Consider the following 55,001-nt stretch of genomic DNA (forward strand, 5'->3'; position numbering starts at 1 on the left):
CGCGCTGGTGCGGGCTGCCGTCGCCGGTGACACGGCCGCCTATGAGCGCATCTACCATCGGCATGCGCCACGGCTGTATGCCGTGCTGTGGCGCTTGTGCGGCGGCCAGGCCGCACGCGCCGAAGACGCGCTGCAGGAAGCCTTCCTGCAGGCGTGGCGCGCGCTGCCGGGGTACCGCTTCGACAGCAGCCTGGGGACCTGGCTGCATCGACTCGGGGTCAATGCAGCGTTGATGGAGCTGCGCGCCAATGCCGCCCGTGACGCCGCCGCCAGCGGCGATGAGGGCGGGGACCTGCTCGCATCGGTGCCCGCGCTGGACCGCTGCGCCGGCACCGCCCTGGACCTTGAGCGCGCGCTGGAAACCCTGCCGCCCCGCGCCCGCGCCGTCCTGGTCCTGCACGACATCGAAGGCTGGAAACACCACGAAATCGCCGACCAGCTGCAGATGGCCGTCGGCAGTTCCAAGGCACAGCTGCACCGCGCGCGTGGCCTGCTGCGCGCGCGCCTGGGAGAACCCGCATGAACGAGCACGACACCCCCGCATTCCATGCCGACCTGCAGGCACGCCTGCGCGCGCTGCCAGCCGAGCGGCTGCCGCCTGCGCAGGCCTGGCAGCGGATCGCCACGCAGTTGCCGCCGCGCGCAGCGGCCCCCGCCCCGGTCGCGCCTGCGCCGCGGCGCACCGCGCGCCGCTGGCCGCTGCGGGTCGGACTGGGCCTGGCGGCCGCAGTGGCGGTGCTGATGGTGGTACCGACCGCCACGCCGCCGACGCCACGTCCGTCGCCGCTGCAGCGCCAGGCCGATGTCATCGCCGCCGAGTACCAGCAGGCGATGGCCTCCCTGCCTGCCACGCGGATCGGAAGCGAATGGCAACCAGCGCTGCACGAGCTGGATGCCAGTGCACGCTCGATCCGCGCCGCGATCGCCGAGAGCCCACGCTCCGGTTTCCTGCTTTCCCAGCTGCAGCGCACCTATGCGCTGCGGCTTGAATTGACCCAGCAGGCCGTAAGCGCCGCTGGCCTCGCGTCCTGACGGAGACTTCCATGACCATGCCCAAGCGTTTCGTTCTTGCCCTTGCCCTGCTGCTGCCGTTGGCGGCGCAGGCCGCCACCCGCGTCGACGAACGCCATCCGCTCGCGGCGGGGGGACGGGTGGAACTCAGCAACATCGCCGGCAAGGTCAGCGTGCGTGGCTGGGACCGCAATGAAGTGGCGTTGAGCGGCAGCATGGCCGACGGCCTGCGCCTGCAGCAGGTCAAGAGCGCCAACCGCGTGCGCTGGGAGGTGATCTACCCGCGCAACGGCAACAACGGCGGCGCCACCCTTGAGCTGCGGGTACCGCGTTCGGTCGACGTGCAGCTGGGCACGGTCAGTGCGGATATCGACGTGGCCGAGGTGGACCTGCGCCGCCTGCAGGCCAACGCGGTCAGCGGCGACATCGCGGCCACCGGGCGCAGCACCGACGCGTCGCTGGCCACGGTCAGCGGCAGCATCCGTTCGCAGGTGCAGACCCCGCGCCTGTCGTTGCGGGCCGTAAGTGGCTCGATCCAGGCCGGCGGGGGCGCGGCGGGCGAGGTGTCGGCGGAGACGGTGTCAGGCAGCATCCGCCTGGAGGCGGCGCAGGTACGCCGACTGGACGCCGAGGCGGTGTCGGGCAGCCTGACGGTGGCCGCAGCCGGCCTGGCGCCCGGCGGCAAGGTCAGTCTGCAGACGGTCAGTGGCTCCATCGCGCTGCGCCTGCCTGCGAAGGTGTCGGCGCAGCTGGCGGTAAAGACCTTCAGTGGCGACATCCAGTCCGATGCCGGCCAGGTGGAACGGCCGCGTTACGGCCCGGGCCGCAGCCTGGATACCCGGCTGGGCGGGGGCGACGGCGATATTTCGATCAATGCCCACTCGGGCAATGTGCGGGTCACGCTGGACGGCCGCTGAGTGCGGCCCCCGCACCGGCCCGGGGCCGGTGCGGACGGCTGCGGCATCAGCCGGCCTTTTTCAGCGCCAGCGTATTGCCCAGTACTTCGATCTTGCCACCGCTTTTGCGGAACGCAGCCAGGTCGGCAGCGATGCTGGCGCTGCTCAGCGCAGTGGTGGAACCCTGCTTGCGGTCAACGCGAACGGTGTTGCCTGCCTTGGGGGAGGTCTTTGGCGAACGGGCCATGGATGCTCCTGTCATGGGTGTTACGTGGAAAAAATCGTCGACGCGTCATGCTGCTGCCGACGGTAGTCCTGCCGCACCGAGCGGCAGTCATCGCCGCCCATCGAAAACTGGCGGCAGATTGTGGGACGCTGCGAATAGATCGTGCAGCGCAGGTGATAGGGGTCGATCGCGGCACACCAGCCCTCGTCGTTACGCGCCATGACGGTGCGGCCGGCTTCATCGGTATCCAGCAGGTAGCCGGGCACCGCATCGTCGGGCATGACGGTCACCGACAACCGGCAGCACACAGCGTCGCAGCGGCGGCAGTCGATGGGGTCAGGCGTGGCGGATGCGCCCAATCGAAATCTCTCGTGGCGGCTCAGGAGTACAGCGTGCTGGGAGCGAGCCGGATCTCAGCGGTGAGCGATGCCAACGCCGCGGACAGGTCCGGACGGCGGCGGTATCGGTAAGGGACGGTGGCCTCTTCGAGGCTGGGTACGACATGCGCATTGCGCATCGAAGCCGAAAGATGATAGCGCTTCCGGCGTAACGTTTTGTTAATGCGCCGGTTCCACGCCCCGAAACCCTTGCGGTGCAAGGGCTCTGCGCCGCGGCGCGATCAGCGGGCGGCCGCCCAGGCCAGGCCGTGCACCACCCCGAACGAGGGATTGCCGCGCACCAGCGTCGAGCCGGGGAAGGCGGCGCCGACCGCCGCCTGCAGGTAGCCGGCGCGCGACATGCCGCCGGTCAGGAAGACCGCGGCAGGGTCGTGGCCGATGTCGGCGCGAACCTGTTCAAGCAGGGCGGTGAGCTCGACCAGGTAGTTGCCAGCGGCGGTCTCCAGCCGCGAACGGTCCACGTCCACGCCCAGGCCAGGTTCGATGAAATCCAGCGCGCTGGCGTGCGCCTGCGCCGTGCTCAGCGCGATCTTGCAACGTTCCACCTCGCGGTACAGGCGCGCGGTATTGCCGGTGTCCTGCAGGGCCTGCAGCCGCGTGCCCCATGGGGCGTCCACCTCGCGGTAGGCATGCTGGCGGAAGTCGCGCTGGCGGGTCATGTCCTGCACCATCGCCGCTTCCACGTAGTGATGGGCCGGCACCCGGCTGCTGCCGCGGCCGAACAGCGGCATGTACGCGCCCAGGCTCAGCGCCAGGTCGATGTCGGTGCCGCCGCGCGCGATACCCCAGGCGCGGTGGATCAGCGGCGCCTGGGCGCCGCCGACCCGCGCATGCGCCACATCGGTGGTACCACCGCCGATATCCACCACCACCGCGTCGTGTTCCTGCGTGCTTCCGGCGTGGTAGTGCATGGCCGCCGCCGCGGGCTCTTCAAGGAAATCCACACTGTCAAAACCTGCCGCGATCGCTGCGGTGTGCAGGATGTCGAGCGCCTGGTCGTTGCCGGCTGCGCCGATCGAGCTGCGGAACTGCACCGGGCGGCCGAGCGTGGCGTTACGCACCGGCGTGTCCAGCTGCCGCGAGGCGGTCAAGCGGATGTGTTCGAGGATGTGCGTGGCGATGCCGGTAATGGTCTGGCGCGCGCGCGGGTGCAGGTTGTAGCCCAGCATCGACTTCGGGCTCTGCACCAGGTTGCCTTCGTTTTCCTCGAAGTAGGCTTCCAGCGCGTCGTCGCCGTACAGCGCGTTCTGCAGCAGCCGGGTCGAACTCAGCGGTGCGCGCATCTGCTCCTCCATCCACTGTCGGCGCACCACCCGGAGCGCTTCGCGGCGCAGCGCGTCGGGCGCGCGTTCCTGGCCGGCCGCGCGCGCGTCGCGTGCCGCGGCGTCCATCAGCCGCGCCAGCTCGTGCTCCAGCGCCGGGGTCAGTTCGAAGTCGTTGGGGTCGCGCATCACCTCGGGGAAGTACACCGTGGTGCGGAACTGTTCGGCCTGGCCGAAGCGGATCGGCACCACCTGGCCCTCCACCACGGCGGCGGCGGCGGAATTGCTGGTACCAAAGTCGATGCCGATTTTCATGCGGGCCGGGCCGAACGGGTCAGGGGGCGCGCACTGTGCGCCAAGCGGACCGCCGGTGCAAGGCCCGTCCGGGCCGGGCGGTTACAATGGCCGCTGTTCGATTCCTGAAGGCTTCACCATGTCCGCCGTACCCGCCTGCCCGCAGTGCACCCTTGAAAACACCTACGCCGATGGCGCGCTGTTCATCTGCGCCGACTGCGGCCACGAGTGGGCGGCGGGGGACGCAGGCAGCCAGGCGCCGGTGGTGCGCGACAGCAACGGCAACGTGCTGGTGGCCGGCGACACGGTCACCGTGATCAAGGACCTCAAGGTCAAGGGCTCCTCGATTCCGCTGAAGCAGGGCACCGTGATCCGCAACATCCGCCTGGTCGAAGACGACGCCGAGCACATCGAAGGCAATTCGGAAAAGATCAAGGGGCTGGTCCTCAAGACCTGTTTCCTAAAGAAGGCGTAAACGCCTGCGCGTGCAGCTGCCGGCCAGCGGCCGGTGCCGTCCCGCACGCCGCCCTTCAATTGGCGGCCGTCCGCTGCCGCAGGCGTTGCAGGCTGTCCAGCTTGGCCTGGTAGGTGGAGCGCAGGACATCGGCATCATCGCCGGACAGATCGCGCGCGCGCGCCATCTCCAACGACGCGCGGCGCGTATCGCCGGCCAGGAAATACGCGCGGGCCAGCCCGAAATGGAACTGGTGCGCGGTGCCATACAGACGGATCGCCCGCGTGTAGTAATCGATGGCCTGGGCGTAGTCGTGACGCTGTTCGGCCTCGTTGCCCATGCGGAACTGCGCGAACGGGTCTGCCTTCTGCACCTGCTCCAGGCGCCGTGCCAGCCGCTCGGCGCGACGCCCGTCACCCAGGCGCTGATACAGGGCACTGGCATTGGTCAACGCCGCCACATGCCGCGGTTGCAGCTGCAGCGCCGTTTCATAATCCTGCCGTGCCTGGCCCAGGTCGCCCATGCGGGTGTCGAGCACGCCAAGGTTGTTCCACCCGGCGGCGAAGGCCGGGGCAATGGCCAGCGCCGCGTCCAGGTAGGCCCGTGCCTGCGCCGTGTTGCCGTCGGCCATCTGCGCCGCGCCGCGGTTGTTGTAGAAATGCGCCAGGGCGCGCGCTTCGCTGATCGGCCGCGGGCCATAGCGGTCGTACAGCACGTTGCGGTCCAGGTCGACCACGGCGGTCCGCCCGTTCAGCGTGAGCCCCACGTTGACGTGGCCGACGTTGTAGATCACCCCTTCGTCCTGGTGCCAGGTCACCACCTGCGCCACTTCCTGGACGCGCGCGTCGATACCGGCCGCGCGCGCGAGGGTGACGAACATCAGCGTGAAGGACAGGCAGTTGGCGCGCTGGGTCTGCCAGGTCTCGGCCAGGGTGTTGGTGGCGTAAGGATCGTATTCCAGGTGCATGCCATCGGCGTCGAAGATCAGGTGCACCAGCCGTTCCAGCCGCTGTTCGCGCGAATTGACCGGCGCGATCACCCGCTGCTGCAGCAACGCGGCCAGGTCGGGTGGAATCCGCAGGATGTCTTCCGGCGAGGGCACCGGCTGGAGGGCGTTGACCGGCGCCAGCAGGGGGGGCGGCGGCCCGGCAGATGCAGGCACTGCCGGGCACGCCAGCAGGACCAGCAGGACCAGCGATTGCCAGCGTTTCATCGCCCTCACCTCGCAGCCGACGGGATGTTCGTGCGCCCAGTCTAGGCCCGCTGGCCGCCGCCGGTACGCCGCTTGTCGGGCCCGTGTGCCCACGGTCGCCCAGGCCCGGGCAGTGCCTGCCGACCCGCCGCAACGATGATCGCGCTTGCCACGGGCCCCGGCGGCGGCCAATGATGCGGCCATGACCTTCGCACCGCTCTCCCTGCCGGCGGCCATGCAGGCCGATCTGGAAGCCGCCTACGCGGTCCCGCCGCGGGCGTATCACGGGTATGCACACGCGCGGGCGGTGCTGGCGCATTGCCAGGACGTCGCCGACGGGCCCGGCTGGCGGCACCCCGGCGAGGTGCAGCTGGCCGCGCTCTACCACGATGCGATCTATGACGCCGGGCGCAAGGACAACGAGGCGCGCTCGGCCGCACTGGCGCTGGCGCAGATCGAACGCTGGCTGCCCGGGGCCGGGGTCGACGCGCAGCGGGTGGAGCAGCTGATCCTGCTGACCGCGCGCCACGGGACGCTGGGCGTGGGCGATGTCGACCCCGAAGCGGCCCTGTTCCTGGACTGCGACATGGCCATTCTGGGGGCGCCGGCGACGGTATTCGATGCCTACGACCGCGGCATCGCCGAGGAATACGCCGGGCATGTGCCAAGCCTGCTGTTCCGGCTCAACCGGCGGCGTTTTCTCGGTCACCTGCTGCGCAGCCCGCGCATCTTCCTCAGCGACTTCTTCCACCAGCGACTCGACGCGGCCGCGCGCGACAACCTGCGCCGTCGCCTGGGGCGCTGAGCCGGGTCGATTACACTGGTCGGGCTATTACTGCCGCCACGCCCATGCCCGTGCCCCTGCCCACCCTCGTCACCGACCCCGATCCACGCCCGCAGCCGCCGGACGCGCCGGGTCCCAACGAATGCTGTGGCAGCGGCTGTCCGTTGTGCGTGCTGGACCTGTACAGCGACGAGCTGCAGCGATACCGGACCGCGTTGGCCGCCTGGCGACTGCGCCACCCCGATGCGGAGCCGTGAATGCCGCTGGCCCCGTTGGCAACCGCTGAACCGCGCACCGGCGCGACCGTCCATGCCCATGTAGCGCAGCTGGCGCTGCTGGCGTTGACCGGCTTCGTGCTGACCGCGCTATGGACGCAATGGGTGCGCAGCGACCTGGATTGGGTGCAGGCCACCTTGAGCCTGTACCTGCACGGCCCGTGGGGCCTGGCGTTGCGCACGGCGTACTGCGTGCTGGCGCTGGCGATCATGCTGCTGGCCTGGTCGCTGCACGCCGGCAGTGGGTCGCCGCGGCGCAGCGTGGTGGCGCCGCTGCTGTTCTGCATGGCCGCGGTGGGCCTGATGGGCGTGGCGATCGGCGACAGCTGGCTACCGGAGCGCGCGCCCCTGCTGGCGCCGCTGGTCCACGCGGTGGCGGCCAACACCGCCTTCCTGTGCGTGAGCGTGGCCATGCTGCTGCAGAGCTGGTACCTGCGCGCCGACCCGCACTGGGCGCGCTGGGCCGGCATTGCCTGGGGGTGGGCGTGGCTGTGTTTCGCGCTGCTCTGGTTGCACGTGCTGTGGCGGGGCCCGCCTCGCGGTGCCGGGCAGAAGCTGGTGATTGCCGCCGTGGTGCTGTGGCTGGCGGGTGCGGCGCTGCAGTCATGGCGCCAGGCGCGACGCGCTGCGGCGGCTGGCACCGACCCCTGAGCGCTGCGGCCAGCCTGTGTACATGCCCTTGGCGGTGGACGGGCGTATCGTTGAGTGACTTTTCCCGGGTGCGTGACAATGCGGCGAACCAGTGTGTGCAGGGGCCTTGGCGTGGTATTGGGGGTGGCATCGATGCTCGGCGCGGCGTGCGCGTCGGCGGCCACGCAACAGGTAAGCCACGGACGCTTCCAGGACATCCCCATCCACGCCCCCGACGGCCGCCCGCAACGCGTGGTGATCTGGTTCGACGGCGGCCAGGACCCGACCGCGACCCGGCAGCGCCTGGACGCCCTGCGCGGGCAGGGTGCCCTGGTGGCGCAGGTCGACGTGCACCGGCTGCGCAAAGGCCTGGCGGGCGAGGGGAGCGGCAGCTGTGCGTTCGGCGCCGGCGACGTCGAGAACTTCTCGCGTTGGGTGCAGGCCTACCTGCACGTGCCGGGCTATCACCTGCCGCTGATCGGCGGCGACGGCGCCGGTGCCGAGTTGGCCTATGCGGTGGCGGCACAGGCCGACAGCGGGATCTTCGCGGGCCTGGTCACCAGTGGATTCTGCCCGGACCAGGCCCACGAACGTGCGGTATGCGGTGCCGGTGTCAGCCATGGCCGTCTACAGCCCACCGAACTGGACGTCCCCTGGTTGAACGCGGCGGGCGACCGTCGGTGTGCGGCGGGCAACGCGGCGGCGTTCGTGCGCCGGGTCGCGATGGGGCGTGAATTCCAGCGCACCGCCAGCGGCTCGGACCTGCCCGGGTTGCAGGCTGCCGTGGCGGTGATGGGCGCGCGCAGGGGCGTGAGCCTGGCGCCGCCGCCGGACGATCTCAAGGGGCTGCCGGTGGTGGAAATTCCCTCGAAGGTGCCCGGCGACACGCTGGCCATCTTCGTTTCCGGCGACGGCGGCTGGGCGGGGTTGGACAAGGACGTGGCCGCCGCGCTCAGCGACGCGGGCGTGTCGGTGGTGGGCGTGGATTCGTTGCGCTACTTCTGGACGGCGCGCACCCCCGAGGGTTTCGCCCGTGACCTGGAACGCATCGCACGCCATTACAGCGCGCAATGGCAGCGCAGGCGCCTGCTGCTGGTGGGGTTCTCGCAGGGCGCGGACGTGCTGCCGGCGGCCATCAACCAACTCGCGCCCACGGTGCGCGACTCGGTCGTGCTGATCGGGCTGATGTCGGTCGGGCGCAAGGCCGATTACGAATTCCATGTCAGTAACTGGTTGGGCAGTGGTGACGGTGGCCTGCCGATCGCCCCCGAGATCGCCCGCCTGCCGGCAGGACGCACGCTGTGCCTGTATGGCGAGCAGGACGGGGACGCACTGTGTCCGGAACTGCCCAAGGGGCAGGCGACGGTGATCGCGCTGCCGGGCGACCACCACTTCAAGGGCGACTACGACCGGTTGGCGGCCACCCTGCTGGCGCATCTGCCCCCTCGCTGATGGAATCCTGCAAGCGCCTCGCGCCGGTTCGGCCGATCCTGCGTACTGATCATCGTTGGTGGGGTGTCGCATGCGTTCTGTTTCCGCAGCCGGGCCGGCGTCGCAGGTTTCCCGGGCGTCGACTGCCGCGGTGCCGTCGGCAGCGCCCGCACCTGCGCTGGCCATCGCCATGATCCGCAACGACGCAACGGTAGCGAAGCTGTATTCGCTGTTGGCCAGTGATGCCCGCGCAGCGCCGGCGCCGGCCGCGACCGCAGCGCAGAAAATGGCCGATGCAATGTCGCTCTGGCGTGCCGGCAACCAGGCGGCATCCACGTCCGAGCTGTTCTGCGACGGGTTGAAGGCGATTCTCCAGCAGCGGGTCAAGGACAATGACGTCGACCTGCACAGGGCGATCATGGAACACGACTCCACCGCAGTGAAAGCGTACCGGCAGCTGGTCGCCAACCCAGCGTGCGGTGTCGCCCTGCGTGAGGCGAAGCGGCTCGGCGATGCCGCGCATCCGGAAGTGATCAAGCGCGAGACCGACCCTGCACGGAAGGCGCAGCTGCAGGCACTGTCCGCCGCCGTGGACGCTGCCCGGGCTGGCCACGGAGACTGGAACAGTGTCCAGTCCGCCGCCCGCGCAGTGAAACCCGCGCTCGCCGATCGCTTCGAACCGCACCGGGCTCTGCTGATCGAGAAGCAACGTCTGGAGACGGACAAGGACGTGATTGCGATGCTGGCGCTGCCCAACGCGCAGGGGGCGTCGTCCGGCGGCGCCGCGCGCGGGCGTGCGGTCGAGGATCGGGTAGGCGCCGCGCTGACCGTGCTGTGCAATGCAATGAACCTGGCCGCGGGCGACGCCGACGGCTTCCGCATCGTCCGCAGCGCCAATGTGCCGCCCGCCCTGCGCCCGGCGGACGGCAGCCACGTCAAGGCTGAGCTCGACTTCCTGCTGATGCATGGCGACGACGCGGTACTGGTGGGCGAAACCAAGGCCGGTGGTGCAACGGCCATCGGCGCGGACTGCGTGAAGCTGCGCAATGCGGTGGCCCACATGGCAACGCGTGCGCAGCCCACGATGACCTACCGGTTCCCGCTGGGTTCGGACAAGCGTTCCCAGCCAGCCGGCGGCAAGGCAGCGCCGCAGGCGCTGCAGGTCAGTGGGGCCTCGCTGCAGCAACTGATGGACCCGCCAACGGCGTCGCCTGCAGCGCCGCCGCACTGGCCTGCCAGCGCCCGCTATTTCCTGCCCGAGGCGGTCGGCGCCATCCCGCTGTCACAGCGTGCGGTGGCCTACCTCACCTGGCGCCCTGCAAGCCTGGAGTATGCAAAGGCGCTGTTCGCGGGAGAGACACCCTCCGCCGAGGCATTGGCCCCGGTGTGGCGCGAACTGGGCGAAGCACCCAAGCTCGCCTGGATATGGGAAGAGCGTGCGCTCGCCGATCAGGCCCTGCACGCCGTGCACGGCAGCGACAGCATCGCGCGCTTCGCAGAGGCCTTCATGCCGAAAAACGTAACCGGCTGAAGCGGACCGTGGGTCCACTGATTACGCTTGGTTCGGCATGTCCAGCAGCGCTGCGTGAAATGCTGCAGGCCACGGGCGCATGGCGATGCGTTCATCCCGATAGCGCGTCGTTGCCAACCTTGCGCGGGGCCACCGATATCAACCGCGTTGCATCCAGCAACGCCGCCGGCAGGTGCATGCCACCCGGGGCGGCCAGGTAACGCGCCCGCCAGTGCGGCGCGAACTTGGACTTGAAGCGCCGCAGCCCGCTGAATCCATAGAAGCGCTCGCCGTGCCGCGCCACCACGTTGGCGAACCGGTTCCAGCGCCCGGCCAGCCGGTGCTGGGCCAGCCCGGACAGCGGCGCCATGCCCAGCGAGAAGCGCTGGAAGCCGTGGTCGCGGCCCCACAGGAACAGCTCGATGAACAGGAAATCCATGGTCCCTTTCGGCGCATCGTCCACGTGTCGCATCAGGTCCACGGACAGCTCTTTCCCGGCCGGGGCCTGCCACAGGTTGGCGAAGGCCACGATGCGGCCCTCGGCTTCCACCACCGCCAGCGGGAACCGCGCCAGATAGTCCGGGTCGAAACTGCCGAGCGAGAAGCCCTTTTCGTCGCCGGCCTTGTCGTCCAGCCATTGCCGCGACACCACCGCGAGCGCCGGGATCATTGCCGGTACCTCCGCAGGCGGCACGACGCGGAAGCTCAGTCCGCCGCGCTTGCCGCGGTTCCAGGCCTGGCGCAGGTCGGCGCGATCGCGACCCTCCAGGCTGAAATCCTGCAGCGGCACCATCGCTTCCTCGCCCAGTTTCACCAGGGTCAGGCCCAGGTCCAGATAGGTCTGCCAATAGGCTTCCCCCACCTGGTAGAACACCGGCCGCAGGCCCAGCCGGTCGGCTTCCTCGCGGAACCGCCAGATCAGGGCGCGCGCCACGTCCGGTGGACCGACCGGGTCGCCCATCGCGATCAGTGAACCGCCATAGCGCTGCATCATCACAAAGCCGTGCCCGGCGGCGTCGCGCAGCACCGCTTTGTCGGCGGTGAGCACCAGGCAGGCCTGGGTGTCCTGCGCCTGCTGCAGGATCGGCGCCAGCGCGTCCAGGGTGTCCGGGTCGGCCGCGGGCAGGGGCGTACGCGTACTGTGCAGCAACCGCGCCAGGCCGAAGATGGCCAACGCGATGGCCACCACCAGCAGGGCACGCAACGCGCGTGGCGCATTGCCCTGCGCGGCGAACTGCCACCACAGTTCATTCTGGTACTCGACATGGCTGTAGACGAAGAACAGCAGCCAGATCACCGCCACCAGCACCAGTCCCAGGTTGCGGATCCACGGCCACGACCAGGCTTCGTCCAGCAGCGCGCCCTGCCGGTAGAACTCGCGGCGCGAGGCCCACAGCGCCATCGCCACCAGCACCGACGCGCCCGCGATCAGCACCTGGCCACCCCGCAGCCAGATCGGCAGCGGGGCGATCACGCAGATCGCCAGCGCCAGCACCCACGCGGCGTGGCTGCGCCGCTGCAGGCCCTGGCCGATCAGCAGCAGCACCACCCCGGCCAGGCTGCCCAGCAGGTGCGAGGTTTCCAGGATGGGCAGGGAGGCATGCAGCAGGTGCCGGCGCGGGGTCGGCAACGTGCCGTCGATGACCAGCGCGGCGCCCACGCTGAACACCGCCAGCGCGATGATCTGCGGCAGCCACGGGCGCAACGCGCTCCAGCCGGCACGGGTGGCACCGGCCCCCACCCGCAGCGGGCGACGCAGCGCCGGGGCCACCGCCAGCAGCGTGGCCAGCAACAGCGGCAGCACGTAGTAGGTGACCCGGTACACCAGCGCGGCGGCCAGCACCGCGGCCGGCGCCACCTGCGGCAGCAGTTTGAGCAGGCTCCATTCGAATACGCCCAACCCGGCCGGCACGCTGGACACCAACCCGGCCAGCACCGCGACCAGGTACAGCCCGACGAAACCGGGCAGGCCGGTCGGCGTGTCCATCGGCAACAACACGTAGAACGCTGCGCTGGCCAGGACCAGCTCCACCACGCTGAGCGCGGTCACCCCCAGCATGGTGCGGCGGTCAGGCAGCCACAGCGCGTGGCCGCGTACCCGGAAGGTGCGTCCCTCGCGTCCGACCAGCAGCACCGTGCCGGCATAGGCCAGCAACCCCAGTGCGCCGAGCACACGCACCGCCTGCACCGACACCGGCAGCGCCAGCGCCGCCGCGCCGGGTTCCAGCAGGAACGCCAGCGACAGCAGCAGCCACGCGCCGAACACGAAGCCCAGGGTGCTCATCAGCACCACCTGGCCGATGTCGGCCAGGCCCAGGCCGGCGCTGCCGTAGCCGCGCAGGCGCACCGCGCCGCCGGTCAGTGCGGCAAATCCCAGGGTCTGGCCCAGGGTGTGCGCCAGGAACGCGGTGATGCCCACCCGTGCCGGGTGCAGGTGCTTGCCGCTGCGGCGCAGGCCGATGGCATCGAAACCGATCAGGCAGGCGTAGCTGGCCAGCCCGAGGACCACCGTGAGTGCGATCTGGCCTGCGCCCAGATGGCGGAAGGCGTCGCGGATGGCGCCATACCCGTGATCGTCGAATTCGTTGGCCAGGCCATGCAGGGCCAGCGCCAGGATCCCCAGGCTGAAGATCACGGTCGCCGCGCGGCGCCAGCCGATGCGGGACGAGGGGGGAGTGACGGGTTCGGTCATCGGGACAGCGGGCTCCGGGCACGCCACCGTGCCTGCTGCCGAATCGTGCGCTTCCGGGCTGCTGTTGCCAAGACGCGGATGGCGTTGATACAGGTGCGTGTCACGACGACCGTGGGTCGAGCGGTTTCGGATCGAGCGGTTTCGGGTGGCATCGGTGACAATGGGCCACCACCACAGAGGAGCCCTCACCATGTTCGAACGTTACGACGTGGGTCCGCGCATGTCCGAGATGACCGTGCACAACAAGGTCGCCTATCTGTCCGGACAGATTCCCGAAGACACCAGCGAGGACATCACCGGGCAGACCCGGCAGGTGCTGGCGGAGATCGACAAGCTGCTGGCGCTGGTCGCCAGCGACAAGCAGCACGTGCTGCGCGCCGAGGTCTACCTGGCCGACATCAACGATTTCGCCGGCATGAATGCTGCGTGGGACGAGTGGGTGGTGCCGGGCATGACCCCGGCCCGCGCGACGGTGGAAGCCAAGCTGGCCGACCCGGCCTGGAAGGTAGAGATCGTCATCACCGCAGCGTTGCCCTGAACACCCGCCGCCATCGCGTACCGCCACGCCTGCGTGGCGGTACCGGTCAGGGCGCCCGTACCAGGTCGATGCAGTCCACCGGACACGGTGGAATGCACAGCGCGCAGCCGGTGCACAGATCGGCAATGACGGTGTGCATGTACTTGGCGCCGCCGACGATGGCATCCACCGGACAGGCCTGGATGCACTTGGTGCAGCCGATGCAGTCGGCTTCGATCACCCGCGCCACCTGGGGCGGCGTGCAGTCGCCGCGGCTGCGGTCGAACGGTAGCGCAGGAACGTCCAGCACGCGGGCCAACGCACGCGCCCCGGCATCGCCGCCGGGCGGGCAATGGTCCACGCCCGCCTCGCCGCGCGCCATGGCCTCGGCGTACGGGCGGCAGCCGTCGTAGCCGCATTGCCCGCACTGGGTCTGCGGCAACAGGCGGTCGAGGCGTTCGACCAGGGGCAGGGAAGGCGATGTCATGCGTGGCGTCGGCTGCGCGGGAGGTTCATTTCAGGGGTTTGCCGCGGTACCAGCGTTCCTGCGCCAATGCGAGCATCGGTCGGTCTTCGCGGCTGTCGCCGTACGCATGGATGCGTACGTAACGTGACAGATCGTAGCGCGCACGGATCCGGTCCGCCTTGTGCGGCGCGCAGTCGCCGTCGGCATACCGCCCGGTCAAGCGCCCGTCCTGGCTTTCCAGACGGTTGCAGATCAGGTCCAGGCCCAGCGCCTCGCACCACGGGCGCAGGTACAGGTCCAGCGAGCCGGACACGATCACCACCGTATGCCGCTGTTGCAGGTGCCAGCGGATCTGCTCCAGCATCTGCGGGCGCACCACCTCGGGCAGCACCTCGCGGGAGAACCCGGCCGCCAGGGTGGCGATATCGTCGGCGTGGCGGTCGCGCAGGGTCAACCGGGTCACGCGCGCACGGATGCGCTCGGCGGAAATCAACTTCAACCGATAGGCCAACAGCCACGGACCCACCTTCCACCACGCCTGGGCCAGCTGCTCGGGCGTGGCCACCCGGCGCAGGAAACGCCCATACGTATCGCAGTCGGTGACGGTGTGGTCGAAGTCAACCAGGGCCAGTTCCATCTACACCCTCCCGGCAGGCCACGACCGGAGGTCGTGGCACGTTGGCCTCAGCGAACCGGCATGCCGGGCAGGGCGCCGCTGTCGGCGTCCAGCAGCGCCAGCGCGCCGCCGTCGAAGCCGGCCGACAGGATCATGCCTTCGCTCAGGCCGAAGCGCATCTTGCGCGGGGCCAGGTTGGCGATGAACACCACGCTGCGGCCGACCAGCGCTTCGGGTTCGCCATAGCTGGCACGGATACCGGAGAAGATCTGGCGCTTGCCCAGTTCGCCGGCATCCAGCTCGAAGCGCAGCAGCTTGTCCGAACCTTCGACGAACTCGCAGGCCAGCACCTTGCCGATGCGCAGGTCCAGCTTGGCGAAATCGTCGATACCGATATACGCCGGGCCTTCCGCCGTCGCAGCGGGAGCGGCGGCAGGCGCGGCAGCAGGCGCCGCCGGCTTGGCGGGCTTGGCCGGGGCCGCAGGTGCGGGGGCGGCGAGGGTGTCTCTGGAAGCGTCGGTCATGGCGTCAATCATTTTCGGGTCGATACGGGTGAACAGCGGGCTGTACACGGCGATGGTGTGGGCCAGCAGCGGCGAGGCGATGTCGGTCCAGCGCTGCACCGGGGCGGCCAGGAATGTTTCGGCCTGCGCGGCAGTAGCCGGCAGCACTGGCTTGAGCGCGGTGACCAGCACGCGGAACAGGTTCAGGCCCTGGGTGCACACCGACTGCAGCTGCGCGTCGGCGCCCTCCTGCTTGGCGATCACCCACGGCTTCTGTTCGTCGATGTAACGGTTGGCCTCGTCGGCCAGGGCCATGGTCAGGCGCAGCGCGGCCGCCGGATCATTGCGCTCGTATGCTTCGCGCACCGGCGCCAGCGCGGCCACGAAGCGGTCGTACTGTGCGGCATCGGGCAGCGCGTCGGCGAGGCGGCCATCGAAACGCTTGCTGATGAAGCCGGCGCAGCGGCTGGCCAGGTTGACGAACTTGCCGACCAGGTCGGCGTTGACCCGCGCGATGAAGTCGCCCAGGTTCAGGTCGAGATCGTCCACGCCGCCGGAGGACTTGGCCGCGAAGTAGTAGCGCAGCGCTTCCGGCTCCAGCCCGGCATCCAGGAAGGTGCGGGCCATGACGAATGTACCGCGCGACTTGGACATCTTCGCGCCGTCCACGGTGAGATAGCCGTTGACGTGCAGGCGGGTCGGCGCGCGGTGGCCGGTGCCGTGCAGCACCGCCGGCCAGAACAGGCCATGGAAGTTGACGATGTCCTTGCCGATGAAGTGGTGCAGTTCGGTGCTGGTGCCGGCACGCAGGTGCGCGTCGAAATCCTCGCCGTTCTTCGCGCACAGCGCCTGGAAGCTGGACAGGTAGCCGATCGGCGCATCCAGCCAGACATAGAAGTACTTGCCCGGGTGGCCTGGGATCTGGAAGCCGAAATAGGGCGCATCCCGGGAAATGTCCCACGCGCGCAGGCCGCCCTCGGCATTGAGCCACTCACCCAGCTTGGCCTTCACCCCGGGCAGGGCGACATCGCCGGCCAGCCATTCGCGCAGGAAGCGTTCAAAACGGCCCACCTCGAAGAAGAAGTGCTCCGAATCGCGGATTTCCGGCGTGGCGCCGGAAATGACCGAGCGCGGGTCCTTCAGGTCGGTGGGGGCGTAGGTGGCGCCACACACTTCGCAGTTGTCGCCGTACTGATCGGGCGTGCCGCAGTTGGGGCAGATCCCCTTGATGTAGCGGTCGGGCAGGAACATGCCCTTGGCCGGGTCGTAGAACTGGGCCACGGAACGGCGCGAGATGTGGCCTTCCGCCTCGAGCTTGAGGTAGAACGCCTCGGTCAGGGCCTTGTTGCCGGCCGAGTTGGTCGAGTCGTAATGATCGAACGCAACGCCGAAGGCGGCGAAGTCGCGCTCGTGGCTGGCCTGGATGTTGGCGATGAACGTTTCCGGGGTCACGCCGGCTTTTTCCGCCGCCAGCATGATCGGGGTGCCGTGGGTGTCATCAGCGCACACGAACCAGGTCCTGCCGCCGCTCATTCGACGCGCACGCACCCAGATGTCAGCCTGGATGTAGCCGACCAGATGGCCCAGGTGCAGCGGGCCGTTGGCGTAGGGCAGGGCGGTGGTGACGAGAGCGGTGCGGGTCATGGGCTGCACGGGTGCGGGGGAACACGGGATTATCGCATGCTCCCGGAAAAGACGAAGGGCCGGGGCGGTCACCCCGCACCGGCCCCGGGCCGTTGATCCTGCAGCGCGTTGCCGCGCAGGTGGTTACTCGCGGATCCAGGTCTGGGCGCGGCAGATGAACGCCACGCAGCCGGACATGTCCAGCTTCTTTCCGCCCGGCTGCAGCTCCAGCTTGGACTTGTAGGTCTTGCCGTTGGCCGGGTCCAGCACGGTGCCGCCGGACCACTGGGTGGTGCTGCCCTTGTCCTGCTTCAGGTTCCACAGGATGGTCATGCCCTTCACCGGCTTGCCCTTGTTGGCGCCGCTGCAGTCGTCGCAGACCGGGTTCGGGCCCTTGTCCGAATGCAGTACTTCCACCACCTTGCCGCTCAGCGTGCCGTTGGCGGCCTGGGTAATCTCCACGATCGACTTCACCTTGCCGGTCTTGTCGTCGATGGTCTTCCAGCGGCCGACCGCGCCGTCGGCGGCCGAAGCGGACATCGCGGCCATCACCAGCGGCAGTGCCAGCAGCAGGGTCTTGAAGGTCTTGCGCATGTTTCCCCTCCCAGGGATGTACGTGGATGCCGGCGCAGGGCCGGGACAGCTGGACTGTATACCCATTCGCCCTGGTACGGAACGCTGCGGCGCGGGGCGCGGCAACCCGTTCAGCCCCCTTCGTACAGCTCCAGCGGCAGCCCGTCGGGGTCGGCGAAGAAGGTGAAGCGCCGGCCGGTGTACTCATCGGTGCGGACCGGCTCGCAGGCCACCCCCGCGGCGGCCAGCCGTTCGATCATCGGTTCCAGCCGCGCCACCCGGAACGCCAGGTGGCGCAGCCCCTGGGCTTCGGGTCGGCTCGGTCGCGGCGGTGGCGAGGGAAACGAAAACAGCTCCAGCTGTCCGCCATCGGGCAGGGCCAGGTCCAGTTTCCAGGAGTCGCGGGCGGCGCGGTGGTGCTCTGCCTTGATCGCCAGGCCGAGCACGCGGACGTAAAAATCGCGCGACCTGTCGTAATCGGCGCAGATCACGGCGACGTGGTGGATGCCAAGCAACAGTGACATGGGGATCGATTCCTGGTGGCGCGGATGCGCGACTGTCTGAGCGGGATCGATACAAATACATCAAGTTGCGTCGGCTTTCTAATTTGTTGTAGAGCGTTGCCCCGGCCCCGTCTTCACCATGCAGCCCTTGTCGAAGGCGGCGCAGCACTGCGCTGCGTCGAAGTACGCATGAACGGGAGTGGTCGGATGCACGTGATCGTCAATGCTGGGCAGGCCGCCACCGAGCTCACGGCCGGGGGGCGGCCGGTCCGCCTTCTGCCCGGCGATCGCCTGCTCCTGGCCGGGCTGCCGCTGCCACGCGGCAGCGGGCTGGACACGGTCGCGGTGGCCGGCAGCGGCATGCCCCGCGCCCTGGCCCATTACGACCATGCCAGCGGCATGCAACGCGCGGCGGGAGAGCCTGAGCCCCTGTGCTGGGTGGTGCCGGCGGCCCTGGAAGTGCCCGACGTGGCGGCGGCCTGGCTGATCGGCCAGTTGGCGCGTGGCGCCGGCCAGGTCGAGGACAGCCCGCCGGCGCAGCTGCTGCGGCACCTGGCGCGCAGCGAAAGCTACGGCCTGATGCGCTTCCTGCTGGAGGAAGGCGGCGACAACACCGTCGCCGCGCTGGCCCAGCGTTACGGCCTGTCGTCGGCACAGTTCCACCGGCGCTGCCGGCAGGTCCTGGGTCGCCCGTTGAAACGCGAGCTGCGCATCCAGCGCGCCGCGCGGGCGTTGCTTGCCTATCCCGGGCGGGCGCGCTCGTTCACCTATCTCGCCGCCGATCACGGCTACGCGTCGCTGTCGCATTTCTGCACCGACGTGAAATCCCTGATCGGTCGTTCACCCCTCTCCGTCTACCGGGCGGTTTCAACCCCCCACGAGTAAGCCATGCGTTCCCTGCCGCTGTACCTGCTGTTGCTGTCGTTCACCGTGCCGGCTGTCGCCCAGACGCCGCTGGAAGGCACCGCCATCACCGACCGCGCCGACCTGCCGCATGCCTCGGGCTTTGTCTCGCGCGCGGACAGCGCCGACCATCTGCTCAACGCCATCGGCGTCCGCGCGCGCCAGGCGCTGGTGATCAGCCCCAAGGCCCAGAAGAAGAAGATCACCGGCAACTTCGACCTGGCCCGGCCGTTCGACGTGCTGGCCAAGGTCACCGCCGAACTGGGACTGGTCTGGTACAGCGACAGCACCTCCATCTATGTCTACGACGCCAGCGAACAGAAGAATGCCGTGGGTCGCCTGCGCTCCACCTCGGTGGCCACGCTGTCGGACTTCCTGCGCAAGGCGCGGCTGGCCGATGCGCGCTATCCGGTGCGCGGGGGCGGCGCCGACGGCACCTTCTACGTGGCCGGGCCGCCGGTGTACGTGGACATCGTGCTCAACGCCGCGCGCTACCTGGATGACCTGTACGAAGGCGCCGACGCCAGCCCGCACCACGTGGAAGTGATCAAGCTGGAGCACAGTTTCGTCAATGGTCGCAGCTACGGGCTGCGCGGTCGCGAGGGATCGCTGCCGGGCGTGGCCGATGTGCTGGCCGGTGTGCTCAAGCTGGGCGACTTCGGTGCCGTGGTCAAGCAGCCGGTGATGCCGGACGCTGCGGCCACCGTCACCGAGCAGCTGCTGCCGGCCGCGCCGACCGCGCAACCGGTGGCGCAGGCCGCCACCTCGGTTCCCACCGGCCCGACCCCGGCGGTCGTCATGGCCTATGCGGAAACCAACAGCCTGATCGTGCGCGGCACGCTGGCGCAGATCGAACAGGTCAAGCGCCTGGTCGGCGAGCTGGACATCCCGCGCAAGCAGATCGAACTGTCGCTGTGGATCATCGACATCAAGAAGACCGAGCTCGACCGCCTGGGCGTGAACTGGAGTGGCGGCATCAACATCGGCAATCGTCTGTCGATCGGCATCAACCAGTCGCCCTCGGTCAGCACGCTCGATGGCAGCCGCTTCCTCGCGTCGGTGCAGGCCATGGCCAGCAAGGGCAACGCGCACATCATCTCGCGCCCGGTGCTGTTGACCCAGGAAAACATCCCGGCGTACTTCGACAGCAACCAGACCTTCTATACGCAGTTGATCGGTGAGCGCGCGACGTCGCTGGAGCAGGTCACCTACGGCACGCTGGTCAGTGTGCATCCGCGCATTTCCAGTGGCAACGACGTGGAAATGCAGCTGAAGATCGAGGATGGCGCGGCCGACGGCACGCGTTCGGTCGACGCGCTGCCGCTGGTCAACCGCACCGTGATCGACACGGTCGCGCGCGTGCCGCAGCAGCTCAGCCTGCTGGTGGGCGGCTACACCCGCAGCCAGTCCGACCAGGGCTACAGCGGCATTCCGGGGCTGCGCCGCATTCCCGGCGTAGGCAAGCTGTTCGGCCAGGACAGCACCTCGTCCGAAAACCTGGTGCGGGTGTTCCTGATCCAGCCGCGGCTGCTCACCGGCAGCGATCCGGTCGATGCCTACCGCATGCCGGACGTCTACGGTCCGACCGTGGGTGAATCCGTGCGTGACGCGATCCGTGGCCTGCATCCGCAGCTCAACGACGGGGAGGGCGCGCATGGCACTGCCGGCCATTAATCGCCCGGTCACTTCCCTATTGCCCAACACACCGCGTCAGACCGGTGGCAGCGGCAGAGGAGAAGACACGGAGAAGGGCTCTCTGTCGTCATCGGGGCGGTCCTCGCAGAAAAGTGAGCTGCATACGGCGTTTTCCATGCAGGACGACGTGGGCGCCCTGATCGCGTCGCTGCAGCGACGCCGTGACAGGCAGAGCAGCAGCGGCACCGGCGAGACGCAGGCGTGGATCGACCACGTGCTCGACGAGCAGGTTGACAGCAAGATGAGCGACCTGCGCGCGCTGCTCGATGGCCTGCGCAGCCCGGTGCAGCTGCTCGGCCTGCTCAAGCAGTTTTTCCCCGATCCCAGCGACATGCTGGCGGTGCTGCGCGCGCTGCTGACCGACGAGGAACTGCAGGAACTGCGCGAGCTGCTACAGGCTGCGCTTGAGCAGCTGCTTGCCGAACAGGCGGCCCAGGGCAATGCCGCCGCCATGCGCGGCGGCATGAACGTGGCCGTCAAAGCCCGGCTGGCCGCAAGCGGCAATCGCTTCTCGGCGCGGGCACTGCGCCAGAGCTACCGCGACTTCATCGGCAATCCGCGCGACTGCGTGGGCGAATACGCCGGCTGGATCGCCACGTTCGGTTTCGACCGGCGCGCGCAGGTGGTGGATTTCATGGAACAGGCCCTGGGTGCGGACATGTACTCGCTGGATCCCAGCGCCTCGCACCTGGAGTTCGGCCAGTTGCTGCACCAGGTGCGCAACCTGGCCGTGCTGCGCTCGGCCGACCAACTGCTGGTCCAGGAAGCGACCCGCGACGGACTGCTGGCGCGTCTTTCGACCAGCGCCGAAGCGATGGTGGGCGGGCTGCTGGACGTCGTGCGCGGCCTGCAGGACTGGGCGGGGCTGTTCGCCGGGCCGCTGGCGGACATGCGCGTGGCGCTGTCGGCGCCGGAGCGCGCGCGCGTCGTGCAGGCGCTGCGGCGCGCGGTGGGTGGCCTGCCCGACGCGGTTTGGAGCGATGAACTGGCGCGCGAACGCACCGCCGACGCGCTGGAGGAACTGGTGGTGGAAAGCATGAAACGCGAACGCTGGCGTGCCGGCCACGCCGGAGGAATCAGCGTATGAGCAGCACCGCCCCCACGACGACCACCGGCTTCGGCGCGCGCGCACGCGGCGTGCTGCGCCCGGAACTGGCCCTGGTCGTGCTGATGGCCGTGATCGTGGCCATGCTGATCATTCCGCTGCCGACCTTCCTGGTCGACCTGCTGATCGGCCTGAACATGGCCGTGGCCATCGTCATCTTCCTCAGCTCCTTCTACGTGGAGCGCATCCTCAACTTCTCCACGTTCCCGTCGGTGCTGCTGTTCACCACCCTGATGCGGCTGGCGCTGTCGGTCAGCACCAGCCGGCTGATCCTGCTCGACGCCGACGCGGGGCACATCATCAGTGCGTTCGGCGACTTCGTGGTGGGCGACAACCTGGTGGTGGGCGCGGTGATCTTCGCCATCATCACCCTGGTCCAGTTCATCGTCATCACCAAGGGGTCCGAACGCATCGGTGAGGTGGTGGCACGCTTCTCCCTGGACGGCATGCCCGGCAAGCAGATGAGCATCGACGCCGACCTGCGTGCCGAAGCGATCACTTCGGAGGAAGCGCAGCGTCGCCGGCGTGACGTGGAGCGCGAAAGCCAGCTGTACGGCTCGTACGACGGTGCCATGAAGTTCGTCAAGGGCGATGCCATCGCCGGCATCGTGATCGTGTTCGTCAACCTGTTCGGCGGTATCGCCGTGGGCATGCTGCAGCATGGGATGGCGTTCTCGCAGGCGCTCAACACCTTCACCCTGCTGACCATCGGCGATGGCCTGGTGGCGCAGATTCCGGCGCTGCTCATCTGCATCAGTGCCGGCTTCATCGTCACCCGGGTCAGCGGCGAGAGCAACAACCTGGGCGCCAACATCCTCGGCGAGCTGTTCAAGAGCAACCTGGTGCTGGGCACCGGCGCGGTGCTGGTGCTGCTGCTGGGCTTCCTGCCGGGCTTCCCGCTGCCGGTGTTCGCCGGCCTGGCGGTGGGCCTGGGGGCCATGTTGGTCTGGCGCCTGCGCCGCGCCCGCACCGACGAGGCGGCCGGCAGCGCCGGTGCCGGGCAGGGCGGTGCGGCCACCGCGACCGCCGGCAAGGGCGACGCCACTGCGGCGCGCCTGACCAGTGAAACCCTTCCGCTGATCCTGCTGATGCCGGCACCGCTGCACGAGGCGGGCGTGGCCGGCAACTGGGAAGAGCAGCTGCGCCATGACGCCTTCATCAACACCGGCATGCAGCTTGCGCCGCTGGTGCTGCGTGGCCATGTGCCGACGCGCGAGCATGAAGTGAAGGTCCTGATCAACGAGATCCCGGCGGCCAGCGCACCTGTGGTGAACGGGCACGTACGGGTCTGGGGACGCCAGGACGAACTGGACGTGCTGGACATGGGCCTGGTGGTGCCGCATGACGGCGGCAGCGCACGCTGGGTCCTGGCCGGGGCGCAGGAGGACGTGCGTGCGCTCGGTTGCGAGGTGTCCAGCGATTACGAGGAACTGCGCCGGCTGGTGCACGGCGCGGTGCTGCGCAACGTGGGCGAACTGTTCGGTATCCAGGAAGCCAAGCACGTGCTGGACGCGCTGGAGAAGCGCTTCCCGGAACTGGTCAAGGAAACCTACCGGCACATGCCGATCCAGCGCGTGGCCGAAGTGCTGCAGCGCCTGCTGCGCGAGGACGTCTCCATCCGCAACATGAAGGTCGTGCTGGAAACCCTGGCGCAGTGGGGCCAGCGCGAAAAGGACGTGATCCTGCTGGTGGAGCACGTGCGTGGTGCCTTGGCCCGCTACATCTCGGCGCGCTTCGCGCGCGACGGCCGCATTCCCGCGATCCTGGTGTCCAGCTCGGTGGAAGACCAGATCCGCGCCGGCATCCGCCAGAGCCAGGGCGCGGCCTACCTCAACCTCGAACCGGCCGAATCCGGTGCGCTGATGGACCGCTTCGCCCTGCACGTCGGCGAAGTCAGCGCCCACCGTCCCGACGTGGTGCTGATGGTGGCGCCGGACATCCGCCGCTTCGTCAAGCGCTTCATTGAAAACCGCCTCCCCGCGACCCCGGTGCTCTCGTTTGCCGAGATTTCCGACACGGTCACCCTTGATGTGATGAGAAGCATATGACCTCCCTGCTAGATACCCTCAATGCCGCCCTCCAGGAGCTGGGCTGCGACCCGTCGCGGTTCCAGTTCGACACCCATTCGTCCGTGGTGATGGGCTTTGCCGACGTGGGCGAGCTGCTGCTCGACCCGGTGGACGACATGGTCTATCTGTGGGGGCGCCTGGACACCTCGCCCAACGATCGCTTCAGCAATCGCGCCGATGAGCTGCTCAGCGCGCTGTCCGCGCCGGCCGCGCACTTCGCCAACGGCTGCCTGGCCCTGCGCCAGCTGGACGAAGGCTGCCTGGTGGGCGGCGTGCTGCAACCCGACTGCCGGCACGACGCTTCGCTGCTGGCTGCTGCGATCGAAGGGTTCCACGCGCGCGTGCTGGACCTGCAGGGCATGCTGCGGTGACAGCCGCCGTGCCCTGCTGGCGCCCTTGCGCCACCCCGTTGGCGATGCGCGCAGGCGAACTGCGGGTACCGCTGGCGGACGTGGCGGTGGGCGAGCACTGCCACGTGCGCCGCTCGGCCTGCGATGACCGCGTGCTGACCCACGGCGTGGTGACCCGGGTCGACCACGGCGTGGCCACGCTCGCGTTGATCGGCGCGCCGGTGCGGTTGGCCGCCGACGTGGTGGTGGCGGCTACCGGCCGTCCGCTCGAGGTGGCGCTGGGCAACCACCTGCTGGGCAGCGTGCTGGACGGGTTTGGCGAGGTGGTGGAGCGGCTGCACGAGGGACAGCCGCTCGACGCCGATGCCGGCACGACCGCCGCCGCCGTGCAGGCAGTGCCGCTGGACTACCGGCAGCGGCGCCCCATCCAGACTCCGTTCGCCACCGGCATCCGCGCCCTGGACGCGCTGCTGACCGTGGGCGAGGGTCAGCGCATGGGCGTGTTCGCCGCGGCCGGCTGCGGCAAGACCACCCTGGTTGAAATGCTGCTGGCCAACGCCGACTGCGACGTCCGCGTGGTGGCGCTGGTCGGCGAGCGCGGCCGTGAAGTGGCCTCGTTCGTGGCGGCGATCCGGCAGGGCCCTGCGGCGGCACGCACCATCGTCGTGCAGGCCACCTCCGATTCCTCGCCGGCGACCCGGGTCAACGCGGCGATGGTCGCCACCCGTGTCGCCGAGTTCTTCCGCGACCAGGGCAGCCGGGTACTGCTGGTGATGGATTCGGCCACGCGCTATGCGCGGGCCCTGCGCGATGTAGCGCTGGCCGCCGGTGAGCCGCCGGCACGGCGTGGTTTCCCGGCCTCGGTGTTCGAGGCGCTGCCGCGGCTGGTGGAACGGCCGGGCAATGCGGGCTGCGGCAGCATTACCGCCTTCTACACGGTGCTGCTGGAGGACGACGCCGACCCCGACCCGGTCGGCGAGGAAGTCAAATCGCTGCTGGACGGCCATGTCTACCTGAGCCCCCGCCTGGCGCAGCGCGGTCATTTCCCGGCCATCGACGTGCTGCGCAGTGCCAGCCGTCTTTATCCGCAGCTGGCCAGCCCGGGCCAGGCCGCTGCCGCCACCCGCGTGCGTGCGGTCATGGGGCGGCTGGACGACCTGCAGCTGCTGCGCGACATCGGCGAGTACCGGCCCGGCGCGCAGCCCGAGCAGGACGACGCCGTGGCGCGCGAACCGCGACTGCTGGCGTTCCTGCGCCAGGGCCTGCATGAACCGGTTGCGTTCGACGACGCGGTGGAGGCACTCGATGCGCTCGCCCGCTGATCCGGCGCAGCTGGCCACGTTGCTGACCCACCGTGCGCAGCGCCTGCGCGGCGAAGCGCGTGGGCAGGCGGAGCAGGCCGCGCAGCACGAAACCGAGGCGCGCTCGCTGCGCGGCGAGGCCGACGAGAAACTGCAGCAGGCGCAGCTTGGCGAAGAACACGGGCTGGACCGGCAAACCCTGTTCGAACGGCTGCGTGGCGTTGCCATCGCGCGCGCGCACGTTCTGGAGTGCGGCCTGCGTGCCGAGCACCTGCTGGAACAGGCCGCCGCCGCGCAGGCGCAGGAACAGCAGCTGCGCCAGGCCGCCGCGGCCCATCACTCACGAGCGCGCCGCCTGGAGGCGGTGGGCTCGCACATCCATCAACGGCTCCGGCAGGCGCGTCAGCGCCGCCAGGAGCGTCAGGTTCAAGAGGAACACGCATGTCGGTAAAGATCCAACCCCAGCCGGCCGCCATCGCGGCCACCGGACCGGTTGACGCGGTGTCGTTGAGCGAACGGGTGCAGGCCCACCCGAATCCGCCGCTCGAGGTCCCGTACGCCGAGGACGCGTGGTCGGCACCTCCGGAAGCGGTCGAGGTGCCGGATCAGGGCGATACGCCGGATCAGGACGACCTCCCCGATCAGGTCGATGCCGCAGTGCCGCGCGAGGCGGCTCCCGACCGCAGCGACGCGCCCGGCGACGCACCACGGCCGCTCATGGAGGGCCCGCGCGCGCTGCAGCCGCAGCCAGGTCACGCAGCGGCGGCGTCCACGTCGCGCATCCGCATGGGAATGCCGTCCCCGCAGACAGCGACGCCGTCCCTCGCCACGGCGCTGCCGGTTGCCGGGAAGGCCGGTGATGCAGGCGCCCCGGTCGCGGATGCGTCCGCAGCAGTGCCGGGTCGTGCTCCGGCCGTGGCGGGCAGTACGGTCGTGCACACGCCGGGCGAACCTCCGGCAACATCTGCGGCATCCACCGCCGACGCGCCGCACGCCGCCATTGCGTCCGGCGCGCCCCAGCGCAACGCGCGCGCGCTGGCTGCGCGACCGGTCGTACCACCGGCCGCTGCTGCGTCGCCGGCGTCGCCTGCGGCGGCGCCGGGGGCCGTTATCAGCGACAGTCGCACCGCCTCGGCGCCCGTGGCCATGGAGAGCGCGTTCGCCGTCGATGCCACCGCAGCCAACCCCGCGACCTCCGCCACGGCCACTGCCACACCGCAGCCGGGTGGCGAACCCCATGACAGCCAGTCGCTGGCCGACGCGCGCCGTGCCGAAGCCAATCTGGGTACCCGCCAGTTGGTGCGCGCCGCCCGCCAGGCCGAGGCACTGCAGACCGCCATGAGCGCCCGCACCGTTGCCGGCAGCCAGATCAATGTCGCGTTCAGCAGTTGGGGCGCGGGTCATTCGGTCATCGCGCGTCTCGAGGCAGATCGTCTGCACATGCTGCCGTCCAGCGCACGGGTCGGCAACGCGCTGGCGGCCTCGCTGGCCCCGGCCGGCAGCGACCTGGTGATCGCCGTGGACAGCAGCGACAGCGCCACCGACGAACGCCGTCGCCGCCGCGACCACCAGGGCCACGCATGAACGCGCAGCGCTGGCCTTTTCCCGTGCTGGGCGCCGCCGACGTGGCCAACGCCGCCACGCTCGCCGGTTGCGCGCGGGCGGGCATCGTGCCCGACGCGCAGCCGCTGCCGGCACGCGGCGCGATGCTGCGCTTCGATGTCGAGGCGCCGGCCGGCGTGCTGCGCCTGGCGGTGGCCGCCGAGCCGTGGTGCGCGGCCATGCTGCCTGAGCTGGCCGGACTGGCGTGGTCCGAACTGGTCGACCGCCAGACCCTGGCGTGCTGGCTGCCCGAACAGGACCTGCTGGACATCGCCGCGCCCCCTTTCACGCAGGCGCGGACAACGCTGCGTGAGGTGGTGCCGGTCAGCGTGCTCGCACGGGGCGAGGGTCCGCAGCCCTGCCTGCCCACCACGCAGGGGCCGGCCTGGATCGAACGCATCGACGCCAGGCCCGGCCACGCCCTGACCCCCATGACCCGCCGCCTGCGGCTGCCGGTGGAGCTGGGCATCTCGCGCCTGCAGCTGCCGCTGCAGCGACTGCGCCGCCTGGCGCCGGGCGCGGTGGTGCTGCTGGACCAGCTTGAACCCATCGCACGCCTCGCGCGCCGTCGCCTGTACGCCTTCGATTTCACCCTTGAGACCATTTCCGTGAATACACCCTTCGATTTCCTCGACGACGAAGACGGCGCCGCCGACCTCGCCCTGCCTGCGGCACCGGCCGCCCATGCCGACCCCGCAGCGGCCGCCGGCGGGATCGACCTGCGCCAGCTGCCGGTTACCGTGGACGTGGTGCTGTGCCAGCTGCAGCAGGCCATCGGTGAACTGGACGGATTGCAGCCGGGCACCGTGTTCAACCTGCCGGTCGACGCCTGGAAGCAGCTGCAGCTGCGCGTCAACGGCCAGACCGTTGCCCGTGGCGAGCTGGTCCAGGTCGGCGACCAGCTCGGCGTACAACTGGCGCAGGCGCCCTTGCTGCCATGAATTTCGTCAACAACGACATCTCGCTGATCGCGGTCATGTCGATGGCGGCGCTGCTTCCGTTCCTGATCGCCGCGGGCACCTGCTACCTGAAGTTCTCCGTGGTGTTCGTGCTGCTGCGCAACGGGCTGGGCCTGCAGCAGGTACCGTCCAACATGGTGCTCAACGCGCTGGCGCTGATGCTGGCGTTCTACGTCATGCAGCCCATCGTGCAGAACATGTACGACGCCTATCTTGCGCTGGAGGCCCCGCTCAACTCGGTGGCCGCGGTGGTGACCTTCCTCGACAGCAGCCTGGACGGCTACAAGGTCTACCTGGCCACCTACTCGGACCCGGAGCTGCTGAAGTTCTTCGAACGTGCGCGCCACGCCGGGACCGGCGTGCCGGTGCCCGACCTGGAGCCGCATGAGCGCTCGCTGTTCGCGCTGATGCCGACCTACGCACTGAGCGAACTCAAGGACGCCTTCCGCATCGGCTTCTACCTGTACCTGCCGTTCGTGGTGATCGACCTGGTGGTGTCCAGCGTGCTGCTGTCGCTGGGCATGATGATGATGAGCCCGGTGACCATTTCCGCGCCGATCAAGCTGATCCTGTTCGTGGCGATGGACGGCTGGAGCCTGCTGTCGCAGGGTCTGGTGCGCCAGTACCTCGACGTGCCGATGTAGCCATGGACGCGATCATGTTCATGGGCAACAAAAGCCTGCTGCTCATCCTGCTGCTCTCGGCTGCGCCGGTCGCGGTGGCCACCCTCGTGGGCCTGGCCATCGGCCTGTTCCAGACCGTGACCCAGCTCCAGGAGCAGACCCTTCCCTATGGTGCCAAGCTGCTGGCGGTGATTGCCTGCCTGCTGGTGCTGATGACCTGGATGTCCGCGCGCATGCTGGATTTCGCGCGGCTGGCGCTGCATACCGCGCTGAACGGGTAGGGCAGTGCAGCTTTCCGCGCTCGACGCCGAACTGGTTGCGCTGGCCCGCGACCATGGGCTGACCGCCCTGCTGGGCATGGCCCGCATTGGCGCCTGCCTGGTCTGGATTCCGTACCTGTCGCCGGGCGTCATGCCGGCCAAGATGACCCGGACCGTGGTGGCGATGATGATCCTGATCGGCCTGTGGCCCGCCACGGCGGGCGCCACGGTGCCGCCGGACATCCTCTCGATGGCCGGCGTGGTCCTGCGCGAGGTGCTGATCGGCACCGCCATCGGACTGGTGGTGGCGTTGCCGTTCCATATCTTCCACGGCATGGGCGCCATCGTCGACAACCAGCGCGGCGCCGGCATTGGCGCCATGCTCGACCCGGTCAGCGGCATGGAAGCCACGGAGACCTCCAACCTGCTGCAGATGATGAGCGTGGTGGTGTTCCTGGCGACCGACGGCATGATCGTGCTGCTGGAGGTGATCCAGGACAGCTACGCGCTCATTCCCATGGGCGCGGGGATGACCCTCGACCTGGCGCGGCTGCAGGCGTTTGCCGGCACGCTGCTGGCCGGCGCGCTGCGCATGGCCCTGCCGGTGCTGCTGCTGCTGTTCCTGGTGGAAGTGCTGCTGGGCGTGCTGTCGCGCTTCGCCCAGCAGATGAACCCGTTCTCGATCTCGCTGGCGGTCAAGTCGTACATCGCCTTCATCGCGCTGCTGTTCTACCTGATGCCTACGGTGGTCCAGCAGGTGCCGCTCATCCGCGACACCACCGATGCGCTGCAGCTGCTGCTGGCGGTGCCGCAATGAAGACCGAAAAGCCCACACCGCACCGCCTGCTCAAGGAATCGAAGAAGGGCAAGAGCTACGTCAGCCGTGACCTTGCTGCCGCGGCGATGCTGGTGGCCGGGCTGATCGCCGTGGCCACCCTGACCTCCACCCGGGCGCTGCAGGGCTTCTACCGCGGCATGGCCGAGCGCGGCTTCAGCCTGACGCCGTCCGAAGCCGCCTGGCAGGCCACGCAGGCGTTCCTGTGGATTGCGGTGCCGGTGGGCGCGTCCGCCATCGTGGCCGCCGTGCTGATCTCGCTGGTGCAGAGCCGCGGCGTGATCGCCGCCGAAGCGGTGCGCCTGGACCTCGCCCGGGTCAATCCGATTTCAGGCTTCAAGAACCTGTTTTCGCTGAAGACCGTCAAAAGCGTGATCACCGCTGCGCTGTACCTGCTGGCCGGTCTGGTGTTCGTCGTGCTGGCCTGGACGCTGTTCTCACCGATCATCTTCGCGCAGGTGCAGATGCCCGACAACGCTGCCGGCGCCATCTGGCACCGCGTGGGCTGGCAGAGCACCGCGCTGCTGCTGGCGGTGCTGGCGCCGATCGTGCTGGCCGCGGCCTTCATCGAATACCGGCTGTACATCCGCGAAATGCGCATGGAAAAGCACGAGGTCAAGCAGGAGCACAAGGACCACAACGGCAACCCCGAAATCAAGCAGCGCCGCCGCCAGATCGGCGAAGAGCTGTCTGGCCAGGTGCAGGCCGACGTGGCGGGGTCGTCGATGATCCTGGCCAACCCGACCCACATCGCGGTCGGCATCTTCACCCACCCCGACTACCCCGGCCTGCAGTTCGTGTCCGTGCGCGAGCGCGGCAACCGCGCACGCAAGGTGATCGCGCTGGCCGAGAAGTGGGGCATTCCGGTCGTCCGCGACATTCCGGTCGCGCGCGCCGTCTACTTCAAGACGCGGCGCTACCAGTTCGTGCCGGCCGACCTCACCGCGCCGATCACCCGGATCCTGGCCTGGCTGAAAGACATCGAGCGCAATCACGCCGACCCGCCATCAGATTCCGATCCTGCCGGCCATTCCGGTCCGGATCCGACGCCCCCGCTTGACCAGGCCCCCCCGCGTCCTCCTGCGGGATGAGGGAATCCCGAAAGCCCCCCCTTTGCAACCCCGCCAGACTGTGCTTGTCCTGCAGCGCCGTTGGCCACAACCCGGAACCCACCATGACCCCTGCCTCCGACGCCCACGACACCCCCACCGGACCTGATGAAGAACAGGCCCAGCTCGACCAGATGGCCCAGCTGTTGTTCGAAGGCGCCCAGACCGGCGCCGCGATCAAGGACCTGAAAGGGGTCAGTGACGACCTGCTGGAGAGCGTCTACGCCTACGCGCACCGTTTCTACACCGACGGTCGCCTGGACGAAGCCGAAACGTTCTTCCGCTTCCTGTACCTGTACGACTTCTACAACGGCGACTACGCCCTCGGCCTGGCCGCGGTGCTGCAGATGAAGAAGGAATACGCCAAGGCCATCGACATGTACGCGCTGGCCTATGCGCTGCTGAAAGGCGACGAGCGACCGATGCTGCATGTCGGTCAGTGCCACCTGGCCATGGGCAAGCTCGCCATGGCCAAGGGCTGCTTCGAAACCGTGCAGCTGCGTTCCACCGATCCGGCCCTGCTTGCGCGGGCCAGGGTTTACCTGCAGGCGCTGGCCAGCACCGCTGCCGTCCCGCCTGACAACAACGAGGACACGATTTCCGAATGAACACCATTGCTTCCGCCGGCCTGACGCCGCTGGCCTTCACCTCTACCGCCGCAGCGCGCAACGACGCCGCCGCTGTCGCCGCCGGCTTCGGCGCGGTGTCGCTGCAGCGCATCCAGGCCATCGACAGCCAGGTCCAGCAGCTGCTGGCCGACGCCGCCGGCGAGCGCCAGGCATCGTCCGAGACGGAAGCACCCAACTCCAACACCCCCGCCCTGCGCAGGGCCGACCTGCCGCGCCTGCTGCGAGCCGCCCAGCAGCAGGCTGCCGCCCGCAGCGCATCGCAGGTGCCGATGACGCCGGAAGCGGCGATGAACTACCTGGCCATGCAGCTCAGCGAGCTGATCACCACGGAAAACAGTCGCAGCCTGTCCGCGCAGCTGGAGCTGGTCAAGCTGCGCCTGGCCGAGCGCGCCGCCAGCGCCGCCGAGCTGTCCGAAGCCATCCGCCTGGCCCAGGCCCTGGTGGACGCCGCCATGGGCGATGTCGGCACTGCCGAAGGCGAGCTCGCGGCCGCAGTGGAAGCACTGAAGAAGGCCGAGGCAGACGTGGCTCGACTGGAACAGGCGCTGGCCGACGCCCCGCCGGAAGAGCAGGACGCCCTCCGCGCCCAGCTCGAAGCCGCCAAAGGCAAGGTGACCGAGCAGCAGGCCCGCGTGGGCGAGGCCACCAAGGCCCTGGCCGACGCGGTGGCCGTGCTCGACAAGGCGCTGGGCGACCTCGACGCCTTCAAGAGTGAGGCCGACAAGCTGGACCCCAACGGCAGCGTGAGTGCCCGTGGCGACGAAAAGGCCCGCACCAATGCGGCGATGCTGGGCGAGCTGCTGGCCGTGCTGCAGGAAATCATCGGCAAGGCCAACGACGCCAAGCTCGAGGCCGACACCCGGCTGGTGCAGGAAGTGCTGCGCCTGCGTGAGGCGGAAAACCTGCGCCGCTCCCAGGAATACCAGGACGAACTGGCCAAGGCCGAAGCCGCGCAGAAGAAGATGGGCTGCATCGGCAAGATCATCGGCTGGGTGGTGACCGCCGTGGCCGTGGTCGCCGCACCGTTCACCGGCGGCGCCAGCATGGTGCTGGCCGGCGTGGGCCTGGCCCTGGCGATCGGCGAAGAGCTGGGCCTGAACGTGATGGGCAAGATCATGGAGCCGATCATGAAGCTGGTGATGGAGCTGGTGAAGCAGGTGGGCAACATCATCGGCGACGTGCTGACATCGCTGGGCGTTTCCTCCGCGTTCGTGGACAAGATCAAGGACGTGCTCGGCGTGATCGCCGTGGCCGCCATGATCATCGCCGCCGTGGTGCTCACCAAGCGCGTGGCCGGCACCGTCGCCGTGCAGCAGCTGGCCAAGGCAGTCACCCGGGCCGTGTCCGAGGCCATCAGCAAGGCGCTGCCGCAGATGATCAAGGCCGCCGCGCGTTCGGTCAGCCAGACCGTGGACGATGTGGCCAGGTCGCTCAGCCAGACCGTCGCCAAGCTCACCCACAGCAACGCCGACACGTTGGCGGTACGCACCGGCCAGGCCATCAAGGCCTCGCACACCCTGCAGTTCGCCAATCAGACCAGCCAGGGCGTTGGGGCCATCGTGATCGCGGAGATGTATGTCGATGCTGCGAAGCTGCTGAAGGAACTGGAAATCGGCATGGCCGACAGCAAGATCTTCCGCGACCTGATCCAGAAGATCCTGCAGTACTTCATGCAGACCAACAACCTGGTCAACGACCTGTTCCAGAAAATGGCCAACGTGCAGGAATCGCAGCACGACGCCGCCCGCTTCGTCACCGCCCGCATCGGCAACGGCAACGCCTGAGCGCGTCGTCCCGCCATTACGTCACACAAGGATCAACATGGAACTCACTACCCTCCAGCAGGCCGGTCACGCCACCAACTTCCTGCCGCGCCACCACGCGCTGACCCAGCCGCCCAGCACCGCCGGGCTCCCCCAGGAAATGAACCTCGACACGCTGGCTACGCTGGTCGAGGCGGTCACGTCCGGTACCACCGAAGAGCAGCGCACCCGCGGCAAGAGCGCCGGCGCCAGCGCCGTCCAGTTGCGCGAGCCGGCGATGGACGAGGCAGCCGCCAAGCTGGTGCTCGCAGGCGTGATCATCACGCTGCCCAACCTGCTGGCCGCGCTGGCAACCGCCCGCGACCCGGTCCAGACGGAAGCCGGCACGGAAGCGCGTATCAGTGAAGGGGTCGCCGTCCAGTCGCCGCCGCGCGCGGCCGTGGAAGGGCCCGCAGCCACGATCAGCCAGGTGCCGGTGACCGGCGCGGACACCGACATCGCAGACCGCTCGGCGAACGTCGGCGCATGGCTCAAGAGCAGCCCGTTCAGCAACCTGCTGGCGCTGCTGCGCCAGATCCTGCTCAAGTTCGAAAAGCTGGATCGCGACAACAGCGCGCAGATGGTCCAGATCCAGCGGGACATCACCGTCATCGCAGGCGAGAAGGGCGTTGAAAAAGCGCGTGAGGGGCTGGCGGGTGCCCTGGGTGCGGCATTCGTAACCGCAGGGGTTGGTGCGGCGTCGTTGCACCAGAGTTCCAAAGCGACGTCGATGGAGGTGGGAAGCATCAAGAACAACCTCAACGTCGCCAACAAGACCAAGATCGCCAGTGAGACGGCGCCGGGTGGCATCCGCTCCAGTGGTACCCCCAGCGACGAACTGCGCGCCGCGCGCAACGTCGACGGCGCCAGGCCCGCAGCACAGAAGGGTAACGAGCGGGTGCGGGCAGACCTGCAGGCGGACGTCGACGCCGATCGGTCGGCCATGGATGCCGCAGCCAAGCACAGCAGCCAGCGTGCCAGCGAGGAAAGCGCCCAGGCAGGTCACGCCGAGTACATGGCCAAGGCCCGGATTCCCGCCAGCCACGCCATGATGCTGAACATGATGGCGCCTGCCGTCGGCGGATCAGTGTCCGCCGGCGTGCAGATCGAAGCCGAAATGACCGAAGCCGAGCGCCAGCTGTTCCTGCAGGTGGCGGACGTGTTCCGGCGTATCGCCGATGGGCAGCAGGACCAGTCGGTCCGGTCACGCGAAATGCGCGACGCCGCCGCGCAACTGTATGAAGCCCTGCTCAACCTGATCTCGGCCACCAGCGCCCATATCATTTCGAAGTCCTGAGTCCGAACATGACCAATGCCATTGACACCACTGCGTTCCGTACCGGGACGCAGTTCATGCAGAATCTCCAGTCCGACCTGCAGCTGGAATCGCTGAAGGCGCCTGCCATGGATCCGGAGATCCGCTCCCGCCTGCTGCAGTTGGGGAACGTCATCCGCAGCGCCTCCCGCGCTGCCACCACACAGCTGATGCTTACGGGGCAGTTGATGGAGGAGGGCGTGGGTACCGCGGGCCCACCCCATACCGACGTGCTCAGCGATCCCGGTGCGTTGGAAGAGCTGAACAGGAAGAAGCAGAAGGAGCGCGTGCTGGTGTCGAGCCTGCGCAAGGCGCTGGATGACTCGGCCCGCACCCAGGCCGACCTGCTGGCCGCTTTCTCCTTCCTGCTGCCACAGATCACCCCGGGCATGCTGCCGGAGGATGAGCCGGACATCGGACTGCCGGGCTTCCAGTCGCCGATGAAGAACCCGGCCGACATGGACATGAGCGGCCTGATCTGGAACTCCCATGCCGATTTCTTTGCCCAGATCAGCGCGCTGCTGGAAGTCCTCAAGACCGAATGGCTGAGCAAGTACCAGGATTCGCTGGCGAAGTTCCTTGAGTTCTACCAGGAGTTCTCCGACATCATGGAGCAGATCAAGCCAGAAGCGTCGGGTGACAAGGGCGATGTCGTCATCGACTTCAACAAGATTGCCCACGCGCTGAAAGATCTGATGCAGAAGTACGGGCAGGACGCCAATGCGCTGGCCTCCTTCCCTACGCGCGCCGCTGCAGAAGCATTCGTCAAGTCGATGGGAATCCCACTGACGATCACGGAATCGGCAGACGGAACGTTCCACGTCAAGATGGATATGAAGGCGGTTTCGGACCTGGTGGGGCAGATGCCGCATCTGCCCAACAACCCTTCGTTCTCGTATCCGGTGAAATGGGACAGTGCAAAGTACAACGCCTGGGTGAACGCCAAAGACAGCAACATGGAGCAGATCAAGCACGTGAGCAAGGTGCTGGGTGAGAAGCTCAACGAGATGACCCAGAAATTCGACAACATCGTGAAGATCCTCAGCTCGTCCATCGAGAAGATGTCCGAAGCCAACAATGCCTACGTGCACAACACCTGATCACCCGCCGCGCGGCGATCTCACCGCGGCCCGAGCAGCAACCGTGCGCAGCAGATGATCACTCGGCCGGTGCCATTCCCTGGCACCGGCGTCCCATCAGCGGAATATGGAGAGGAGCAACGCCGTGCCTTACATCACCCAGGCGCCATCGCCGGTCGCCGTCCTTCGTCCGTTTGGTCTGCCGCCGTCCGAGTCCTTCACGGTGCCGGTGGAAGCGGCGGACATGAATCCCGAGCTGCGGTCCCGACTGAAGCAGGCGCTTCGTGTGCTGCAGACCTCGAGCCGCGACGCGGAGCGATTCTTGCAGGCGGCGACGTCGGCCCTGGGCGCGGAGGCGGCGAAGACAGCCGTGCTGCACCTTGAGCACGCCGAAGAGGCAAGCCGCCGCTCGCGAGCGGATGCGCAGCGCGCCATGGCCTTCCTGCTGCCACGCATGGACCCGGATGAGCAATCGGAGGCCGAGGCAGCGGTCATCGACGCGCTGAGCGAAAGTGCCGAGAAGCTGGATGCCGGTGCGCTGGTGTGGCAGTCGCATGCCGACTTCTTTGAACAGATCGGGGTGCTGCTGGCCGTACTGCAGACGGAGTGGTTGAGCAGGTACCAGGACGCAGTGAGCAGGTTCATTGAGTTCTACCAGAAGTTCTCCGACATCATGGAACGGCTGAAGGTGGCCGCGTCCGGTGACAAAGGGGCGGTGGCGGTTGATTTCACCGCGATCCATCTGAAGCTGACCCTGCTTGCCCGTGACTATGCGCTCGATGGGAACGCATTGGCGAGTTTCAGCAGCAAGGGGGCCGCAGAGGCCTTCAAGCAGTCGCTGGGTCTACCCGGATTGGAAGCGACCGGACCTGACGCCAATGGCGTCTACCACGTGAAGATGGATCTCTCCCCTGTCACCGACCTGATCACCAGCATGGAAAGTGGAAAGCCATCGGAGGCGGGTAATCCCTTGCCCGCCGGCCACGTGATGGACAGCGCACGCTACAACGCCTGGGTGAGCGCGAAGGACAGCAACATGGAGCAGATCAAACACGTGAGCAAAGTGCTGGGCGAGAAGTTGAATGAAATGACCCAGAAGTACGACAACATCGTGAAGATTCTCAGCTCGTCCATCGAGAAGATGTCGGAAGCGAATAACGCTTACGCGCGCAATACGTGATCCATCCGGCACCAGACCGCCAGGATCGGACCGTCCCCGGTCGAACTTCATACTCAATACATTGTAGAGATTAATGGCGTGCCCATTGCCAAGATGGGCAACGTCAATCCGTACCGAATGCACGTCGCGTTGCGGATGCAATCCCCTGGAGAATTGTCATGCCTGATCTGATTGCGGCACCCGCCGCGCCCGTTGCCCCGCCCCGCAGAGACCGTGTGCCGGTCCTGGGTGATGTTGTTGGAAAGCTGCAGTTGAACGAGCTTCGGAATGACGCCGCCGCCTTGAGGAGTCCCTCGGATGCAGCCCGTTGCCGGCTGGCTTACTCGGCGGGGGACTACGAGTCCATGGCTGGCGCGGACGCGATGAAGTCGGCCCGCAATGTGATGTGCGGTGCGCTCGATGCGCAGTCTGGCGCAGACGCAGTGGCGCTCAAGCGAACCGTCCATCTGTTTGGTGCCACCAGCGCTGAGCAGGTCGGGCCGACGCTGGTCGAGAACCTGACCACCTTGGGCGCAGCACGGGCCGGTGTGCAGGAACTTATCCGCGAAGGTAAACGGACTGATCTGGGACCCCTGCTGCGCAGGCTCGATGCCTGCATCGTTGATATCGGCGTCAAAGCCGGAAAGTGCAAGGGCATTCCAGAAGCGGTGCTCACGGACAAGGCGTCCGGCCAGCTCTGTGCAGCGGTTCGGCACGGCAAGGCGGCCATGGTGGAGTGCGCCGGGAGCGTGGGTGGACAGGAGCTGCTGCGCGGCATCGCGCAATCCATTCTGCCCAGGTCGATCACGCACGCCATCCAGGACAGGCTCTCTCTGGTGGCTGACAAGTACATCGGTCCCACGGCACAGGGAAGGCTGCTGGATGCGCTGCAGGCGCAGGCAGCCGGCAAGCTGGAGCAACGCATCGTCGGCAATTTGAATGCCGGCGGTCCGGAGGCGCTGAACGCCGCCATCCTGCACGTGCTGAAGACGGCGGAGTACATCATTCAGGGTGAGCCGGGTGGCGCGAATGGTCCGATCACGCCGTCCAACGCGTCGAAGCTGCCTGACGACGCGCCGACATGGCTGCGCGACCTCGCCAAAGCGAACACGCCGTTCATCTACAACGTCGCCAAGAATGAAGTGAGCGACCTGGCCAAACAGTCCCACAGCCCGCCGCTGCAGATGGACTACGTACGCAATCTGACGCGCGACGCATTCCGGAATGGCGTTGCCTTCGGCCGCCAGCTGGAGCGCAACCGTCAACTTGAGCACCGCGTTGATCAGCTGGAGCGCGCGCTGAAGGCGGCACGGGAGAGCAATGGCGCCGGGCTGATCCGGAGTGAACCTCTTGCGCAGAAGGTTGCTCAGGCATCGGAGGGTGTGCTCCCGCCCGGCGGCGAGCTGGATCCCCTTTGGCTCGATGACGTCGGTCAGGCGCACGTCCGCTTGCAGCCCAGCGATCCACCCGCCGATGAATCCCGTCGTGTCCTGCAACGGCAGCATTCCCTGCACCAGGCGTCTGACAACGCCATCCCCGCGGATGAAGATACTGACTCGATCGCCAGTGGGCACAACGCGTGGGACTTCACGTGGCTGCAGCTTGACCAGGCAGATCGGAACAGCCAGCAGGATGCAGACGCGCTGAACGGGCAGGGGGCCCAGCACCTGGGCCGCAACCAGCGCAGCCAGGAGGATGAAAGCACCCGCCGCACGCAGGGCAACCGCAACCACCAGCTCGACCGGACGGACGAGAACCAGCATGGCGACCGCCAGTTGCACAACGCGTCGAACGAGCAGCTACCGCCCAGTGGGCAACTGGACGACACGGCGCGCCCGGACGGCGGACAACGGAACGCCCGCGTTCTGGAGCAGACCCATCTGTCGAACCGCAACCAGCAGCACCAGCGTCTGGGCGACGGGCAGCAACGTGTGCAGGCGCGCACTGACCTGCATGACGCACGCAGCAGCGGCGGTGCAGCCGCGGGCACGTCGGTGGTCGGCGAATTCGTCAGCTACCTGCAGGCGCTTGGCATAGAAGAGCGTCCGATGCCCCTCGATCCGTTCCGGCCGCTTGGCGAGTGGACGATGACCGAGCATGACCTGGAGCCGGATATGCAGCGTCCCAGCGCGAATCGAACGCTGCAGCCCGGTAACGCCCAGGAATTCTTCAAGGCACGGGCCAGCAGGATGGGCCAGCCCTACCGTCCCTTCAGCACCGGTCCGATTCGTGCGCCCGAGACGGCCAAGCTGCCTGAGCTGTTGGACCTCATCCAGCGGCATGGCCAGGAGAACCTCGCGCCCGGTCATGTGCTGGCGCGCCGGGGGCTGGCTGCCGTCCCGCCGACCCCGATGACCATCCGCGAGGCCGACTCCCCGCTCGCAGAGAAGTTCGCGGCGCTGCAGGACCGGAAGATCAAGGCCGCTGCGCGCGGTGCTTGGCCGAGCGTGGCCGCCGACCACGGGCGCGCGCCGAAGCTGTTCATGTCGCCGCGCGAGGAAGCGCTGCTTGGACCCGCCGTGATCCGCAGCGTCGCTGCCGAGTTCAGCCGCGACAGCCAGCCGAACCCGCCGCAGACGGCCTCCGCGTCTGCTGACCCTGCTACCAGCGTCAGCACCCCGGTGAGCGGGGCATCGCGTCCGGCGCGGGCCTCTGCCATTCCCGAGCTTGCGCGCTCCGTGGTTCTGCCCTCGCGCGCCGACCGGCTCAGTGCCATGCGCGTTCGATCAGCATCGATGGTCAATGCGGGCAGCATGCTCAACCCACTGGCGCGTGAGATCATCAGCAATTCAAGGATTCCACGTGCGGAACTGGTGCGTCAGGCGTCTGTCGACGAGACCCCGAAAGCGGTGAGGCGCAATGATGCGATGGACTTGCTGGTGGGGGAAAACTGGGAAGACACGTCCATTTCCGCCGATGCGGATGGCGATGCCCCCTGGGTGATTACGGACGCAGACGCTACGGAATGGGCGATTCCGGGCAGCGTTGATTCCGGGACGGAATCTCCAACCGACGCCGGTCCGCTGGAGGCCGCCGATTGGGATCCCACCACGCTTGACAGGATCGACCGCGTCGCCGACCGGGCGCCGGTGGACGCCAAGCGCGCGCTCCTGGACGAACTGCAGGCGGTGCAGCGTGATCCGAGCCGGCTGACCCTGCGCAAGACCGAGCGGCTCGCGTCGTGACACCTGCGCTGACCCTGCAGGACCTGCGCAGACTGACGGCCGCCCATCTGGGGCGGCCGTTGGAGGAGATCGGGTCGCAACAGCGGCTGGTGGAGGACCTGGACATTGACTCGCTGGAGATGCACGCGCTGTTGATCCAGATCGAAGAAGCCGGTGCCGCCCTGCCGGACGCTGACGCCCTGCGCAGCGTGATCACGCTGGCCGACCTGCACCTTGCGATCGCCGGTCCGGAAGCGGTGACGTGACCCGCTGGACGGCGGCGCTGGCGGTGGCGCTGGCTGCCGCAGCGCCGTCGGCCTCGGCCAGCGCGGTGTTCGCCAGCCTGGACCGCAACGGCAAGCTGCAGGTCACCGATGCCCCCCTTGCGGGGGCAAAGGCGTTTGACCCGCATCGGCCCTACGTGCCGACCGCGCGCAACGCCACGGCCAAGGCCAAGGCAGCGGCGGCCACGCGCAGCGTGCCGACGCCCAGCGCCATGCCCACGGCGGCGTCGCGCTGGAACCCGCTGATCCAGCAGGTCGCGCAGGAGCATGGCGTGGACGCGCACCTGCTGCACGCCATCGTCCGGGTCGAATCCGCCTACAACCACCAGGCCCGCTCACACGCGGGCGCACTCGGCCTGATGCAGGTCATCCCCGCAACCGGCAAGCGCTTTGGTGCCGAGGACCTGTTCGATCCGTTGCAGAACCTGCGCGCGGGCACCGCCTATGTGGTCTGGCTGCAACGGCGCTACAAGGGCGACCTGGACCTGATGCTGGCCGCCTACAACGCCGGCGAAGGCGCGGTGCAGCGGCATGGCAACCGCATTCCTCCCTTCAGGGAAACACGCCAGTACGTTGCCCGGGTCACTGCGTTGTACCGCGCACGGGCGCATTGAGCAGCACCGCACGGCTTGCGCGCACCTGCATCATCCCGTCTGCAGTACTGCAACAAAATGTAGTGCAGGGACATTGAAACTTCTTTCATGGTTGGGTTTCCGGGTAGCTGTCAGTCTGCGCGTCGTCGCCGCAATGCCCCTTGCATTGCGTACTTCCGCTTCTGCTTCCCCGGACACCCATGCTCCCCGCCCACAAGTTGAAACTGCTTTCCGGCCCGCTCGATGGCGTGGAATTCACCCTCTCGCCCGGCGACACCATTTTCCATGTCGGCCCGGCACGCACCCTGCATCAGAATCAGCTGGGCGCCACCCTGGCCAACGCCGACAACGTCTTCTACATTCCGGGTGACCTGGCGCCTGCCTCGTTCCGCGTGCACGTGGCAGAAGATGGCGTCCGCCTGGAAGTGCGCGCTGAAGGACACGACAGCTGGTCGCTGCAGGCGCTGCCGCTCAACAGCGTGGTCCACGTTGCCGGCCTCGCGCTGGCGGTGCGGGCCGAGGGCGAGCCGTGGTCGGCTGCGGTGCTGGACCACCGGCTTCCGGTCGTGCTTGACGACGGCCTGGCACTGCCCTCGGCGCCGCGCGTGGCGCGTGCCGGCGGCGTGCGTCGCTGGGCCGCGGCTGCGGCCGTGGTGGCAGTGGTGGCCACCGGCGGCTGGTGGGCGTACGACCGCCAGCGTCCCGCTACCCAGGTACGCACGCTGGAAGCGGCACTGGCGAAGTCGCCCTACACCTACAGCGTGGTGCACGACGCGGACGGGCGCCTGTATGCCTTCGGCGACAGCGCCGAAGCGGTGGCCTGGGGCCAGCGCGCCAGCCAGCGTGCCGGCCGTCTGCACGACCAGTACCGCGAACGGCATGCCGAAGCCGCACGGATTGGCGCCGTGCTGGACAGCGCCGGCGTGCCGTATGCGGTGATCCGCCTGCGCACGCCGCAGCAGCCGGAAGTGGTGATCACCGCGCTGGGCCTGAACGACGCCGAGCGGCGCCGCCAGGTACAGACGCTGCTGGGCCCGGAAATGCCCTACGCCAGCAGCATCGACGTGCGTTCGGTCGGCGATGCGCAGCTGGTGGAGATTGCCCGCGCCGAACTGCGTGCACGTGGCATCAGCACACGCGCCGGGGCGCAGGCCGGTCGCGCCAGTGTCGCCAACGATGTATTCCTGGACGACGCGTCGCTGCACGCGATGGCGCGTTATCGCGACGATTTCGTCCAGGAGTGGGGCGAGCGCCGCGTGCGCATCACCATCCGTTTGTGGGACGACCTGTTCAAGGGGCGTTCCTACCAGTATTCCCAGGACCAGCTGCTTTCCGTGGGCGAAGGTCGCTGGGAGTTTTCCACGGCGGGTAGCCGTTGACCATTTCAATTTTCTTGGAGCAAATGCAATGACTGAAGTTATCAAGCCGGGTGCCCCGGTCACCGTGGGCGACGATTTCGATGGCGATGTCCAGGGCCCGCAGTGGGGCTGGCTGGGCGACCACAGCGATCGGTTCGATCATGGTGTGGCGAGGCTGAAGGATGCGTTGGACAAGGCGTTCAAGGCTATCGCGGGCGACGAGAACGGCGAAGGGGGGGATCCGACCAACCCGGCAAAGTTGGCCGAATACCAGACCGCCCTGTCCGGCTACACCACCTACCGCACCCTGCAGTCCAACTCGGCCAAGAGCCTGTCGGACATGCAGAAGCAGAACGCCCGCAACCTGGGTTGACGTAACGCCGGTGCCGGTGGCCACGCTGCCGGTGCCGGCCCCCCACGCGGGCGCAACCCGCAGGAGATCCACATGCTAGTCACCCAGATCGCAACAGAGATCGATGCCGGCCAGGGCGAAGGCGCGGCCGCGGTGCCACTGTCCGAACGCATGGGCCAGGCCTTTGCCCGTACCTATGTCGGCGCAGGCGAGGACCTGGCGATGATCCAGGCCGCCAGCAACAACCCGGCCACCGCCTCCAGCCCGGCGGCATTGTATGAGCTGCAGTTGAACCTGGCCGATTACACCAAGCGCATGATCGTCGCCGCCGGCCTGGCCAACCACGCCAACAAGACCGTGGAGACGCTGCTCAAGTCATGAACATGCCGCCCTTTGCAGCGGCCGTGCGCGGCCTGAGCGGGCGCCGCCTGCTGCTGCCCGTGCTGATGCTGCTGTTGCTGGTGGGGTGCGCGCGCAAGCCGCTGCTGGAAGGCCTGGACGAGCGCCAGGCCAACGAAGTCATCGCCGTGCTGCTCCGCCACAACATCGACGCCGAAAAACTCAACGTGGGCAAGGGCGGCTACCAGGTGCAGGTGACGCCGCGCGACCTGCCCGAAGCCATTGAACTCATGCAGCGCAACGACCTGCCGTCGGCACCGCGCAGCCAGGTGGCCGCGGCGTTCCCGGCCGACAGCCTGGTCAGCACGCCATTGGGCGAACGTGCCCGGCTGATTTCGGCAGTGGAACAACGGCTGGAAGAGTCGCTGCAGCTGCTCGACGGCGTGCATTCCACGCGCGTCCACCTGAACTATGACGCCAACCTGGGCACGGAAGGTCGCCGCGCAGAGCGCCGCCGCATGCACGTGGCGGCCGTGGTGGCGCACGACCCCGGCATCGACGAGGAAGTGCTGCTGCAGTCGGTGAAGCGTTTCCTGCGCAATACCTTCGACGGCATCGAGTACGACAACGTCTCGGTCATCCTGACGGAAGTGGAAGGCCCGCGGACGCTGGCGGTCACGGCCGGCAGCGAGCGCGGCGTGCCGTTGGCCTGGATCCTGGCCTGTGCCGGCATCGCGCTGGTGCTGCTGCTGGGCGGCTGGGTGCTGGTGCGACTGGTGCCGGCCATGGGCGGCAAGCTGCGCGCGGCATGGCAGCGCGTGGCCGCACGTCGCGGCACCGCCCCCGCCTGGAGCCGCTGGCGTGGCGCGTGACGCCCTGTGCATCGCCTACGCGCCCGCGGCGTACTACCGACCGTGGCAGGCGTTGTACGCCGGCGCCACGGTCGAGCAGCAGCGGTGGTTGAACACCACGCTGCTGCGGCAGCGGCGGCTGCCGTTGCCCACGTCGCTGGAGCCGTCGTCGGACCCCTTGGCGCGGCGGCTGGTCGGGCTGTGGCCGCAGTTGCCGCAGGTGGCCACGCTGATGGCCGCCGCCCGCCTGCGCGACTGGCTGCCGGCGCAGCGTGGCTGCGCCGCCTTGCCGGCCACGGTGCAGGCCTTCATGCGCGCCGGGTACGGCCGCAACCGGCCCAGCGCGCTGCCGGCGCCCGGCACCGCCAGCCTGCACGACACCCTGCTGGCCTGGGGCGGTGCCGAACTGCAGCCGCTGAGCCTGCTGCTGCCGGCGTGGCTGTCGACCCGGCTGTGCCTTCCGTTCGTGCCGACCCGCGCCGAACAGGTGCGCCCGCCGTCGGCCGAGCACCCGGACCTGGACCTTTTCTGGAATGCGGTGACTTATGTTGAAAAGCTTTCCTGAGCACGTGCTGGCGCATGCGCAGGGCGGGGTGATCGCGCCCAGCGCCCTGGGCCAGGCCGCGCGCGCCGACCAGCTGGAAGCGGCGGCACGCCGCCGCGCGTCGCAGGTCCTGGGCGCGGTACCGGCCCAGGTGGAGACGGCGCTGGCACAGGCGCGGGAGGACGGTTTCTCCCAGGGCTACGCCGACGCGATCGGCGAAGCAGTGCCGCTGCTGGCCGCTGCCCTGGGCGACGTGCAGGCGTTGCGCGCGTCCGTGCTGGGCCAGCTGCGCGAGGTGGTGTCGACCAGTCTGGCGGCCGAAGGCGTGGATGCCGCGCTGGTGGTGCGTCGCTGCGAGCAGGTATTTGGCCAGGCGCCCACCACGTTGGCGCTGCATGTGCCCGAGCACACCCCGGGGCTCGGCGACGCGGTGCTGGCCTTGCTGGCGCAGCGTGAAAATTCCCCCCCGCTGCAGATCCTGCCCGCACGCTCGGCGTTGCCGATGCTCAAGGCCGGACCGTTGTTGTTTGAACTGGACCCGGTCAACGCCATCGCGGCCGCCGTGGAAGCCAGCGTGGATGCTGGAACCCTGGAAACGGCCGCGCGTGCGCGCGCCCGTGCGTATGCCGCCGCGATCAACAGCCGGCTTGAACGCCTGCCGTTGCCCCTGACCCCGAATGGAGTGGAACGATGATCGAGAAACTGGGCGTTGTCTCGCCCTTCAATGCAGGTAGCCTGGATACCGGCCAGCAGTCGCTGATGCAGCGGTTGCAGGCCGCCGTGGACGACCCGGGCATCAACCCGCCTGAGCCGGGCCACGATGTGAAGCCGATTCCACCGGACATCGCGGAGGTGACCCGGGAGATGGCGCGCAAATGGTGGTGCCACGAGTTCATGCAGGCCATGATCTTCGGTGACGAGGAAAAGCTGGGTCCCAAGCCAGAGGAACACTGACCTGGGCAACGGGCCGCACGGCGGCCCGTTGCACCCCTCAGCGAGCCGCCGCTGCCTCGACCGCGGCGGGCGCTGCAATCCAGCGGTCGATCTTTGCTTCCAGGATATCCAGCGGCATCGAGCCGTCGCGGAGCACTTCGGCGTGGAAGCGCTTCGGGTCGAAGGCAGCGCCCTGCGCCGCCTTGGCCTTGTCGCGCAGCGCGATCATCTTCAGTTCGCCCAGGCCATTGGCCAGGGTCTGGCCGGGCAGGGCCATGAAACGTTCCACCTCGGCGCTGGCATCGTCGACCGGCATGTCCGCGGTCTTGACCAGGTAATCCACCGCCTGCTTCTTGCTCCAGCCCTGCGCATGCACGCCGGTGTCGGCCACCATGCGGGCACTGCGGGTCAGCGCCCCGTGCAGGTAACCGATGCGCTCGTACGGGTCCTGGTACACGCCCAGTTCGTCGCCCAGCGACTCGGCATACAGCCCCCATCCCTCGACGAAGGCGACATCGCCGCCCAGGCGGCGGAAGCGCGGCAGTTTGTCCAGTTCCTGCTGCAGCCCCAACTGCACATGGTGGCCGGGAATGCCTTCGTGCAGGTACTGCGCCGGGGCCGACCAGCGCCGGCGGCTGGGCAGCGCGCTGGTGTTGACGAACAGCACGCCCGGGCGCATGCCGTCGGGCAGCGGCGGCTGGTAGCTCACGGCGGCCGCACCGGCGGCCCGGTCGGCTTCCACCGGGCGCACTTCCAGCGGCGCCTTGGGCAGCGTGCCGAGCAGCGTGGGCAGGCGCGCGCCGACCTGCTGCTGCAGCTGCCGGTAGCGGGTCAGCAACGCATCCGGCGTGGCGTACTGGAAGTCCTTGTCGGTGCGCATGGTACGCAGCAGCTTCTGCTGCGAGCCGCGGATGCGGTTCTGCTTCATCACCGCCGCGATCTGCTCCTGCAGCTGCGCGACGCGCTGTTCGCCCTGTGCGTGGATCTGCTGCGGGGTGAGCGTACTGGCCGTGCTCTGCACGATGTTCTGGCTGTACCAGGCCAGCCCGTTGGGCAACGCCGACAGCCCGTCGCTGCTGCGCGTGGCGGGCAGGTATTCGGTGGCGATGAAGCCCCGCAGGGCGCGGTAGGCCGGCATCAGCCGGTATTCGATCATGCGCTTGTATTCGCTGGCGATGCGCGCCTTGTCGGCGTCGGAGAAGTCATCGGGCAGATTGCGCACCGGCGCCCAGAAGATGCTTTCCTCGGCGGTCGGCTTGATCACCGCATCCAGCTGCGGCAGCACCTTTTCCATCAGGTCGCGCGGTTGCACCACGCCGGCACGCATGCCTTCGCGCATGTTGGCGATGGCCTGGTCGAACAGCGGCGGAATGCCCAGCGAGCGCCTGGACCAGGTGTCGTAGTCCTGCACCGTGTTGAACGGCTGCGCGCCGGAGCCCGAGCCCAGGATCGCCATGATGCTGCCGAGGTTGTAGTACTGGCTCACCGGCAGCATCCAGCCGGGGTACTTCTCGTTGGCCAGCGACATCCGCGCGTCGCGCACGAAGATCTGGTAGGTCAACAGGTCCTGGCCGGTCAGGCCGTCGGGTCCGATCTTTTCGACCTTGCCCAGCCACTGCTCGGTGAAGTCGTGGGTCTGCTGGCGATAGGCGGCCGAGAGGATGTTGGGCAGCTGGTCGTTGTGGCGGCTGTCGCCCTGGAAGGTGGCCTGCAGGGGGTTGAGCCGCATCGAGGCGTCCCAGTACTCGTCGTAGATGCGTTCAAGCTGGGCGGCTTTGCTCTGCTGGCGGACCAGCGGCTGGCGCGCGGGCGCGGCGGCCGGGCGGGCGCGCGGTTTGGCCTTGGGCTTGGCCTGGCGGGTCTGCACGGCGGCCGGGCGGCTGGCCTTCTTCTTGGCGGCCTCGGCAGGCGCGGCGGCCCCGAAGATCAGCAGCGAGGCGATGGCGAGCGCCAGGGCACGGGCGGGATAAGGCATGAAACGCTTCCGTAAATCCTATACAGACCCGGGAGCTTGCCTGAATCAGTCGGCCACAACCACCTCAGCACCCAGTCCATACAGCGTAGAGACACGCCACGCGTGTCCCGCGAACCCTGGGCCGACGCCAGGAATCCCTGTTCAGCGCTCCCCAGCGCGCGTAAACGGCACGGTCTCAGGCGCCACCGCGCCCCCGGAGATGATGAAGCTCATCGCCTGGTCGACGGTCCAGTCGGTGGGCGTCAGCAGCTCCACCGGCACGATTTCCAGATACCCGGACGTCGGATTCGGTGTGGTCGGCACATACACCGCCGCCAGTTCGCGCCCGGTACCCTGTTCACGGATCACCCGGGTCACCAGGCCCACCGCCTTCATGTCGCGGTGCGGGAAGTCGATCAGCACCACGCGCTGGGTGGTACCCGGCTCGGTCTGCAGCATGTCCAGCAGCTTCTTGGCGCTTTCATAGATGGTGCTCGCCAGCGGAATGCGCTTGATCACCGCGCCGAACCAGCGCAGCAGGCGCTGGCCGATCACCCGGCGGCTGAGCACGCCGACGCTGAGGATCACCAGCAGCGTGGCGAGCAGGCCGATCACGTTCTGCATCCACTCCACCTTGACCCAGCCCAGGTAGTGCGGGAACGAGGCGGCGATCTGCGCCGACAGCGGCACCACCACCGGGCTGCTGATGCCCGACAGCAGCACGAACACGAACTTGATCACCACCCAGGTCAGCCAGATCGGCAGCAGGGTGAGCAGGCCGGTCAGGAACAGGCGCTGCAGGGAAGGGCGCGGAACAAGGTGGGGGGCTTCGGGCGACATCGTCGTAGTGTACCGGGGCGGCGGGCCGCCGGAACGTCCCAGCCCGGCGTAGCGACACGCCATGCGTGTCCCACGGGGTGCCGGACATCGCGCCGGACACGCATGGCGTGTCCCTACGCGCGGGCCTTGGGCTTCAGGCGCAGGTACACCTGCTTGCGTACGCGTGCCACCACCTCACCGTGTGCATCCACGATGTCGTTGCTGAACCAGTGCAGGTACTTCTCCCCGCCGGCGGTGGCCGCCCGCAGCTGGTCCAGCAGCGCATCGTCCAGCCGGAACTCGGCGCTGACCGTTCCACGGCCGGGCTTCAGGAATTCGATCTCCCCGGCCCGGTCCCACACGTAGTAATCCCGGCCCAGGTTCTGCATCACCGTCAGCATCCAGAACGGATCGGTCATCGCAAACAGGCTGCCGCCGAAATGCGTGCCCACATAGTTCCGGTTCCACGGCCGCATGCGCAGTTCGACCCGGACGAACCGATAGTCGGCATCGACCTCGGTGACATGGATCCCGGTAAACAGGAACGGCGGCCACAGGTTGAGTCCGAGGCGGAACAGGCTGGCTTTCATCGGCGTCGGTCGGGCAGGGGGAGGTGGCGCGAGTCTAACATTCGCAGGCGTATGGACGTAGCGACACGCCATGCGTGTCCCGCAGGCTGTCAGGGCACCTCGTTACCGCCCTCGTCCACGGCATAGCCGTCACGGCCGGCGGCCTGGGCCCGGCACAGCGCTGCCTCCGCGCCCTCAAAATAGTGGCGCGGTTCGGTGGTGGGTGTAGGGACATGCGTGTACAGGCCCACGCTGAGGGTGATCTGGTCCGGGTCTGCGGCGCCGTCAGCCAGCGGCCTCTGCCGGACGGATGCGATCAGGTCCTGGATCACCTGCACCGCGCCTTCGGCGGTGGTGTCGGGCAACAGCAGGCCGAATTCGTCCCCGCCGAAGCGGGCCGCCATGTCGCGTGGGCGACGCGCGTGGGCGCGCATCTCGGCGGCGATCCGGCGCAGCACGGCATCGCCGGCGGGATGGCCGTGGCGGTCGTTGTGCTGTTTGAAGTGGTCCACGTCGATCAACGCCAGGGTCAATGGCCGACCGCTGCGTCGGGCGGCGTCGTGTTCCTGCTGCAGCACCTGTTCGAACCGGAGCCGGTTTCCCAGCCCGGTCAGCGCATCGCTGCTGGCCTGGCGGCGCCACGCGATGATCCGCCACAGCACCCACGCGCAGATCAGCGCCAGCATGCAGGCCAGGGCGGCGGCAGGCGCAAACCACAGCTGGCCCACCCGCAGCAAGGCGAAGCTGCTCAACAGGGTCAGCGGCACGGCCAGCACCGCGCTTGCCAGCGCGCGTGGCGCGGTCAGGCCCAGCGCGCACAGCGCCACCAGCAGGGCGCTCAGCAGGGCCTGCCACGGTGGCGCCAGCACGTTGATGGCCTTGCCGCTGAGCAGCATCGAGGCCACGTTGGCCTGGTATTCGGTCCCGCTCATCCCGCGCCCGCGCGCCGTCGGGATGTGCAGGCGCGGGGCGAGGGCGCTGGCGGTCATGCCCACCAGGACCAACCGGTCGCGCAGCAGGGCAGGATCGATGTCGCCGTTGAGCACCGCTGCGTAGGACACCTGCGGAATGCGCCCGGGCGGGCCGGCGAAGCGCACGCGGACGTAATGGTTGCGGTGCCACTGGTAGGGCGAGGCCGGAGGCGGATCGGGGGCGCGCAGGCCGGGCAGCGGGCCGCGCAGGTTGGCCAGGGCCAGGCCCAGTGCGGGCCAGTGCGGTGAGCCGATCCCGGCGCTCAGGTACAGGCCGCGTGCAACGCCGTCGGCGTCCACGTCGACATCGCTGTGGCCCAGCGTGGAGGCATTGGCGGCGATCAGCGGAATGGGCAGCCGTTCTTCGGCCATGTGCGACCCGGTCGAGGACGCTGCAAGGACAGGCAGCACCACCTGTCCGTTGCGGCGGATCGCCGCCGCCAGCTCGGCATCCTGCGCGCTGTCCTGGCGATCCGGCTCGGACAGCACCAGGTCCAGCGCCACGCGGCGGCTGCCGGCGGCGGTCAGCCGGTCGAGCAGGCGGGCATGGGTGGAGCGTGGCCACGGCCAGGGCCCCAGCTGCTGCAGGCTGGCGTCGTCGATCGCCACCACCAGCAGCTGCGGGTCGGGGGGGTAATCCCACTGGGCGACGAACGTGTCGTAGACCGCCTCGTCCTGCTTCCAGAGCCACTGCCCGGCGCTGGCCGCGGCCGCCAGCACGCCTGCCAGCACCGCAAGCACGAGGCGCCGGGGCCAGGAAAGCGCAGCCGGCTTCACAGCGGCAGCCTGCAACCGCCGCCGGGCGGCAGGTCGGGCACGGTAAGCGGGGCGTCGGCGGTGTCCCTGGCGAACAACTCAATCTCCGGCTGGTCGGCGCGCACCACTTCTACCCGGTTGCGGGTGGCCCGCGCTACTGGTTTCCGTGCACGGGGGGCCAGCAGGGGACCCGGACGCCGTGTTTCCGGGGCCCGCAGCCGGGTCGCCCGTGCTCCCCGGGGCGGACCGTGGCGGGCATCCAGGGCCCGGTTGCGCGTGCCCTCACCGCACCGGCGGCGATCAGAACAGCAGGGCGGACATCGAACGCCGGTACCGGCCGACCAGCGCGGCGTCGTCGATCACCTTGAAGGCATCGATCAGCAGCTTGCGCGGCAGGCCGTCGCTGTAGGCGCCGTCCTGCCGCAGCATGGCCAGGAACTGCTCCAGCGCCGCCTCGTCATTGCCGCCCAGCAGCAGTTGCACGCCGCGCAGGTGGCGGGCCTGCAGGTCGCCACCGTCGGCGGCGATGCGAGCCTCCAGCTGCTCCGGGGCCGGGGCGTTCTGCAGGGCCTTGGCGAAATCCAGGCGGGCACGCGCACGCACGGCGCGGTCGTCGGTGGACAGGTTGGCCGGCAACGCGTCGATCAGTGCGCTGGCTTCGTCGGTGCCACCGGTCTGCAGCAGGGCCAGCGCCAGGTCCAGCTTCAGTTCGTCCTTGCCCGGCTCGGCGGCGATGCTGGCGCGCAGGACGTCGACCTGCGCCTGGGGATCCAGCGGTGCCGGTGCGTCGGCTTCCGGCGCGACCGCTTCGGCCGGCAGCACGCCGTGCTGGGTCAGGAACTCGCGCAGCTGGCCTTCCGGCAGCGCGCCAGGGAAGCCGTCAACGATCTGGCCGCCTTTCACCAGGAACACGGTCGGCACGGAACGGATCTGGAACGCAGCAGCGATCTGCTGCTCCTTGTCCACATCCACCTTGGCCAGCTCGAACGCGCCGTTGTACTCGTCGGCCAGCTTCTCCAGCATCGGGCCCAGGGTCTTGCAGGGTTCGCACCAGGTCGCCCAGAAATCGACCAGCACCGGGGTCTGCAGCGACTTCTGCAGCACCTGCGCTTCAAAGGTCTCGGTGGTGGCGTCAAAGACGTAGGACAGTTCGCTCATGGTCGGAATCAACGATAAATGATGTACCCAGTGTATGGTGCCGGCCATATTGAGAAGCAACCCCAATCACGGGCGCGGCGTATCGGCGGAGAACGGCCACATGAAGACCCTGCAACGATTCGATCCCCTGCTGGGCGCACTGGCGGCGGTGCTGTTCCTGGCCTCGGTGCTGGGGTTTGGCGCGGTGTTGCCCGGCTACCTGCCGCTGGGCCATCCGGTGGCCCTGCTGGGCGCGACCGGGGTGCCGCATGCCCTGGCCTTCGATCTGCTCGGATTCGTGCTGCCGGGCCTGCTGGCCGCGCTGGTCGCGCTGCGCCTGCTGACGCGGGTGCCGGTCACCGCGCCGTGGACGCTGCGGGTGGGCGGGCAGATGCTGGTGCTGTCCGGGCTGGCCTTCGCCGCCATGGGCGTATTGCCGCTTGACCCGACCGATATCGACAGCCCCGCGAGCCAGTTCCATGCCAGCGCGTGGATGGTCTGGGTGCTGGCGTTCGTTCCCGGGGCAGTGATGTCCGGGTTCGGCGCGCGTCGCCTGGCCGGGTGGGGGCGACTGGCCGCGCTGCACGTGGCGGCGGGGCTGGCGGTGCTGGTGGGCGCGTTCGTGCTGCAGGCGGTGATGCCCGCGCCGGTGGCCCAGCGGCTGGCCTTCGTCGCCTGGGCGGCGTGGTTGGCGGCCGCCGTGCCGGTTGCGGCCACGGTTCGCCAGGCCTGATCGGGCCGGGTGGGCCGCAATCGACGCGGCAAGGCGCGGCGCGGCGCCGGGCCCGGGACGGCCTGGCCGGGCAATTCCCTGATTTATCAACGGGATGGCGTTCCGGTTCGGCGTCGTCCATCGCGGCGATTGGAGCCCTTTGCCGCACTGCGGTACCCTGTGCCGCTTTGCCGCCGCAACTGTGTTTTCCATGACCAGCGTCGAACCCAACGTTTACGATCCGCAGCAGGTTGAATCGGCCGCCCAGAAGTTCTGGGACGCCACCCGTGCCTTCGAAGTGACCGAGTCTTCGGACAAGCCGAAGTACTACTGTCTTTCGATGCTGCCGTACCCGTCCGGCGCGCTGCACATGGGCCATGTGCGCAACTACACCATCGGCGATGTGATCAGCCGCTACAAGCGGATGACCGGGCACAACGTGCTGCAGCCGATGGGCTGGGACGCGTTCGGCCTGCCGGCGGAAAACGCGGCGATCAAGAACAAGACGGCGCCGGCCAAGTGGACCTACGCCAACATCGAGCACATGCGTGGCCAGTTCAAGGCCATGGGTTACGCCATCGACTGGTCGCGCGAATTCGCCACCTGCACGCCCGAGTACTACGTGCACGAGCAGCGCATGTTCACCCGCCTGATGCGCAAGGGCCTGGCTTACCGCCGCAACGCGGTGGTGAACTGGGACCCGATCGACCAGACCGTGCTGGCCAACGAGCAGGTCATCGACGGGCGTGGCTGGCGCTCCGGCGCGCTGGTGGAAAAGCGCGAGATTCCGCAGTGGTTCCTGCGCATCACCGATTACGCCCAGGAACTGCTGGACGGCCTGGATGAACTGCCGGGCTGGCCGGAATCGGTCAAGACCATGCAGCGCAACTGGATCGGCCGCTCCGAAGGGCTGGAGATCCAGTTCGACGTGCGCGACGCCGATGGCAGCGCGCTGGATTCGGTGCGCGTGTTCACCACCCGCCCGGACACGGTGATGGGCGTGACCTTCGTCTCGATCGCCGGTGAGCATCCGCTGGCCCAGCACGCGGCGAAGTCGAACCCGGCGCTGGCCGCGCTGCTGGCCGAGATGAAGCAGGGCGGCGTGTCCGAGGCGGAACTGGAAACCCAGGAAAAGCGCGGCATGGACACCGGCCTGCGCGCGGTGCACCCGGTGACCGGCGTCCAGGTGCCGGTGTGGGTGGCCAACTTCGTGCTGATGGGCTACGGCACCGGCGCGGTCATGGCCGTTCCCGGGCATGACCAGCGCGACTTCGAGTTCGCCAACAAGTACGACCTGCCGATCCGCCAGGTGATCGCGCTGAAATCCCCACGCAAGGACGAAACCGCCTACGACCCGCGCAACTGGCAGGACTGGTACGGCGACAAGACCCGCGAGACCGAACTGGTCAATTCCGACGAGTTCGACGGCCTGGACTTCCAGGGCGCCTTCGAGGCGCTGGCCGAACGCTTCGAGCGCAAGGCCCAGGGCCAGCGCCGCGTGAACTACCGCCTGCGCGACTGGGGCGTGAGCCGCCAGCGCTATTGGGGCTGCCCGATCCCGGTGATCTACTGCGCCAAGTGCGGCGCACTGCCGGTGCCGGAAGAACAGCTGCCGGTGGTACTGCCGGAGAACGTCAATTTCGTCGGCACCGGCTCGCCGATCAAGGCCGACCCGGAATGGCGCAGGACCACCTGCCCGGACTGCGGCGGTGCGGCCGAGCGCGAAACCGACACCTTCGACACCTTCATGGAGTCGAGCTGGTACTACGCGCGCTACACCTCGCCGGGTGCCCGCGACGCGGTGGACAAGCGCGGCAACTACTGGCTGCCGGTGGACCAGTACATCGGCGGCATCGAACACGCCATCCTGCACCTGATGTACTTCCGTTTCTTCCACAAGCTGCTGCGCGATGCGCGCATGGTGGACAGCAACGAGCCCGCGAAGAACCTGCTGTGCCAGGGCATGGTGATCGCCGAGACCTACTTCCGCCAGAACCCGGACGGCTCGAAGGACTGGATCAATCCCGCCGACGTGGACGTGCAGCGCGACGAGCGCGGCCGCATCACCGGGGCGGTGCTGATCGCCGACGGCCAGCCGGTGGAGATCGGCGGCACCGAGAAGATGTCCAAGTCCAAGAACAACGGCGTGGACCCGCAGGCCATGGTCAGTCGCTACGGCGCCGACACCGTGCGCCTGTTCTCGATGTTCGCCGCGCCGCCGGAGCAGTCGCTGGAGTGGAACGAAGCCGGCGTGGACGGCATGGCGCGCTTCCTGCGCCGCTTGTGGGCGCAGGTGCAGAAGCATGCCGCCGAGGGCGTTGCCCCGGCGCTGGAGGTGGCTGCGCTCACCGCCGAACAGAAGGCGCTGCGCCGCAAGACCCATGAAACCATCGGCAAGGTGGGCGACGATTACGGCCGCCGCCACAGCTTCAACACCGCCATCGCGGCAGTGATGGAGCTGATGAACGCGCTGGCGAAGTTCGATGACGGCTCGGCGCAGGGCCGCGCGGTGCGCCAGGAGGCGCTGCAGGCCACCGTGCTGCTGCTCAATCCGATCACCCCGCATGCCAGCCATGCGTTGTGGCAGGTGCTGGGCCATGGCGAAACGCTGCTGGAAGACCAGCCGTTCCCGCAGGCCGACAGCGCCGCGCTGGTCCGCGATGCGCTGACCCTGGCGGTGCAGGTGAACGGCAAGCTGCGCGGCACCATCGAGGTGGCGGCCGACGCCCCGCGCGACCAGATCGAAGCGCTGGGCCTGGCCGAGCCGAATGCGGCGAAGTTCCTGGAAGGGATGACCGTGCGCAAGGTGATCATCGTGCCGGGCAAGATCGTCAACATCGTGGCGGCGTAAACGTCGGTCGGGCGGGCCGTGGAGGGTCACGGCCCCGTCTTCGGATGGCTGCCGCGCAGGGCGTGGCACCACGAATTGTTGCGTGCGCAGGACGACGGCGCTGTTCTCAAGCGGTGTTCACGTGGGGTCGGGCATCGTACGAGGGACCCTTCTTTCCTGTTGC

General features: G+C 68.6%; 55 protein-coding genes (1 of these 55 only partly in view). 40 read left to right on the forward strand and 15 right to left on the reverse strand.

Features of this window, described 5'->3' with window-relative positions; genetic code table 11:
* The 3 genes in view from ACIGII_RS11460 to ACIGII_RS11470 are tightly spaced (at most 11 nt apart) and all read left to right on the forward strand, a layout consistent with a single transcriptional unit that may run on beyond the window.
* Nucleotides 1-523: the 3' portion of an RNA polymerase sigma factor gene (locus ACIGII_RS11460; protein WP_399638222.1), read on the forward strand. The gene continues 62 nt to the left of window position 1, outside the view; only the last 523 of its 585 coding nucleotides appear in the window; its start codon lies beyond the left edge, outside the window; its stop codon occupies nt 521-523.
* On the forward strand, nt 520-1,032 hold the full coding sequence (locus ACIGII_RS11465; RefSeq protein ID WP_399638224.1) for a hypothetical protein: 513 nt from the start codon (nt 520-522) through the stop codon (nt 1,030-1,032). Before ACIGII_RS11460 ends, ACIGII_RS11465 begins: the two co-directional genes overlap by 4 nt.
* A gap of 11 nt (nt 1,033-1,043) precedes the next feature.
* Nucleotides 1,044-1,928, forward strand: a complete 885-nt coding sequence (locus ACIGII_RS11470; protein ID WP_399638225.1) for a DUF4097 family beta strand repeat-containing protein — start codon at nt 1,044-1,046, stop codon at nt 1,926-1,928.
* Nucleotides 1,929-1,974: 46 nt separating this feature from the next.
* Here ACIGII_RS11470 and ACIGII_RS11475 read toward each other — a convergent pair whose 3' ends face one another.
* The 3 genes from ACIGII_RS11475 to ACIGII_RS11485 form a co-directional block, all read right to left on the reverse strand.
* Entirely contained in the window at nt 1,975-2,154 is a 180-nt protein-coding gene (locus tag ACIGII_RS11475; RefSeq protein ID WP_399638227.1) for a hypothetical protein, read from the reverse strand.
* 20 nt (nt 2,155-2,174) lie between these two features.
* Nucleotides 2,175-2,414, reverse strand: coding sequence for a YkgJ family cysteine cluster protein (locus ACIGII_RS11480; protein ID WP_399638228.1), 240 nt, complete (start codon nt 2,412-2,414; stop codon nt 2,175-2,177).
* Between the two features lie 338 nt (nt 2,415-2,752).
* A complete protein-coding gene (locus ACIGII_RS11485; RefSeq protein ID WP_399638229.1) occupies nt 2,753-4,108 on the reverse strand; it encodes an Hsp70 family protein in 1,356 nt (451 codons plus the stop codon).
* A 118-nt stretch (nt 4,109-4,226) separates the two neighbouring features.
* On the opposite strand from ACIGII_RS11485, the gene ACIGII_RS11490 reads away from it, so the two are divergent.
* Nucleotides 4,227-4,562, forward strand: coding sequence for a zinc ribbon domain-containing protein YjdM (locus tag ACIGII_RS11490; protein ID WP_399638230.1), 336 nt, complete (start codon nt 4,227-4,229; stop codon nt 4,560-4,562).
* A gap of 55 nt (nt 4,563-4,617) precedes the next feature.
* On the opposite strand, the gene ACIGII_RS11495 is transcribed toward ACIGII_RS11490, so the two are convergent.
* The gene (locus tag ACIGII_RS11495; RefSeq protein WP_399638232.1) at nt 4,618-5,754 is read right to left on the reverse strand and encodes a tetratricopeptide repeat protein; all 1,137 of its coding nucleotides are present in this window, start codon (nt 5,752-5,754) and stop codon (nt 4,618-4,620) included.
* Nucleotides 5,755-5,935: 181 nt separating this feature from the next.
* On the opposite strand from ACIGII_RS11495, the gene ACIGII_RS11500 reads away from it, so the two are divergent.
* The 5 genes from ACIGII_RS11500 (at nt 5,936) to ACIGII_RS11520 (ending at nt 10,384) form a co-directional block, all read left to right on the forward strand.
* On the forward strand, nt 5,936-6,538 hold the full coding sequence (locus tag ACIGII_RS11500; protein ID WP_399638233.1) for a hypothetical protein: 603 nt from the start codon (nt 5,936-5,938) through the stop codon (nt 6,536-6,538).
* Between the two features lie 44 nt (nt 6,539-6,582).
* Nucleotides 6,583-6,774, forward strand: coding sequence for an oxidoreductase-like domain-containing protein (locus ACIGII_RS11505; protein WP_399638234.1), 192 nt, complete (start codon nt 6,583-6,585; stop codon nt 6,772-6,774).
* Nucleotides 6,775-7,443: a DUF998 domain-containing protein gene (locus tag ACIGII_RS11510; protein ID WP_399638236.1), complete on the forward strand. Its 669-nt coding sequence runs from the start codon at nt 6,775-6,777 to the stop codon at nt 7,441-7,443.
* A 78-nt stretch (nt 7,444-7,521) separates the two neighbouring features.
* Nucleotides 7,522-8,874, forward strand: a complete 1,353-nt coding sequence (locus ACIGII_RS11515; protein WP_399638238.1) for a virulence factor family protein — start codon at nt 7,522-7,524, stop codon at nt 8,872-8,874.
* Nucleotides 8,875-8,944: 70 nt separating this feature from the next.
* Nucleotides 8,945-10,384, forward strand: coding sequence for a hypothetical protein (locus tag ACIGII_RS11520; protein ID WP_399638240.1), 1,440 nt, complete (start codon nt 8,945-8,947; stop codon nt 10,382-10,384).
* Between the two features lie 91 nt (nt 10,385-10,475).
* Here ACIGII_RS11520 and mprF read toward each other — a convergent pair whose 3' ends face one another.
* Entirely contained in the window at nt 10,476-13,055 is a 2,580-nt protein-coding gene (gene mprF / locus ACIGII_RS11525) for a bifunctional lysylphosphatidylglycerol flippase/synthetase MprF (protein WP_399638242.1), read from the reverse strand.
* Between the two features lie 190 nt (nt 13,056-13,245).
* Between mprF and ACIGII_RS11530 the strand changes: the two genes are divergently transcribed.
* Nucleotides 13,246-13,593 carry a RidA family protein gene (locus ACIGII_RS11530; RefSeq protein WP_399638243.1) on the forward strand — a complete coding sequence of 116 codons (348 nt, stop codon included), beginning with the start codon at nt 13,246-13,248 and terminating at the stop codon, nt 13,591-13,593.
* A 46-nt stretch (nt 13,594-13,639) separates the two neighbouring features.
* Here the strand turns inward: ACIGII_RS11530 and rnfB are convergent, their stop codons facing one another.
* From rnfB to ACIGII_RS11555, 5 genes are all read right to left on the reverse strand, one after another.
* The gene (gene rnfB / locus ACIGII_RS11535; RefSeq protein ID WP_399638245.1) at nt 13,640-14,059 is read right to left on the reverse strand and encodes an Rnf electron transport complex subunit RnfB; all 420 of its coding nucleotides are present in this window, start codon (nt 14,057-14,059) and stop codon (nt 13,640-13,642) included.
* A 25-nt stretch (nt 14,060-14,084) separates the two neighbouring features.
* Entirely contained in the window at nt 14,085-14,675 is a 591-nt protein-coding gene (locus tag ACIGII_RS11540) for an HAD family hydrolase (RefSeq protein WP_399638247.1), read from the reverse strand.
* 47 nt (nt 14,676-14,722) lie between these two features.
* A complete protein-coding gene (gene metG, locus ACIGII_RS11545) occupies nt 14,723-16,801 on the reverse strand; it encodes a methionine--tRNA ligase (RefSeq protein WP_399638249.1) in 2,079 nt (692 codons plus the stop codon).
* Between the two features lie 123 nt (nt 16,802-16,924).
* Nucleotides 16,925-17,374 carry a DUF2147 domain-containing protein gene (locus tag ACIGII_RS11550; RefSeq protein WP_399638250.1) on the reverse strand — a complete coding sequence of 150 codons (450 nt, stop codon included), beginning with the start codon at nt 17,372-17,374 and terminating at the stop codon, nt 16,925-16,927.
* Nucleotides 17,375-17,484: 110 nt separating this feature from the next.
* Complete coding sequence (locus tag ACIGII_RS11555; RefSeq protein WP_399638251.1) at nt 17,485-17,877, reverse strand: VOC family protein; 393 nt, start codon at nt 17,875-17,877, stop codon at nt 17,485-17,487.
* 186 nt (nt 17,878-18,063) lie between these two features.
* On the opposite strand from ACIGII_RS11555, the gene ACIGII_RS11560 reads away from it, so the two are divergent.
* The 28 genes from ACIGII_RS11560 (at nt 18,064) to ACIGII_RS11695 (ending at nt 45,090) form a co-directional block, all read left to right on the forward strand.
* A complete protein-coding gene (locus ACIGII_RS11560) occupies nt 18,064-18,741 on the forward strand; it encodes a helix-turn-helix domain-containing protein (RefSeq protein ID WP_399638253.1) in 678 nt (225 codons plus the stop codon).
* 3 nt (nt 18,742-18,744) lie between these two features.
* Entirely contained in the window at nt 18,745-20,433 is a 1,689-nt protein-coding gene (gene sctC, locus ACIGII_RS11565; protein WP_399638254.1) for a type III secretion system outer membrane ring subunit SctC, read from the forward strand.
* A gap of 136 nt (nt 20,434-20,569) precedes the next feature.
* Nucleotides 20,570-21,541, forward strand: coding sequence for a type III secretion system gatekeeper subunit SctW (gene sctW / locus ACIGII_RS11570; RefSeq protein WP_399638255.1), 972 nt, complete (start codon nt 20,570-20,572; stop codon nt 21,539-21,541).
* A complete protein-coding gene (locus ACIGII_RS11575) occupies nt 21,538-23,607 on the forward strand; it encodes an EscV/YscV/HrcV family type III secretion system export apparatus protein (protein WP_399638257.1) in 2,070 nt (689 codons plus the stop codon). Before sctW ends, ACIGII_RS11575 begins: the two co-directional genes overlap by 4 nt.
* Entirely contained in the window at nt 23,604-23,999 is a 396-nt protein-coding gene (locus ACIGII_RS11580) for a hypothetical protein (RefSeq protein WP_399638259.1), read from the forward strand. The genes ACIGII_RS11575 and ACIGII_RS11580 overlap by 4 nt, the downstream gene beginning before the upstream one ends.
* Nucleotides 24,000-24,043: 44 nt before the next feature.
* On the forward strand, nt 24,044-25,300 hold the full coding sequence (locus ACIGII_RS11585) for a FliI/YscN family ATPase (RefSeq protein ID WP_399638261.1): 1,257 nt from the start codon (nt 24,044-24,046) through the stop codon (nt 25,298-25,300).
* A complete protein-coding gene (locus tag ACIGII_RS11590; RefSeq protein ID WP_399638262.1) occupies nt 25,284-25,730 on the forward strand; it encodes a hypothetical protein in 447 nt (148 codons plus the stop codon). The genes ACIGII_RS11585 and ACIGII_RS11590 overlap by 17 nt, the downstream gene beginning before the upstream one ends.
* Complete coding sequence (locus tag ACIGII_RS11595) at nt 25,721-26,863, forward strand: hypothetical protein (protein WP_399638263.1); 1,143 nt, start codon at nt 25,721-25,723, stop codon at nt 26,861-26,863. The genes ACIGII_RS11590 and ACIGII_RS11595 overlap by 10 nt, the downstream gene beginning before the upstream one ends.
* The gene (locus ACIGII_RS11600) at nt 26,860-27,822 is read left to right on the forward strand and encodes a FliM/FliN family flagellar motor switch protein (protein WP_399638265.1); all 963 of its coding nucleotides are present in this window, start codon (nt 26,860-26,862) and stop codon (nt 27,820-27,822) included. Before ACIGII_RS11595 ends, ACIGII_RS11600 begins: the two co-directional genes overlap by 4 nt.
* Nucleotides 27,819-28,484 (forward strand): EscR/YscR/HrcR family type III secretion system export apparatus protein, encoded by a 666-nt coding sequence (locus ACIGII_RS11605; protein WP_399638266.1) that lies wholly within the window; start codon nt 27,819-27,821, stop codon nt 28,482-28,484. Before ACIGII_RS11600 ends, ACIGII_RS11605 begins: the two co-directional genes overlap by 4 nt.
* A gap of 2 nt (nt 28,485-28,486) precedes the next feature.
* Entirely contained in the window at nt 28,487-28,744 is a 258-nt protein-coding gene (sctS, locus tag ACIGII_RS11610; protein ID WP_399638267.1) for a type III secretion system export apparatus subunit SctS, read from the forward strand.
* Between the two features lie 4 nt (nt 28,745-28,748).
* The gene (gene sctT, locus ACIGII_RS11615; RefSeq protein WP_399638269.1) at nt 28,749-29,540 is read left to right on the forward strand and encodes a type III secretion system export apparatus subunit SctT; all 792 of its coding nucleotides are present in this window, start codon (nt 28,749-28,751) and stop codon (nt 29,538-29,540) included.
* The gene (locus tag ACIGII_RS11620; protein WP_399638270.1) at nt 29,537-30,649 is read left to right on the forward strand and encodes an EscU/YscU/HrcU family type III secretion system export apparatus switch protein; all 1,113 of its coding nucleotides are present in this window, start codon (nt 29,537-29,539) and stop codon (nt 30,647-30,649) included. The genes sctT and ACIGII_RS11620 overlap by 4 nt, the downstream gene beginning before the upstream one ends.
* Nucleotides 30,650-30,732: 83 nt before the next feature.
* Nucleotides 30,733-31,275 (forward strand): SycD/LcrH family type III secretion system chaperone, encoded by a 543-nt coding sequence (locus ACIGII_RS11625; protein WP_399638272.1) that lies wholly within the window; start codon nt 30,733-30,735, stop codon nt 31,273-31,275.
* Nucleotides 31,272-33,080, forward strand: a complete 1,809-nt coding sequence (gene sctE / locus ACIGII_RS11630) for a type III secretion system translocon subunit SctE (protein ID WP_399638274.1) — start codon at nt 31,272-31,274, stop codon at nt 33,078-33,080. The genes ACIGII_RS11625 and sctE overlap by 4 nt, the downstream gene beginning before the upstream one ends.
* Before the next feature lie 37 nt (nt 33,081-33,117).
* Entirely contained in the window at nt 33,118-34,395 is a 1,278-nt protein-coding gene (locus ACIGII_RS11635; protein ID WP_399638275.1) for a hypothetical protein, read from the forward strand.
* An 8-nt stretch (nt 34,396-34,403) separates the two neighbouring features.
* Entirely contained in the window at nt 34,404-35,513 is a 1,110-nt protein-coding gene (locus ACIGII_RS11640; protein WP_399638276.1) for an IpaD/SipD/SspD family type III secretion system needle tip protein, read from the forward strand.
* Between the two features lie 124 nt (nt 35,514-35,637).
* Nucleotides 35,638-36,672, forward strand: a complete 1,035-nt coding sequence (locus ACIGII_RS11645) for an IpaD/SipD/SspD family type III secretion system needle tip protein (protein ID WP_399638277.1) — start codon at nt 35,638-35,640, stop codon at nt 36,670-36,672.
* Nucleotides 36,673-36,830: 158 nt separating this feature from the next.
* A complete protein-coding gene (locus tag ACIGII_RS11650) occupies nt 36,831-39,836 on the forward strand; it encodes a hypothetical protein (RefSeq protein WP_399638278.1) in 3,006 nt (1,001 codons plus the stop codon).
* Nucleotides 39,833-40,081 carry an acyl carrier protein gene (locus ACIGII_RS11655; protein ID WP_399638280.1) on the forward strand — a complete coding sequence of 83 codons (249 nt, stop codon included), beginning with the start codon at nt 39,833-39,835 and terminating at the stop codon, nt 40,079-40,081. The genes ACIGII_RS11650 and ACIGII_RS11655 overlap by 4 nt, the downstream gene beginning before the upstream one ends.
* Complete coding sequence (locus tag ACIGII_RS11660) at nt 40,078-40,713, forward strand: lytic transglycosylase domain-containing protein (protein ID WP_399638281.1); 636 nt, start codon at nt 40,078-40,080, stop codon at nt 40,711-40,713. The genes ACIGII_RS11655 and ACIGII_RS11660 overlap by 4 nt, the downstream gene beginning before the upstream one ends.
* A gap of 179 nt (nt 40,714-40,892) precedes the next feature.
* On the forward strand, nt 40,893-42,071 hold the full coding sequence (locus ACIGII_RS11665) for a PrgH/EprH family type III secretion apparatus protein (RefSeq protein WP_399638282.1): 1,179 nt from the start codon (nt 40,893-40,895) through the stop codon (nt 42,069-42,071).
* 28 nt (nt 42,072-42,099) lie between these two features.
* Entirely contained in the window at nt 42,100-42,423 is a 324-nt protein-coding gene (locus ACIGII_RS11670; protein ID WP_399638283.1) for an EscF/YscF/HrpA family type III secretion system needle major subunit, read from the forward strand.
* A gap of 72 nt (nt 42,424-42,495) precedes the next feature.
* A complete protein-coding gene (gene sctI / locus ACIGII_RS11675; protein ID WP_399638284.1) occupies nt 42,496-42,783 on the forward strand; it encodes a type III secretion system inner rod subunit SctI in 288 nt (95 codons plus the stop codon).
* Entirely contained in the window at nt 42,780-43,613 is an 834-nt protein-coding gene (gene sctJ, locus ACIGII_RS11680; protein ID WP_399638285.1) for a type III secretion system inner membrane ring lipoprotein SctJ, read from the forward strand. The genes sctI and sctJ overlap by 4 nt, the downstream gene beginning before the upstream one ends.
* Entirely contained in the window at nt 43,603-44,157 is a 555-nt protein-coding gene (locus ACIGII_RS11685) for a hypothetical protein (RefSeq protein WP_399638287.1), read from the forward strand. Before sctJ ends, ACIGII_RS11685 begins: the two co-directional genes overlap by 11 nt.
* Nucleotides 44,141-44,830, forward strand: coding sequence for a hypothetical protein (locus ACIGII_RS11690; protein ID WP_399638288.1), 690 nt, complete (start codon nt 44,141-44,143; stop codon nt 44,828-44,830). Before ACIGII_RS11685 ends, ACIGII_RS11690 begins: the two co-directional genes overlap by 17 nt.
* Nucleotides 44,827-45,090 carry a hypothetical protein gene (locus tag ACIGII_RS11695; protein ID WP_399638289.1) on the forward strand — a complete coding sequence of 88 codons (264 nt, stop codon included), beginning with the start codon at nt 44,827-44,829 and terminating at the stop codon, nt 45,088-45,090. The genes ACIGII_RS11690 and ACIGII_RS11695 overlap by 4 nt, the downstream gene beginning before the upstream one ends.
* 37 nt (nt 45,091-45,127) lie before the next feature.
* On the opposite strand, the gene ACIGII_RS11700 is transcribed toward ACIGII_RS11695, so the two are convergent.
* The 5 genes from ACIGII_RS11700 to trxA all read right to left on the reverse strand — a co-directional run bounded on the left by ACIGII_RS11700 (nt 45,128) and on the right by trxA (nt 51,296).
* Nucleotides 45,128-47,044, reverse strand: coding sequence for a DUF885 domain-containing protein (locus ACIGII_RS11700; RefSeq protein ID WP_399638290.1), 1,917 nt, complete (start codon nt 47,042-47,044; stop codon nt 45,128-45,130).
* A 141-nt stretch (nt 47,045-47,185) separates the two neighbouring features.
* Nucleotides 47,186-47,863: a DUF502 domain-containing protein gene (locus ACIGII_RS11705; protein WP_399638291.1), complete on the reverse strand. Its 678-nt coding sequence runs from the start codon at nt 47,861-47,863 to the stop codon at nt 47,186-47,188.
* 113 nt (nt 47,864-47,976) lie between these two features.
* Nucleotides 47,977-48,432 carry a DUF4442 domain-containing protein gene (locus ACIGII_RS11710; protein ID WP_399638292.1) on the reverse strand — a complete coding sequence of 152 codons (456 nt, stop codon included), beginning with the start codon at nt 48,430-48,432 and terminating at the stop codon, nt 47,977-47,979.
* Between the two features lie 89 nt (nt 48,433-48,521).
* Nucleotides 48,522-50,159 carry a CHASE2 domain-containing protein gene (locus ACIGII_RS11715; RefSeq protein WP_399638293.1) on the reverse strand — a complete coding sequence of 546 codons (1,638 nt, stop codon included), beginning with the start codon at nt 50,157-50,159 and terminating at the stop codon, nt 48,522-48,524.
* 279 nt (nt 50,160-50,438) lie between these two features.
* Nucleotides 50,439-51,296 carry a thioredoxin gene (trxA, locus tag ACIGII_RS11720; RefSeq protein WP_399638295.1) on the reverse strand — a complete coding sequence of 286 codons (858 nt, stop codon included), beginning with the start codon at nt 51,294-51,296 and terminating at the stop codon, nt 50,439-50,441.
* Nucleotides 51,297-51,396: 100 nt separating this feature from the next.
* Here trxA and ACIGII_RS11725 point away from each other — a divergent pair, with 100 nt between their 5' ends.
* Nucleotides 51,397-52,008, forward strand: coding sequence for a DUF998 domain-containing protein (locus ACIGII_RS11725; RefSeq protein ID WP_399638297.1), 612 nt, complete (start codon nt 51,397-51,399; stop codon nt 52,006-52,008).
* A 190-nt stretch (nt 52,009-52,198) separates the two neighbouring features.
* Complete coding sequence (gene leuS, locus ACIGII_RS11730; protein WP_399638299.1) at nt 52,199-54,838, forward strand: leucine--tRNA ligase; 2,640 nt, start codon at nt 52,199-52,201, stop codon at nt 54,836-54,838.
* Nucleotides 54,839-55,001: the final 163 nt, after the last annotated feature.

Origin of the sequence: Stenotrophomonas sp. NPDC077420 (genome assembly GCF_044543385.1) — a bacterium.
GTDB lineage: Bacteria > Pseudomonadota > Gammaproteobacteria > Xanthomonadales > Xanthomonadaceae > Stenotrophomonas.

Coding starts and splice junctions, on each gene's coding strand:
- ACIGII_RS11695 (WP_399638289.1), top strand. CDS start 44,827: ATGATCGAGAAACTGGGCGTTGTCTCGCCCTTCAATGCAGGTAGCCTG.
- ACIGII_RS11620 (WP_399638270.1), top strand. CDS start 29,537: ATGAAGACCGAAAAGCCCACACCGCACCGCCTGCTCAAGGAATCGAAG.
- mprF (WP_399638242.1), bottom strand. CDS start 13,055: ATGACCGAACCCGTCACTCCCCCCTCGTCCCGCATCGGCTGGCGCCGC.
- ACIGII_RS11605 (WP_399638266.1), top strand. CDS start 27,819: ATGAATTTCGTCAACAACGACATCTCGCTGATCGCGGTCATGTCGATG.
- ACIGII_RS11470 (WP_399638225.1), top strand. CDS start 1,044: ATGACCATGCCCAAGCGTTTCGTTCTTGCCCTTGCCCTGCTGCTGCCG.
- metG (WP_399638249.1), bottom strand. CDS start 16,801: ATGACCCGCACCGCTCTCGTCACCACCGCCCTGCCCTACGCCAACGGC.
- sctI (WP_399638284.1), top strand. CDS start 42,496: ATGCTAGTCACCCAGATCGCAACAGAGATCGATGCCGGCCAGGGCGAA.
- ACIGII_RS11710 (WP_399638292.1), bottom strand. CDS start 48,432: ATGAAAGCCAGCCTGTTCCGCCTCGGACTCAACCTGTGGCCGCCGTTC.
- sctJ (WP_399638285.1), top strand. CDS start 42,780: ATGAACATGCCGCCCTTTGCAGCGGCCGTGCGCGGCCTGAGCGGGCGC.
- ACIGII_RS11585 (WP_399638261.1), top strand. CDS start 24,044: ATGCGCGCAGGCGAACTGCGGGTACCGCTGGCGGACGTGGCGGTGGGC.
- ACIGII_RS11600 (WP_399638265.1), top strand. CDS start 26,860: ATGAACGCGCAGCGCTGGCCTTTTCCCGTGCTGGGCGCCGCCGACGTG.
- ACIGII_RS11650 (WP_399638278.1), top strand. CDS start 36,831: ATGCCTGATCTGATTGCGGCACCCGCCGCGCCCGTTGCCCCGCCCCGC.
- ACIGII_RS11550 (WP_399638250.1), bottom strand. CDS start 17,374: ATGCGCAAGACCTTCAAGACCCTGCTGCTGGCACTGCCGCTGGTGATG.
- ACIGII_RS11705 (WP_399638291.1), bottom strand. CDS start 47,863: ATGTCGCCCGAAGCCCCCCACCTTGTTCCGCGCCCTTCCCTGCAGCGC.
- ACIGII_RS11670 (WP_399638283.1), top strand. CDS start 42,100: ATGACTGAAGTTATCAAGCCGGGTGCCCCGGTCACCGTGGGCGACGAT.
- ACIGII_RS11575 (WP_399638257.1), top strand. CDS start 21,538: ATGAGCAGCACCGCCCCCACGACGACCACCGGCTTCGGCGCGCGCGCA.
- ACIGII_RS11665 (WP_399638282.1), top strand. CDS start 40,893: ATGCTCCCCGCCCACAAGTTGAAACTGCTTTCCGGCCCGCTCGATGGC.
- ACIGII_RS11465 (WP_399638224.1), top strand. CDS start 520: ATGAACGAGCACGACACCCCCGCATTCCATGCCGACCTGCAGGCACGC.
- ACIGII_RS11590 (WP_399638262.1), top strand. CDS start 25,284: ATGCGCTCGCCCGCTGATCCGGCGCAGCTGGCCACGTTGCTGACCCAC.
- ACIGII_RS11530 (WP_399638243.1), top strand. CDS start 13,246: ATGTTCGAACGTTACGACGTGGGTCCGCGCATGTCCGAGATGACCGTG.
- ACIGII_RS11520 (WP_399638240.1), top strand. CDS start 8,945: ATGCGTTCTGTTTCCGCAGCCGGGCCGGCGTCGCAGGTTTCCCGGGCG.
- ACIGII_RS11555 (WP_399638251.1), bottom strand. CDS start 17,877: ATGTCACTGTTGCTTGGCATCCACCACGTCGCCGTGATCTGCGCCGAT.
- sctS (WP_399638267.1), top strand. CDS start 28,487: ATGGACGCGATCATGTTCATGGGCAACAAAAGCCTGCTGCTCATCCTG.
- ACIGII_RS11725 (WP_399638297.1), top strand. CDS start 51,397: ATGAAGACCCTGCAACGATTCGATCCCCTGCTGGGCGCACTGGCGGCG.
- ACIGII_RS11475 (WP_399638227.1), bottom strand. CDS start 2,154: ATGGCCCGTTCGCCAAAGACCTCCCCCAAGGCAGGCAACACCGTTCGC.
- ACIGII_RS11500 (WP_399638233.1), top strand. CDS start 5,936: ATGACCTTCGCACCGCTCTCCCTGCCGGCGGCCATGCAGGCCGATCTG.
- ACIGII_RS11580 (WP_399638259.1), top strand. CDS start 23,604: ATGACCTCCCTGCTAGATACCCTCAATGCCGCCCTCCAGGAGCTGGGC.
- ACIGII_RS11540 (WP_399638247.1), bottom strand. CDS start 14,675: ATGGAACTGGCCCTGGTTGACTTCGACCACACCGTCACCGACTGCGAT.
- ACIGII_RS11515 (WP_399638238.1), top strand. CDS start 7,522: ATGCGGCGAACCAGTGTGTGCAGGGGCCTTGGCGTGGTATTGGGGGTG.
- sctW (WP_399638255.1), top strand. CDS start 20,570: ATGCAGGACGACGTGGGCGCCCTGATCGCGTCGCTGCAGCGACGCCGT.
- ACIGII_RS11490 (WP_399638230.1), top strand. CDS start 4,227: ATGTCCGCCGTACCCGCCTGCCCGCAGTGCACCCTTGAAAACACCTAC.
- sctE (WP_399638274.1), top strand. CDS start 31,272: ATGAACACCATTGCTTCCGCCGGCCTGACGCCGCTGGCCTTCACCTCT.
- ACIGII_RS11480 (WP_399638228.1), bottom strand. CDS start 2,414: ATGCCCGACGATGCGGTGCCCGGCTACCTGCTGGATACCGATGAAGCC.
- ACIGII_RS11635 (WP_399638275.1), top strand. CDS start 33,118: ATGGAACTCACTACCCTCCAGCAGGCCGGTCACGCCACCAACTTCCTG.
- ACIGII_RS11700 (WP_399638290.1), bottom strand. CDS start 47,044: ATGCCTTATCCCGCCCGTGCCCTGGCGCTCGCCATCGCCTCGCTGCTG.
- ACIGII_RS11625 (WP_399638272.1), top strand. CDS start 30,733: ATGACCCCTGCCTCCGACGCCCACGACACCCCCACCGGACCTGATGAA.
- ACIGII_RS11495 (WP_399638232.1), bottom strand. CDS start 5,754: ATGAAACGCTGGCAATCGCTGGTCCTGCTGGTCCTGCTGGCGTGCCCG.
- leuS (WP_399638299.1), top strand. CDS start 52,199: ATGACCAGCGTCGAACCCAACGTTTACGATCCGCAGCAGGTTGAATCG.
- rnfB (WP_399638245.1), bottom strand. CDS start 14,059: ATGACATCGCCTTCCCTGCCCCTGGTCGAACGCCTCGACCGCCTGTTG.
- ACIGII_RS11485 (WP_399638229.1), bottom strand. CDS start 4,108: ATGAAAATCGGCATCGACTTTGGTACCAGCAATTCCGCCGCCGCCGCC.
- sctC (WP_399638254.1), top strand. CDS start 18,745: ATGCGTTCCCTGCCGCTGTACCTGCTGTTGCTGTCGTTCACCGTGCCG.
- ACIGII_RS11595 (WP_399638263.1), top strand. CDS start 25,721: ATGTCGGTAAAGATCCAACCCCAGCCGGCCGCCATCGCGGCCACCGGA.
- trxA (WP_399638295.1), bottom strand. CDS start 51,296: ATGAGCGAACTGTCCTACGTCTTTGACGCCACCACCGAGACCTTTGAA.
- ACIGII_RS11640 (WP_399638276.1), top strand. CDS start 34,404: ATGACCAATGCCATTGACACCACTGCGTTCCGTACCGGGACGCAGTTC.
- ACIGII_RS11560 (WP_399638253.1), top strand. CDS start 18,064: ATGCACGTGATCGTCAATGCTGGGCAGGCCGCCACCGAGCTCACGGCC.
- ACIGII_RS11510 (WP_399638236.1), top strand. CDS start 6,775: ATGCCGCTGGCCCCGTTGGCAACCGCTGAACCGCGCACCGGCGCGACC.
- ACIGII_RS11505 (WP_399638234.1), top strand. CDS start 6,583: ATGCCCGTGCCCCTGCCCACCCTCGTCACCGACCCCGATCCACGCCCG.